General features: G+C 44.2%; 43 protein-coding genes and 2 pseudogenes (2 of these 45 running past the window's edge). 30 read left to right on the forward strand and 15 right to left on the reverse strand.

What is annotated here, in order from left to right; genetic code table 11:
* Together RCO84_RS15380 and RCO84_RS15385 are read left to right on the forward strand one after the other, a co-directional pair.
* Positions 1–1196 carry the 3' portion of a SusC/RagA family TonB-linked outer membrane protein gene (locus tag RCO84_RS15380; protein WP_317585604.1) on the forward strand. 1978 nt of this gene lie to the left of the window's left edge, so the window shows 1196 of its 3174 coding nt (coding positions 1979–3174); the start codon falls outside the window, past its left edge; its stop codon occupies positions 1194–1196.
* Positions 1197–1219: 23 nt separating this feature from the next.
* Entirely contained in the window at positions 1220–3286 is a 2067-nt protein-coding gene (locus tag RCO84_RS15385; protein WP_317585606.1) for a RagB/SusD family nutrient uptake outer membrane protein, read from the forward strand.
* 100 nt (positions 3287–3386) lie between these two features.
* Here the strand turns inward: RCO84_RS15385 and RCO84_RS15390 are convergent, their stop codons facing one another.
* The 4 genes from RCO84_RS15390 to RCO84_RS15405 are packed head-to-tail and all read right to left on the reverse strand — an operon-like array spanning position 3387 to position 4755.
* Complete coding sequence (locus RCO84_RS15390; RefSeq protein ID WP_317585607.1) at positions 3387–3548, reverse strand: hypothetical protein; 162 nt, start codon at positions 3546–3548, stop codon at positions 3387–3389.
* Positions 3549–3579: 31 nt separating this feature from the next.
* Positions 3580–3783: a hypothetical protein gene (locus tag RCO84_RS15395; RefSeq protein ID WP_317585608.1), complete on the reverse strand. Its 204-nt coding sequence runs from the start codon at positions 3781–3783 to the stop codon at positions 3580–3582.
* A 4-nt stretch (positions 3784–3787) separates the two neighbouring features.
* Positions 3788–4279, reverse strand: coding sequence for a DUF3990 domain-containing protein (locus tag RCO84_RS15400; RefSeq protein WP_217744322.1), 492 nt, complete (start codon positions 4277–4279; stop codon positions 3788–3790).
* Entirely contained in the window at positions 4276–4755 is a 480-nt protein-coding gene (locus RCO84_RS15405) for a helix-turn-helix domain-containing protein (protein WP_317585610.1), read from the reverse strand. Before RCO84_RS15405 ends, RCO84_RS15400 begins: the two co-directional genes overlap by 4 nt.
* A 241-nt stretch (positions 4756–4996) precedes the next feature.
* Here RCO84_RS15405 and RCO84_RS15410 point away from each other — a divergent pair, with 241 nt between their 5' ends.
* The 4 genes from RCO84_RS15410 to RCO84_RS15425 all read left to right on the forward strand — a co-directional run bounded on the left by RCO84_RS15410 (position 4997) and on the right by RCO84_RS15425 (position 10531).
* Positions 4997–6745, forward strand: a complete 1749-nt coding sequence (locus tag RCO84_RS15410; RefSeq protein WP_317585611.1) for a polysaccharide lyase — start codon at positions 4997–4999, stop codon at positions 6743–6745.
* A 32-nt stretch (positions 6746–6777) separates the two neighbouring features.
* On the forward strand, positions 6778–9546 hold the full coding sequence (locus RCO84_RS15415; protein ID WP_317585612.1) for a DUF6298 domain-containing protein: 2769 nt from the start codon (positions 6778–6780) through the stop codon (positions 9544–9546).
* Between the two features lie 37 nt (positions 9547–9583).
* Positions 9584–9841 (forward strand): hypothetical protein, encoded by a 258-nt coding sequence (locus RCO84_RS15420; RefSeq protein ID WP_287798534.1) that lies wholly within the window; start codon positions 9584–9586, stop codon positions 9839–9841.
* Positions 9842–9958: 117 nt separating this feature from the next.
* Complete coding sequence (locus RCO84_RS15425; protein ID WP_287869912.1) at positions 9959–10531, forward strand: RNA polymerase sigma factor; 573 nt, start codon at positions 9959–9961, stop codon at positions 10529–10531.
* 161 nt (positions 10532–10692) lie between these two features.
* Here RCO84_RS15425 and RCO84_RS15430 read toward each other — a convergent pair whose 3' ends face one another.
* Both RCO84_RS15430 and RCO84_RS15435 read right to left on the reverse strand, forming a co-directional pair.
* Positions 10693–11361, reverse strand: a complete 669-nt coding sequence (locus tag RCO84_RS15430) for a 2-C-methyl-D-erythritol 4-phosphate cytidylyltransferase (RefSeq protein ID WP_144154970.1) — start codon at positions 11359–11361, stop codon at positions 10693–10695.
* Positions 11362–11428: 67 nt separating this feature from the next.
* Positions 11429–12001 carry a DJ-1 family glyoxalase III gene (locus RCO84_RS15435; protein WP_287838346.1) on the reverse strand — a complete coding sequence of 191 codons (573 nt, stop codon included), beginning with the start codon at positions 11999–12001 and terminating at the stop codon, positions 11429–11431.
* An 83-nt stretch (positions 12002–12084) separates the two neighbouring features.
* Here RCO84_RS15435 and RCO84_RS15440 point away from each other — a divergent pair, with 83 nt between their 5' ends.
* The gene (locus RCO84_RS15440; RefSeq protein WP_118254573.1) at positions 12085–12975 is read left to right on the forward strand and encodes an NAD kinase; all 891 of its coding nucleotides are present in this window, start codon (positions 12085–12087) and stop codon (positions 12973–12975) included.
* Between the two features lie 205 nt (positions 12976–13180).
* Here the strand turns inward: RCO84_RS15440 and RCO84_RS15445 are convergent, their stop codons facing one another.
* The gene (locus RCO84_RS15445; RefSeq protein WP_317585614.1) at positions 13181–15133 is read right to left on the reverse strand and encodes an alpha-amylase family glycosyl hydrolase; all 1953 of its coding nucleotides are present in this window, start codon (positions 15131–15133) and stop codon (positions 13181–13183) included.
* A 250-nt stretch (positions 15134–15383) separates the two neighbouring features.
* Here RCO84_RS15445 and RCO84_RS15450 point away from each other — a divergent pair, with 250 nt between their 5' ends.
* The 5 genes from RCO84_RS15450 (at position 15384) to RCO84_RS15470 (ending at position 24067) form a co-directional block, all read left to right on the forward strand.
* Positions 15384–16595 carry a site-specific integrase gene (locus RCO84_RS15450; protein ID WP_317585615.1) on the forward strand — a complete coding sequence of 404 codons (1212 nt, stop codon included), beginning with the start codon at positions 15384–15386 and terminating at the stop codon, positions 16593–16595.
* A gap of 76 nt (positions 16596–16671) precedes the next feature.
* Positions 16672–19719, forward strand: a complete 3048-nt coding sequence (locus tag RCO84_RS15455) for a SusC/RagA family TonB-linked outer membrane protein (RefSeq protein WP_203053365.1) — start codon at positions 16672–16674, stop codon at positions 19717–19719.
* Positions 19720–19738: 19 nt separating this feature from the next.
* Positions 19739–21418: a starch-binding outer membrane lipoprotein SusD gene (gene susD / locus RCO84_RS15460; RefSeq protein ID WP_317573157.1), complete on the forward strand. Its 1680-nt coding sequence runs from the start codon at positions 19739–19741 to the stop codon at positions 21416–21418.
* A 38-nt stretch (positions 21419–21456) separates the two neighbouring features.
* Positions 21457–22650 (forward strand): SusF/SusE family outer membrane protein, encoded by a 1194-nt coding sequence (locus RCO84_RS15465; protein WP_317573159.1) that lies wholly within the window; start codon positions 21457–21459, stop codon positions 22648–22650.
* A gap of 16 nt (positions 22651–22666) precedes the next feature.
* Complete coding sequence (locus RCO84_RS15470; RefSeq protein WP_260849767.1) at positions 22667–24067, forward strand: Outer membrane protein SusF domain-containing protein; 1401 nt, start codon at positions 22667–22669, stop codon at positions 24065–24067.
* Between the two features lie 170 nt (positions 24068–24237).
* Here the strand turns inward: RCO84_RS15470 and RCO84_RS15475 are convergent, their stop codons facing one another.
* Together RCO84_RS15475 and RCO84_RS16970 are read right to left on the reverse strand one after the other, a co-directional pair.
* Positions 24238–24573 carry a hypothetical protein gene (locus RCO84_RS15475; RefSeq protein ID WP_260849766.1) on the reverse strand — a complete coding sequence of 112 codons (336 nt, stop codon included), beginning with the start codon at positions 24571–24573 and terminating at the stop codon, positions 24238–24240.
* 415 nt (positions 24574–24988) lie between these two features.
* A complete protein-coding gene (locus RCO84_RS16970; protein ID WP_369679887.1) occupies positions 24989–25120 on the reverse strand; it encodes a Fic family protein in 132 nt (43 codons plus the stop codon).
* A 242-nt stretch (positions 25121–25362) separates the two neighbouring features.
* On the opposite strand from RCO84_RS16970, the gene RCO84_RS15480 reads away from it, so the two are divergent.
* The 10 genes and pseudogenes from RCO84_RS15480 to RCO84_RS15520 all read left to right on the forward strand — a co-directional run bounded on the left by RCO84_RS15480 (position 25363) and on the right by RCO84_RS15520 (position 31757).
* A complete protein-coding gene (locus RCO84_RS15480) occupies positions 25363–26280 on the forward strand; it encodes an Rpn family recombination-promoting nuclease/putative transposase (RefSeq protein ID WP_317573162.1) in 918 nt (305 codons plus the stop codon).
* A gap of 227 nt (positions 26281–26507) precedes the next feature.
* Positions 26508–27674 (forward strand): annotated as a pseudogene (locus tag RCO84_RS15485) (PDDEXK nuclease domain-containing protein).
* A gap of 259 nt (positions 27675–27933) precedes the next feature.
* Positions 27934–28119 carry a transcriptional regulator gene (locus RCO84_RS15490; protein ID WP_117729633.1) on the forward strand — a complete coding sequence of 62 codons (186 nt, stop codon included), beginning with the start codon at positions 27934–27936 and terminating at the stop codon, positions 28117–28119.
* A gap of 44 nt (positions 28120–28163) precedes the next feature.
* Positions 28164–29279 carry a PDDEXK nuclease domain-containing protein gene (locus RCO84_RS15495; RefSeq protein ID WP_118082103.1) on the forward strand — a complete coding sequence of 372 codons (1116 nt, stop codon included), beginning with the start codon at positions 28164–28166 and terminating at the stop codon, positions 29277–29279.
* Positions 29280–29423: 144 nt separating this feature from the next.
* Positions 29424–29630, forward strand: a pseudogene (locus tag RCO84_RS16975) (hypothetical protein).
* Positions 29631–29674: 44 nt separating this feature from the next.
* Entirely contained in the window at positions 29675–30043 is a 369-nt protein-coding gene (locus tag RCO84_RS15500) for a PD-(D/E)XK nuclease family transposase (protein ID WP_317573163.1), read from the forward strand.
* 210 nt (positions 30044–30253) lie between these two features.
* Entirely contained in the window at positions 30254–30448 is a 195-nt protein-coding gene (locus RCO84_RS15505) for a transcriptional regulator (RefSeq protein WP_117588153.1), read from the forward strand.
* Positions 30436–30717: a virulence associated protein D gene (locus tag RCO84_RS15510; RefSeq protein WP_022120086.1), complete on the forward strand. Its 282-nt coding sequence runs from the start codon at positions 30436–30438 to the stop codon at positions 30715–30717. Before RCO84_RS15505 ends, RCO84_RS15510 begins: the two co-directional genes overlap by 13 nt.
* A 142-nt stretch (positions 30718–30859) precedes the next feature.
* Positions 30860–31420 (forward strand): ORF6N domain-containing protein, encoded by a 561-nt coding sequence (locus tag RCO84_RS15515; RefSeq protein WP_153139454.1) that lies wholly within the window; start codon positions 30860–30862, stop codon positions 31418–31420.
* 25 nt (positions 31421–31445) lie between these two features.
* Positions 31446–31757, forward strand: a complete 312-nt coding sequence (locus RCO84_RS15520; protein WP_317573164.1) for a transposase — start codon at positions 31446–31448, stop codon at positions 31755–31757.
* A 153-nt stretch (positions 31758–31910) separates the two neighbouring features.
* Here the strand turns inward: RCO84_RS15520 and RCO84_RS15525 are convergent, their stop codons facing one another.
* The 6 genes from RCO84_RS15525 to RCO84_RS15550 all read right to left on the reverse strand — a co-directional run bounded on the left by RCO84_RS15525 (position 31911) and on the right by RCO84_RS15550 (position 43033).
* On the reverse strand, positions 31911–32918 hold the full coding sequence (locus RCO84_RS15525) for an IS110 family transposase (RefSeq protein WP_317585616.1): 1008 nt from the start codon (positions 32916–32918) through the stop codon (positions 31911–31913).
* Between the two features lie 854 nt (positions 32919–33772).
* On the reverse strand, positions 33773–34912 hold the full coding sequence (locus RCO84_RS15530; protein WP_317573166.1) for an AAA family ATPase: 1140 nt from the start codon (positions 34910–34912) through the stop codon (positions 33773–33775).
* 550 nt (positions 34913–35462) lie between these two features.
* Complete coding sequence (locus RCO84_RS15535) at positions 35463–36887, reverse strand: Outer membrane protein SusF domain-containing protein (RefSeq protein WP_317573167.1); 1425 nt, start codon at positions 36885–36887, stop codon at positions 35463–35465.
* 22 nt (positions 36888–36909) lie between these two features.
* Positions 36910–38172, reverse strand: coding sequence for a SusE domain-containing protein (locus tag RCO84_RS15540; protein ID WP_317573168.1), 1263 nt, complete (start codon positions 38170–38172; stop codon positions 36910–36912).
* 31 nt (positions 38173–38203) lie between these two features.
* The gene (locus tag RCO84_RS15545; RefSeq protein ID WP_317573169.1) at positions 38204–39922 is read right to left on the reverse strand and encodes a RagB/SusD family nutrient uptake outer membrane protein; all 1719 of its coding nucleotides are present in this window, start codon (positions 39920–39922) and stop codon (positions 38204–38206) included.
* A gap of 21 nt (positions 39923–39943) precedes the next feature.
* Positions 39944–43033, reverse strand: coding sequence for a SusC/RagA family TonB-linked outer membrane protein (locus tag RCO84_RS15550; protein WP_317573170.1), 3090 nt, complete (start codon positions 43031–43033; stop codon positions 39944–39946).
* 344 nt (positions 43034–43377) lie between these two features.
* Between RCO84_RS15550 and RCO84_RS15555 the strand changes: the two genes are divergently transcribed.
* The 8 genes from RCO84_RS15555 to RCO84_RS15590 form a co-directional block, all read left to right on the forward strand.
* The gene (locus tag RCO84_RS15555) at positions 43378–44403 is read left to right on the forward strand and encodes a LacI family DNA-binding transcriptional regulator (RefSeq protein ID WP_144154996.1); all 1026 of its coding nucleotides are present in this window, start codon (positions 43378–43380) and stop codon (positions 44401–44403) included.
* A gap of 21 nt (positions 44404–44424) precedes the next feature.
* Positions 44425–45765, forward strand: coding sequence for an MFS transporter (locus RCO84_RS15560; protein ID WP_144154998.1), 1341 nt, complete (start codon positions 44425–44427; stop codon positions 45763–45765).
* Positions 45766–45935: 170 nt separating this feature from the next.
* Complete coding sequence (locus RCO84_RS15565; protein ID WP_317573171.1) at positions 45936–48611, forward strand: 4-alpha-glucanotransferase; 2676 nt, start codon at positions 45936–45938, stop codon at positions 48609–48611.
* A 179-nt stretch (positions 48612–48790) separates the two neighbouring features.
* Positions 48791–50926 (forward strand): glycoside hydrolase family 97 protein, encoded by a 2136-nt coding sequence (locus tag RCO84_RS15570; protein ID WP_317585618.1) that lies wholly within the window; start codon positions 48791–48793, stop codon positions 50924–50926.
* A 131-nt stretch (positions 50927–51057) separates the two neighbouring features.
* Positions 51058–53028 carry a type I pullulanase gene (pulA, locus tag RCO84_RS15575; protein WP_317585619.1) on the forward strand — a complete coding sequence of 657 codons (1971 nt, stop codon included), beginning with the start codon at positions 51058–51060 and terminating at the stop codon, positions 53026–53028.
* A 24-nt stretch (positions 53029–53052) separates the two neighbouring features.
* Entirely contained in the window at positions 53053–54978 is a 1926-nt protein-coding gene (locus RCO84_RS15580) for a glycoside hydrolase family 13 protein (RefSeq protein ID WP_317573174.1), read from the forward strand.
* A 314-nt stretch (positions 54979–55292) separates the two neighbouring features.
* Complete coding sequence (locus RCO84_RS15585; protein WP_118066256.1) at positions 55293–55490, forward strand: DUF6722 family protein; 198 nt, start codon at positions 55293–55295, stop codon at positions 55488–55490.
* A 315-nt stretch (positions 55491–55805) separates the two neighbouring features.
* Positions 55806–57671 carry the 5' portion of a two-component regulator propeller domain-containing protein gene (locus RCO84_RS15590; RefSeq protein ID WP_317585620.1) on the forward strand. Its footprint extends 1125 nt past the window's final position, so only the first 1866 of its 2991 coding nucleotides appear in the window; it begins with the start codon at positions 55806–55808; its stop codon lies off the right edge, out of view.

Here is a 57671-nt window from a genome sequence, read left to right on the forward strand (position 1 = left end):
GTGTCAATGCTTACTCTTCTGTAACCAATTTGCAGCAGGGGTATCTTACCATTGGTGGTGAGAAGATTACTACATGGGGTTATACTCAGACTGTTGCAAACGCAGAATTGACATGGGAGCGTTCAAAGAACTGGAACATTGGTCTTGATGCAGCCTTTTTGAAGGGACGCATTGAATTGAATTTGGATTTGTATAACACAAAGACTACAGGAGTTATTTGGAATAAGAACTTGCCAGCTACTTCTGGTGCTTATAATTCTACTAGCCTATTCAATACTAATGTAAACTTGGCTGAGACCAATAACAAGGGTGTGGAACTTACATTGAATACTCGTAATATTGTAAGCAAGGACTTTAAGTGGAATACTACATTGACATTTGCATACAATAAAGAGAAGATTGAAAAACTCTCTGGTACAGCTAACGAGAAGGTTATCAACGGCGACCGTGTATACGAAGTAGGTTCAGCTATTAACTCTTACTATGGTTATAAGTTGAATGGCATATGGCAGTTGGATCAGGCTGATGATGCTGCTTGCTTTGGTCAGAAGCCAGGTTCTTTCAATATTGATGTTCCTGATATGGAACGCCATGTTGATGCGAATGGTAAGGTGTATTATACCAAGGTTGATGCTGATGGAGTAGAGCAGACATACAATGCAGAAAATCCATACACAACATCAGCAAACGATTATCAGGTGTTGGGACATAATTCTCCAGACTGGTCACTCGGTTTGCAGAATACATTGAAGTACAAGAATTTCGATTTGAGTATATACATGTATATGCGTTGGGGACAGATGATTAAGTATGATATGTTGACAGAGTATGATCCAACAGGTAGAGACAACTATCCAACCTACTTCAATGTTTGGTCAGAGACAAATCCATCTAATGATTTCCCAGCAATGGATGCTAGTATCTCTAATAAGTTGGCTTATTATCCAGGATTCTCTTCTTTGGCATATGTGGATGGTTCTTTCTTCAAGATCAAGAACATTACTTTGGGTTATAGCTTGCCAACTAAACTTCAGAAGAAGTTGGGCTTGACAAATCTCCGTGTATATGGAACTATTACCAACCCATTGATCATTCGCAAGAGTCACTTGCTGAAGGATTATGATCCAGAAATGAATGGTTCTTACGACTTCCCACTGACAAGACAACTGGTATTTGGTCTTAACGTATCATTCTAATGAACACTTAAAAAAAGAAGAAAATGAATAAGAATATATTAAAATCGTCCTTTGCACTTTTTGCAGCTGCGCTTTTGGCATCATGCTCATTGGATGAATATAACCCAGTGGCAGCAGATACGAGTGCGGGTCTTTCTACTGATTTTGACAAATGGTATGGTATGCAAAGTCGTTGCTACGAGCCTATTTATGGTCAGATGTATACAGTATCAGACTTCTTGTCTGTAGCTGAGGCTGGTACCGATCTTTGGTTGACATCAAAGAATAATGATAATACGAAGGAATTGTTCTATTATGAAGGACTGGTTCCTTATGCAGGTAAAGGTTGGGATAAATTTTTCTCACAGGCTTATAGTGCATTAGGTTATTGCTGTACTACTATTGATAATGGTGAGAAAATGGAGCAGACCGATGCAGTCAAGGAACTTTATGCTGAGGCTCGTTTCCTGAGAGGTTATTATCATCTGATGCTTACCACCTATTATGGTCCTATCACTTTGGTGACACAGGATGTAGAGAAAGGTGTCAATCTGAGTCCTAAGCGTAATACCCTTACAAAGATTTACAACTCAGTTATCTCTGACTTGGAGTATGCAATGAATCATTTGAGCATTACTCCTTATAATAATAACCGCGCTCGTGCAAGTAAGAAGTCTGCTGTGGGCTTCCTCTGTCGTGCTTATGCTCAGGCCGCAGGTCAGGGATTGACTGCTCCAGATGGAACTTCCTATTGGCAGAAGGCTGCAGATTTGGCAGCTGATTTCGTAGCAGATACAGAGGCTGGTGGCAGTAAGTATGGTGGTTATCTTTATGGTGATATTGCCGATGTATGGAATCAGGCAAACAACCGCACCAACAAGGAAGCTCTCTTTGTTGCTGCTGGAGTTGATGCTGGCGTAGATACGGAGGTTTGGAACTATTCTTCTCCTGGTTCTAATAAGTTATTCTCTTATACTTACTGGGATCCATCCAAGTTGTCTGACATCTCTAAGATTAAGAAGGATAAGCAGGACTACCTGTATGGTAGAACAAACAACAGCTTGTATGCACCTAGCAAATATCTGATTGATCTTTACAATCCATCATGGGATAAACGTTGGGAGAACTCTTTCCAGACAGCATTTGGTGGTTTCTCTATGCAGCAGTGTGCGTGGATAGCATATAATAAGGCTATTGCTACCATTAATGATGGTATCATTACCAAGTATGGCTTGGATCCTGCAGTAAAGGGTCAGAAGATTTATCCTTTTGCTGATTGCAATGGCTTCCAGATGGGTTCTACTGGTGGTAACCAGTATACTGCTTCTATCTGGCCAAAGGGTGAAACCTCTGGTGATGTCAATAAACTGGAAAAGACAAAAAATCCATATGTGATAGAGTATGATACAGACCCAGAGTCACATGGTTTGGCAAAGGATGAAAATCGTATCTTCCTCTATCTCTCAAAGGACGATATGACTCAGACAGACAAGAAAGGTCGTGCTTATGCCTGTGTAAACATCAACGACCTCTTTGATGGTAAGGTTTATATCTCTTCATCTACAGGCAATGCCTGGGAACAGAAGTATGGATCAACCAATCCAGCTTGGCAGGCATTCCCTAGCTTGATTAAGTTCCAGTGGAATTATGATGGTGTCTTCAATGGTGGAAATCTTCAGGTGAAGAATGGTGATGTTTTCATCATGCGCTCTTCTGAGATTTATATGATTGCTGCTGAGGCTTATCAGAAATTGGGTGATGGTCAGAAGGCTGCTCAGTATATCAACAAGCTTCGCAAACGTGCTGCACGTGCTGGAGTTGAGGCTTCTACTTATGAGTTGAAGACAGCTTCCGAGCAGGATGTATTGGATGAGTTTGCACGTGAATTGTGTGGTGAACACCAGCGTTGGGCTCTTTTGCAGCGTCATGGTAAGTTGACTAAGGATTACTTGCAGACTTCTAATCCACGTGCGGCTGAAGCAATTAAGGCTTGTGACAAGTGGCGTCCTATGAGTCAGACGTTCTTGCAGCAGATTGATAATGCTGAGGAATATGGTGATAATGGCTATGGTACAACAGCCAAGTCGGGTCTTGATGGTTACGAACAATAAAATGTTAGATTATAAATAAAATACGGGGTGTGTTCTCATTATTGAGAATGCACCCCGTTTTTATTCCTTACATCTCGCTATTTTTTCTATGTTGCTTCTGTTAATTATACATTTTTGAACGTTTCAATATAGCACGAGCCTTGGCTACTTGTGTTGAGAAGTCAATGGTGCCACGTTTTTCTAATGCTTCATCAGCCGCTTCAACGAAACGGGCTGCTGCTTCACCATGAAGGACAGGTATTGTCTTGAATTCTATTGCCATAATATTCTTTTTAATGAGAAACAAAGTGCTGTTAACAAAGTTCCTCTGTCAGGTAATGGGAGGCCAAAGCCTCGATGTCTATCTTGTCTGAAGTTTGAATTTCTTCAATAACTGCGTCTGTGCAATCATCGTTCATGATTACACCAACTGCTTCACTAGGTGTGAGGTTACATTCTTTTGCTATATAACAAGCAATCTGGCCTAACACGTATTCGTAATTATGCTTATTTTCCATATTCTTAATCTTTTATGAGTTCATTAATAGCCTTTTGTGTACAAAAGCAATATTGTATATAGCTAAGTCCGAATTGAGAAATCTTAGAGACAAAAGTATTCAAATTACTTTCTTCAAGATAAGTTTCTCCATATTGTTGAATATAGTTTTTTATTTCCTGATCAATAAAAGCATCTGCAACAGGACCAATAACAATATCAAAGTTATGTTTGAATCTGCTTTCTACTCTGTTCTGGAGAATGAATTTTGCCCATTCCGTAGTGAATCCTTCAAAGATTTTAATTCGAAGTCCTTTCTTTTCACTTAAATTGGGGTAGAACAGAAACGCATTGACTGTGATTTCTCCACCATAAAGGAAAGTGCTGCGTTTACCCATCTGCCAAGCCCTTTTCCAATTTGGAGTGAGATAGAAGCCTTTACCAAAATCATTTTTGCCTTTACATATAGAAAGGTCTGGGGTAAGTATTTCTGTATAACTTCCATGTAACAATCTCATGATACGTTCATCCTCCCTTCTCTTTTCTTCGTCTTTGCAATATGGTTATTGCAGATATGGGTTAAATCTTGAATGATTTGTTCCCTTGGCATGGTTTGTTCTATTTCCCAGTTTTCCTCAAGAAATCTGATGCCCTGGTTCTTTTGGAGATAGTTGAAAGCCTTCTGTTTGGTAATTCCCTTGTCTTCTGCAAACCAGCAGGCAGCAACTGTGACAAAGATGGTTGCTTTCATCTTTGTTTCTGCTGACGGATACAGGTCGCCAATATAAATATTCAACTTCTCTCCCATAGCTTCCAAGAGGACTGAAGCATCATCTGCAGAGATATTGGTTTTGCCGCTTTCTATCTTGCTGATGCTGCTTTTGCCTAGCCCTACATATTTTCCTAGTGCTTCTTGGGACAGTCCTTTTTCCAGTCTGACTTTTTTAACGATACCGCCCAGGAGATTATCTGTATTATCGAATTTCTTTTTCATATCTGTACCTTTTTTGTGCAAAGATAGATAAAGTTTCCCAAACGGGCAACTTATTTAACTTAAAGTAGTGTAAAAAAGAAAATAGGATAAGAAGTAGTTTAGCTACATCGGGACGCAGTTCTTTTATTTCTAAGGAAACTGGCATTTCTTTTGTTGGGATATATGTATAAAAAAAGTATTGGACTTTGATGACAAAAGCCAGATAAAGGCGTCTTTTATTAAACAACAAACATTAAGAATAATGCAAAAAAACAAAATCATCTTGGCTGTAATGGCTCTAGTTATGATGCCTTCAGCTGTATTTGCTCAGTATCCTAAAGTAACGAAGGAGGCTCAGGCAAAACTGGATTCTTTGGAAGCTCTTTGGACAGCTCATTCAGATTCTGCTTGGGCAGTGGCTTTCCCTATCGTGAAACAAGAGGCAATGGCTGGTCGTCCTTATGTGCCATGGGCTTCCCGTCCATACGATTTGCGCCAGGCTAAGATTCCTGCATTCCCTGGTGCTGAGGGTGGCGGTATGTTTACTTTCGGTGGCCGTGGCGGCAAGGTCCTGACTGTGACCAATCTCAATGATGCTGGTCCTGGTTCTTTCCGTTGGGCTTGCGAACAGGGTGGTGCCCGCATCATCGTCTTCAACGTATCGGGTATTATTCATCTGAAGTCACCTATCTCAGTGCGTGCTCCTTATATCACTATCGCTGGTCAGACAGCTCCTGGTGAAGGCGTTTGCATTGCAGATGAAACTTTTGAAATAAATACACATGATGTGATTGTTCGTCATATGCGTTTCCGACGTGGTCAGACAAAGGTTTGGAATCGTGACGATGCCTTTGGTGGTAATCCGATAGGAAATATCATGATAGACCACTGCTCATGTGAGTTCGGTGCTGATGAAAATATTTCTTTCTACCGCCACATGTTTGATTTGCATGATGGACGTGGAAGACGTAAGGAACCAACTGTAAACGTAACAGTCCAGCGTACACTTTCTGCTAAGGCTCTTGATACATGGAATCATGCATTTGGCAGCACGATTGGTGGTGAGAATGCAAGCTTTATGCGTAATCTTTGGGCAGACAATACTGGTCGTAACCCTTCTATCGGATGGGGTGGTGTGTTCAACTTCGTGAACAACATCGTTTACAACTGGGTGCATCGTACGGCAGATGGCGGAGAATATTCTACGATGAGTAACTTTATCAACAACTATTATAAACCAGGTCCTCTGACGCAGAAGAATTCTGTAGCTCATCGTATAGTTAAAAGTGAGAGTCGTAGTCAAGGTTTGTTCCCATGGCCTCAATATGGCCGTGTTTATGCAGCCGGTAATATTGTAGAAGGTAACGAGGTCGTAACCAAGGACAACTGGAATGGTGGTGTTCAGATTGGCGATAAGGATTTGAAGAATGGAAAAATGCCTGAGGATATAAAGGCTCTGATGCGTTCTGATGAACCATTTGCGATGCCTTATATTAAGATTCTTCCTTCAGAGAATACTTTTGAAAATGTATTGAACGATGTTGGTGCAATGATTCCGACACGTGATGTGATAGATGAACGAATCATACATGAAGTTAGAACTGGTGAAGTTTACTATGCAAAGAAATTGCCAAAGAAGAACCCTTATGGTGATATGTGGGGATTGGCAGATGAATCGAAGAACGATGAAGGTACTTTTAAGCATCGTCGTCTGGACAAGGAATCCTATAAGTTGGGTATCATCACAGACATCTGCCAGGTTGGTGGATTCCCAAAATATAAGAAGGTGAAGCCTTATGTAGATACAGATGGCGACGGTATGCCTGATGAGTGGGAGATTGCCAACGGCCTGAATCCTAACGACCCTAGCGATGCCAACAAGGATTGCACTGGTGACGGATATACCAATATCGAGAAGTATATCAATGGTATCAGCACCAAGGAAAAGGTGGATTGGACTGACATGAAGAACAACCACGATACTTTGGCAGAGAAGGGTAAACTCTTTTGAACAGTTATAAAAACTCTGATGAAACAAGAGGTATGAAAAGATTATTTTCTATATGGATATTTACGTTAGTAGGGGTTGTGCAAATCTTTGCGCAACCCTTCGCGTTTGATTTTAGCTACGTGGGCTACCAGCAGAGCGAAAAGGAGATTCCGGATGCGGACGTTGTGGTCTTCGTGAAATGGAAAGAAGGCGACCAGAGCGCTCGCATACAGAAAGTCATCGACTTTGTTTCTGCCCGCAAAATGGATAAGAAGACGGGACTACGAGGGGCTGTCTTGCTCGATAAGGGTGTATTCGAACTCTCACAGCCGCTTCGTATCCAGACTTCGGGCGTGGTGCTGAGAGGTACTGACCGCAATCAGACGGTGCTATATAAAAAAGGTGTAGACCGTGGGGCGGTGGTGTATCTGGAAAGCGAAAAGCAGATGCAGACGCTGGGTGAACCCATGAAATTGTCTGCTCCCTGGAAGTTGGGAGAGCGGAAGGTGACGCTGCCTGCTGGCTGCAAGATGGGCGATGAGATACTGATAGTACGTCCTTCTACCAAGGAATGGATTCAGAAGATGGGCTGTGCTGACTTCGGTGCAGGCAAGGATCTGGGCTATTGGGGCTGGCATCCGGGAGAAATCGATGTGCGCTGGACCCGTAGTGTGGTTTCTGACGGAAAGGGAGAATTGCAGTTGGATGCTCCTTTATCCATGTCGCTCGGTCAGGATGATGCGGAATGCTTCGTTCAGCGCATCGCCGGTAATGACTGGCGCTTGAAGAATGTGGGTGTAGAAAATCTCACGATAGATTCTGAATATGATACTACCAATCCGAAGGATGAAAACCATGCCTGGGAGGGTGTATATATTAATAAGGTGAAAGACGGTTGGGTAAGAATGGTGAATTTCCGCCATCTGGCTGGTTCGGCAGTCGTAACCCAGCGTGATGCTTCCCGTATCACGGTAGAGGATTGCATTTCTCAGGCTCCTGTCTCAGAAATCGGTGGCTACCGTCGTCGCACTTTCCTCTGTATGGGCGAACAATGTCTGTTCCAGCGTTGCTATTCTGAACAGGGCATGCACGATTTTGTGGCTGGTCTCTGTGCGGCGGGTCCTAATGCCTTCGTACAATGCGATGGTTATGAATCGCTGGGTTATAGTGGTGCAGTGGGACCTTGGTGTACAGGATTGCTCTTCGATAATGTGAATATCGATGGCAACGACATCAAGTTCTGCAATCTCGGTCTCGAAGGCTACGGCATCGGATGGAATACAGCCAACAGCCTCGCTTACCAATGTACGGCTGCCGGAATCTTTGCCGACAGCATTCCTGATGGCAGCAACAACCATGTGTTTGCCTGTTGGGCGCAGTTTAACGGCTCTGGTGATTTCCAGCAATGTAACAATCATGCCAAACCATGGAGCCGCTTTGCCTCTCTTCTGGAGAAACGACTGGGTAGGGATGTCTCTGCCCAATGTCGTGTGCTGGAGAGAGAACGCAACAATGTGAGCAACAATCCTACCTATGATGTGGCACAGAAGATGGTGGAAGAGGCGCGCAAACCTCGCATCACCATGCAGATGTGGATAGCAGACAGCGCCCGGTTCATGGCTTCTGTTTCTCCTGTCAAGGTTATGGATGTGGATAAAATCAAGGAACGTTCTAAGAAAAAGGCGGATCTTGCCCATGCCGGGAAGCCTGTCTTCGCGATAAAGGAGGGTAAGATCATGGTGGCTGATACGCTGTTGAAGGGTGCAAGAATGAATACCCCTTGGTGGAACGGACGTGTTCGTTACTCGGCTTTCCCTAAGATTGCCGATGCCGTGACCCGTTTTGTGCCGGGAATGGAGGGACAGGGCACTACCACCCGTGTGGATAGTGTGGTGGCTCATCTTCGTGATAAGCATGTGGTGCTCTTCAATCAGAACTACGGCTTGTGGTATGACCGTCGCCGTGATGACCACGAACGTGTGCGCCGCCGTGATGGAGATGTCTGGGCTCCGTTCTATGAGCAGCCTTTTGCCAGAAGCGGACAGGGCACGGCTTGGGACGGACTGAGTAAGTATGACCTTACAAAGTTGAATCCGTGGTACATCAGCCGCATTAAGGAATTGGCAGAAAAGGGAGCCAAGAATGGTTTGCTGGTTATCAACCAGCACTATTTCCAGCATAATATTCTGGAGGCAGGTGCCCATTGGGTAGATTGTCCATGGCGTCCGGTCAACAATATCAATGGTACGGTGTTCCCTGAACCTGTTCCTTTTGCCGGTGATAAGCGTGTATGGATGGCTGAATACTTCTATAATATAGATAATCCGGTGATGCGCCAGCTGCATAAGCAGTATATCATGAAGATGCTGGATGCCTTTGCTGATGAGCCGAACGTGATTCAGTCGATTGGTGAAGAGTATACGGGTCCTTATCATTTTACGAAGTTCTGGTTGCAGACCGTTGCCGAATGGGAGGCTAAGACGGGCAAGCATGTCTGGGTGGCTTTGTCGTGCAACAAGGATGTGCAGGATGCCATCCTCCAGGATCCGGAGTTGAGAAAGGTGGTTGACATAATTCATATTGAACAGTGGTATTATACCCAGAAGGGACTTTATGCTCCTGAAGGAGGCAAGAATCTGGCACCTCGCCAGTATCAGCGTCGCCTTCGTCCGGGCAAGGTTACTTATGATGATGTCTTCAAGAGTGTGAGCGAGTATCGTCAGGCTTATCCTGAGAAGGCTGTCATTTACAGTGGGGCTTCGGCACCCGAGAATGGCAAGGCGGTGATGGATGCTGGCGGCTCTTGCCCGAATGTGAAGTAATAAGTAGAATATCATAAAAGTAGAGAAGATGAAAAGAATGATGATAACAGAATCTGTAAGAAATCTTTTATTGAATACCGACTTCCTGGAGTCGGTATTCGGTTCTTCTATTGTAGAACCGGATGCCAACTCTGGGAGGTCGGCATCTTCTCGAAAGTTTGAGAAAATGTATCTTCCTGCCGAAATAGAGCAGGCAAAATATGTTCTTCTTCATCTTGACGAGATTTCGGACTTGTTGTCTGAAACTGACATAGAAGAACTGAAAAATCGCATAAAAAGCCATTTGTACCCTTAAAATGGGAGGGAAAATACACTGAATACCAATTTTTCCCATTCATTTACCTGATTTTTCCTTAGAGTTTGCCGTATTTAGGCTACTTTTGCACCATCAACAAACAAAAGTACACCTAAGATGAAAACAAGCTACAATAACATCAGAGAAAGAGAGAAAGCAGCACAGACGTTGCTCGCTGCCTATCGTCAAGGCGACCAGAACGCTTTCATGTCTTTATATGATATGTACGCGGAAATGTTGCTCAATTATGGTCTGTGTATTACATCAGACAAAGAACTTGTAAAAGATTGTGTACAAGATGTGTTTATCAAACTCATCTCTAAAAGCCAGGATTTACAAGTTACAAAGGTAACCTCTTACCTACTCATTTCTCTCCGCAACAGATTGCTGGATGAGTTTCGCCGCAAGAACTATATGACGGAGACTGCGGTGGAGGATATCCGTATCTCTACAACAGTAGAAGATGTGGAAAACTCTTATATCCTTGATGAAAGTTCACTCAATAATGTTCGTAAGGTACAGATCCTGATGGATGAGCTGACACCACGCCAGCGCCAGGTGTTCACCTTATATTATATAGAGCAGCGCAAATATGAGGACATCTGTGACATCATGCAGATGAACTATCATAGTGTACGCAATCTGGTACATCGTGGCATGTTGAAGTTGCGTGCAGCCGTAGCAGTATAAACTCTTCTGAAGGAGTTTGAGAGATGTTATTGGTAGACCCAAAATAGAGATTTGCACTTTAGGTTAATGATAATTTAAAATAGGTTTATTATAGTTATAAAAAAGGCAGGGGACTCCGTGAGGAATCTCCTGCTTGTCTTTTTATGCCTTGTTGTTTCGCTTTACCCCAGCAACGCTTCCGCTACCTTGATGTCGAATGGAGTGGTAATCTTGATGTTCTCACGGTTACCCTCTACCATTGCAACCTGACAGCCAAGACTTTCTACCACCGAAGCATCATCGGTAAACTGTTCCTTGTATTCCTGGTTGAAAGCCTGCTTTGCCAGACCGATGTCGAAGGTCTGGGGAGTCTGTACCACGCGGTAATCGCTGCGCAGCACATTCTTTCCGCCTCCGTGCTGGTCGATATAGCGCAGGGTGTCGGTTACGGCATATACAGGGATGGCTGCATATTCTTCGCGAGCTGTCTCGAAACATTCCTCGATGACTTCTTTAGATACGAATGGGCGCACGCCGTCGTGAATACCCACTACGCCATCTTCATCATCAGGAATGAGTGCCAGACCGTTTTTGGATGACTGGAAACGGGTGTCGCCACCATTAGCTATCTGGTGCTTGATGCTGAAATGATGCTCCTCGCAGAGCTGGTGCCAGTATGCCTGCTGACTCTCCGGCAGAACCAGGATGATGTTCAATGCAGGGTTATATTCATGAAAACGCTCTATGGTGCGCATCAGGATAGGCTTGCCCGCTACCGGCAAGAACTGTTTCGGAATCTCACTTCCCATGCGGAGGCCCTTGCCTCCGGCTACTATGATTACGTAATCCATTTTTTAAGTGAAGAGTTAAAAGTGAAGAGTGAAGAATTCTAATTCTGCCTTTCTTCACTCATTGTTATTACTTGCTCTGCATGAGATGATCATACATCATGCCATCCTGCAGGGCAGCTACAGTTTCCTTGCTTACGAAATAGCTCAATATCTTATAGGCGTATGGGAGGGTTGCTGCAGGACCTTCGCCCGTAATCACGTTGTCGTCTTCCTGGAAGAGGGTGGCGGTATATTCGGTGTTCTCGCCGAAATACTGCTCAAAGCCAGGATAACAGGTAGCCTTCTTTCCTTCGAGGATGCCTGTGCTTGCCAGAACCATTGGGGCTGCGCAGATGGCACCGATTCGCTTGCCAGCCTTGTGCTGTGCGATGAGCGCCTGGCGTACACCTTCGTGCTCGTTCAGGTTTGTACTTCCTGGCATTCCGCCCGGAATCATCAGCATGTCAGCATCTTCAAAGCTGGCAATATCCTCAAACTTCAGGTCAGCCTTGATGGTAACACCATGCGATGTTTCTACCCATTCAGTACCCGTTACACTTACTGTCTTGATGTCTACACCACCTCTGCGGAGGATGTCTACCGGAGCCAATCCTTCGATTTCCTCGAAGCCATTGGCAAGAAATTCATATACCTTAGCCATAATTTATTTGTTTTTTGTCTTGTTATTCAAATAATATGATTACCTTTGCAAAAGTAAGAATAATTATTGAAATAACAAAATAAATGGCACAGCAACATTTAAAATTCGCAATATTTGGTAATGAATACCAGGCTAAGAAGTCGGCTTCGATAGAGAAAATCCTTCTTTATCTCGAAAAGAAGGAGGCTGAAGTTTATGTGGAGAATGCTTATTACGAGTTTCTTACCCGCGACCAGCATCTTGATGTGAAGGCGGCTGGGGTGTTCGAGGATTATAACTTCGATGTGGATTACGTCATCTCTATGGGTGGTGACGGTACCTTTCTGAAGGCAGCGAGCCGTGTGGGAGCCAAGGGTACGCCTATCATCGGTGTGAATATGGGCAGGTTGGGCTTCCTTGCCGATGTGCTGCCTAGTGAGATAGAGTCGGCTCTGGACAGTCTTTATGCCGGTGATTGTCTGATAGAGGAGCATGCGGTGATTCAGGTGGAGGCAGAAGGTGGCATACTTGCCGGCAATCCGTTCGCCCTCAACGATATCGCCGTACTGAAGCGTGATGATGCTTCGATGATTTCTATCCGTACGCAGGTTGATGGCGAATTTCTCGTTACCTATCAGGCTGATGGACTGATTGTTACCACGCCAACAGGTTCTACAGCATACAATCTATCTAATGGCGGACCTATCATCATTCCGCAGAGTGGCAGCATCTGTCTTACTCCGGTGGCTCCTCACAGTCTGAACATCCGTCCTATCGTCATCAACGATACGGCTGTCATCACGCTCGATATCGAGAGTCGCAGCCACAACTATCTGGTAGCCATCGATGGCCGTAGTGAGCGTATGACGGAGGAAACCCGCCTTATCATCCGAAAGGCTCCTCATAGCATCAAGATTGTGAAGCAGCGCAACCAGCGTTATTTCTCTACCTTGAGAGAAAAACTGATGTGGGGTGCTGACCAGCGCGAAAGATAAGTAGAATAAGAAAATAATTAGAATAAGAAAAGAGGTATATCCCGAAGATGAATCTTGGGTATACCTCTTTTTCCTAACCTAAAACAACTAACTAATAATTTTGTTCACACAAAACTAAACCTAAAAACATAAACCTTAATAAACCTAAAAACTTAAAAACTAAAACTGAAAAACTTAAACTAAAAACTGAAACTATTCTTTGAACTTATTTGTTGTATTCTGCAGTAACATCCTTCACTTTATATTTCTTACCTTCTTTGGATGCCTCGATTTCGAAGTAAGCCGTACTGGTGAGACCTGCTATATCTACAGTCTGCGGCTTATCTGTGCCATTATTGAATATGACATTCACCAACTCGGTTGCATTATCAATGCTGACTTCCTTGTAGTACCATGTCTTACCACCGATGGTCTTTGTTTCTGTCATCTTTTCACCAGGCCACTTAACAGATGCTGCTTTCTTCCATGTATAGCAGTATAATGGGTTCCATTTCACAGCATCGGCATTCACATAAACCATAAATTTATATGCCTTGAACTTCTCAATCGTATATTGATGAGTGGCGATATTTCTAACTTCACCATTCACAAGCAATCCAACCTTCAAGGTACAAGTACCATTGATGCTGATTTCCTTACCACTTTCTACAGTTGTGCTCTTTGCAGTAGGGGTAGAGCCGTCCAAGGTATAAACCAATTTGGCTCCCTCTGTCTGGCTGACTGCAGTAAGTGTGGTCTTGAAACCTTCCTCGTATGAGCCAGAAGGCACGTCGGTCCAAGAGGTTTCTGCATCATTAGAGAGAAAATAGGCATAGTGATAACCGGAAAGAATCTTTGTATAGCCTGTTTCTCCTGCATATTTATCAGCATCATTACCTACAGCCACAAGAAGTTTGTGCTTAGTACCAGTAACCTCGTTCACATAAAGAGTTTTCTTGCTCTGCTTGTTGGCATAATTGCTCATATTAGTGATGCCTGCATATTTGCGGGCTGCAATCATCTCCTTTATCTCAGACTTATAAGCATTCCAGTGTGGCTGGAAGATACATGGTGTGCCTGGCATGGCGAGCATATAGGCATTGGCTGCTATGGTATCTTTGCGCAGAGGGTCGTTCTGTTCTGATTCAGAGCGTTTCTGTGTATCATGATTTTCTACAAAAGTAACCGCATAACGACGATAATTGGCATCGTGCATAAGATTGTCGTTACTGTGGAGCTTTGACCAGTCTGAAGATGTTGTCACCTTTCCGTTAGCCGCTCCGTTTACGGCATCGCGTACGTTATAACGGAACTGGAAGTCGAAGGCTGCGCTCTTCTTGTTAGTTCTGTTTATCCAACTTTCTATTTTGTCGTTACCATCCCAGTATTCACCTACAGAGTATTCTACACCTGTGGCATCATTATAGTCGGCAACATGGCTACCATCGAAGCCTTTCACCATATCATAGCGGAAACCGGTGTAACCCAAATCATCCTTCAGATATTTCAGATACGCTTTGATCACCTTCTGCACATTTTCGCTCTTGTGGTCGATGTCACGGCAACCTCCAAAGTCGGTTCCCTCATCATTGTTCTGGCTGAGGCTTACCCCGTCTGTGGCAGCCTGGGTTGCTGTAGTTCCGCCATCATCATTCTTGCAGATGTCTGTAGATTGCATCTGGTAGGTCACTCCCTTGTAGGTTTCTGCAGGGAAGGTGAACCAGCCGTCTGTATTGCGGTGGTTGATGACTACATCAGCAATAGCACCTATACCAGCGGCTTTAAACTTAGTAATCAGACTTCTGAGCTCAGCCTCAGATCCGAAAGAAGAGTTCTGATTAAAATAGTAATATGGCATATAACCCATCACCTGAGTGGCCTCCATACATTTTCCGCTTTGTGGAAGCCAAACAAGGTCGATATAACCTTTCAGCTCATCAGCCTGCTTCTCTAAGACCTTCCATTGTGATTCATTATAAGAATCCCAAGAGAATCCTTGCAGCATAACACCGCTATAATCGCTAGCCCAGCCTTGCGAATTGAGACTTGGTTCAGGCTCAGGACTTGGGGTAGGCGCTGGCGTTGGCTCAGGATCTGGAAGATCAGGGTCATTGCTGCTAGAGCATGCTCCAAGTGTGAGTGCCATTGCGGCAAGGAGTGTAAAGTATATCTTCTTCATAATTATCATTGTATTTTGTGATTACTATCTTATGTTAAATTGTAAGTTGTATTCTTTTTCGTTGGCAAAGTTACGATTTATTTCATTAGCTTGTTCAAAAATTGATGCAAATCAAGTAAACAATTTGCGCAATCGTTTGCATTTACTAATAAAGTTGTTTCTTTAGGTACGTCTTTAGGTACTTTAACTTGAAAGACTTGATGAAGATATATTTTGCTTATAATTTTGCACAGATGAAACAGTAAAGATTATGGCGAAAAAGAGAACTAAAACAAAAGTAAAGGAACCCATCAAGATTTGGGTGAAACCTTTGAAGAATGGCAACAAGGCTATCTATCTGCGTACTTACCAAGCAGGAAGCAAGGGTAGAGGCTATACCTACGAGCGGTTGAAGGGATTGTTGCTGGTAGATGACAAAAGAGGAAGCGACAAGGAGGCTAAGGCAAAGAATGAAGCTACTTTGCGCACCGCTATGCTCATCCGATGTGAGCGAATCAGAGAGTGGAGTATGAGCCACGGTAACTATCAGCGAGAGATGGTGACCAAGGATATGCTCTTAAAAGACTGGATGCTGCTATATGCTGATCAAAAAAGACAGCAGGGACAGAGCGGCAGTCATGCTGTCAACATCCAGCATGCCCTCTTGCATTTGATAAGATACAAGGGTGAGAATATTCGCATGGCACAACTGGACAAGGTGTATTGCGAAGGCTTGGTACAGTATCTGGCTCATGCCAAGACCATTGGTACGGATGTGCCCAAGCGGGGCGAACATCATGAGAAAGACTTGGCGAAGGGTACGGCACGCCTCTATTACAATACGTTTGTTACCGCATTGAATGAGGCGGTGAGAGAAGGTATCATACCTGAGAATCCCACCAAACTACTGAAGAAAGAAGAGAAAAAGCTGATTGGTCAGGGAGAGAGCCGACGCTGCTATCTCAGCATCGAGGAAATCAGATTGTTGATGGCTACTCCTTGCAAGGATGAAACCGTGAAGCAAGCTTTCCTCTTCGCTTGTTTCTGTGGTTTGCGCATCAGTGATGTCAGGACATTGCGATGGGCAGATATCGGAAAAGGTACGGAGGGATACTATATTAGCAAGTTGATGGTGAAGACCCGTCATGTGGTAACGGTACCCTTGTCGGAGAATGCTTTGTCGTGGATGCCAGCAAGAGGACAGGCAAGGGCTGATGACAAGGTATTTGAGCTGCCATCGTTCTTCTCGGTCAACTATCGATTGAAGCAATGGGCTAGGGAGGCAGGCATTGACAAGCCAGTTACTTTTCATGTATCTCGTCATACCTTTGCCACCGCCTTGCTCACGATGGGAGTGGACCTCTATACCACCAGCAAACTGTTGGGACATCAAAACATCATAACCACGCAAGTATATGCCGAGATAGTGAACAGAAAGAAGGTTGAGGCGGTGAACCTTTTGGACCAAATCAAGCCTCTTTAGGTACGCTTTTAGGTACATGATGCTTTCAGAAACTTGAAGGAGAGGGCAAGCTGCAAACTTAAAAATCAAGCAAATGATGAAGCAGGTAAAAATCAAATTGCCTCTCAGAGCATTGACCCTTGCAAGCGGTCTGCTTCTGACGGTGAGTTCCTTTGCGCAGAGTAATGCAATTAAGGGACATGTGAAGGATGCTTCTGGTGAGCCTATCATGGGTGCTACCATTACAGTTAACGGTAAGGCAGTGGGCATTACCGACATGGATGGTAACTTCTCAGTTGATGCAGCGCCAGGTGCCAATCTTACTTTCACCTATCTTGGAATGACACCAAAAACAATCAAAGCAACATCTAACATGATGATTACCTTGGTTGACGACCAGAAGTCTTTGAACGAGGTCGTTGTCATCGGTTATGGTCGTGCTAAGAAGAACGACTTGACTGGTTCTGTTACAGCTATCAAGCCAGATGAGATGTCAAAGGGTATCACAAGCAGTGCCTCTGATATGTTGGTAGGTAAGATTGCCGGTGTAGATGTACAGACTGGTGGCGGTCAGCCTGGTACCGGTGCACAGATTCGTATCCGTGGTGGTGCTTCTCTGAGTGCTTCTAATGACCCTCTCTACGTAATCGATGGTTTGGCTATTGACAACAATACCAACAAGGGTATGAGTAACGTCTTAGCCATGATTAACCCTAACGATATCGAGAGCTTCACTGTATTGAAAGATGCTTCTGCTACAGCAATTTACGGTTCCCGTGCTTCTAATGGTGTCATCATCATTACAACCAAGAAGGGACGTTCTGGTCAGAAGCCTTCTGTTACTTATAATGGCAACGTAACACTGTCAACCATCCAGAAGAAATATGATGTGATGAATGCCAGCGAGTACAAGCAGGCTCTTACCTCTCTTGGTATCGACACAAGCACATTAGGCAGTTACGATACAGACTGGCAGAATGAGATTTTCCGCACCTCTGTTTCTACTAATCACAACATTAGTATTCAGGGTGGTCTGAAGAATATGCCTTATCGCGTCAGTTTAGGTTTCGAAGACAACAATGGTATTGTCAAGACAACATGGATGAAGCGTTTCAATACATCTGTCAATGTTGCTCCTTCTTTCCTCGATAAGCACTTGAACTTCAACTTCACAGCAAAGTATATGTTCGAGAAGGACCGCTATGCAAAAGTTGGTGATGCTATCGGTAATGCATTGTCAATGGATCCTACACAGCCTGTATATGGAAATGGTGAAGACTACAAATACGTTGGTGGATATTTCCAGTACTTGCAGAACAAGAGCGACCAGATTAGCGATCCTGATTGGAAGAAGATGGCTGCCTCTCAAGTTACACAGAACCCAGTTGCAGTTCTCGACAACTACAAGTGTATAGCAAAGTCTAATGATATTTCAGGAAACCTTGAGGTAGACTACAAGATTCATGGCTTCGAAGACTTGCATTTGCATGCTGCCATCGGTGCCCAGTATACAGATGGTAAGCAGAATGAAGACATTTCCAAGTATTCCTTCTCTAACAACTATTTTGGATATTATGGCACTGACCATCAATACAAATATAGCATCGAAGGAAAAGCTTTTGCTGAATATGCACACAAGTTCGGTGTTCATGATATCGACATCATGGCAGGTGCAGAGCAGAGCCACTACCACAGAACAGGCTATAACTACGGAAGTGGTATTGATGAGTACTTGAGAGACAACAATCCTCAGTTCGTTGAAGCAGATGGTAAAATGAACTATATATATAGTCCAACGTATCAGAAGAACACCATGTGGAAGGCTCACAACTCATTGGTATCTTACTTCGGACGTTTTAATTACAACTTGTTAGATCGCTATTTGCTTACAGCAACATTCCGTGCCGATGGTTCTTCTCGTTTCAAAAAAGGCAAGAAGTGGGGTTACTTCCCTGCTGCAGCCTTTGCTTGGAAGATTAACAACGAACCTTTCTTGAAGGACGCAAAATGGCTTGATGAGTTGAAGCTCCGCTTGGGTTGGGGTATGACTGGTCAGCAGAATGGTATTCCAGACTTCTACTATACTCCTGTATATACAGTCAGCGATACTTATGCACAGTATCCATTTGGTGACAAATATTATATAACCATGCGTCCATCAGCATACAATCCTGAATTGACTTGGGAAAAGACAACAACCTACAATGCTGGTTTAGACTTCACCGCTCTCAATGGTCGTTTCGGTATGAATGTGGATGGTTACTATCGTAAGACTACCGACCTTCTGTCAACAATTGCCATCGCCGGTGGTACTAACTTTGGCGACCAGCTTCTGAAGAATATTGGTTCTTTGGAAAACTATGGTGTTGAATTGGCATTCGATGTCAAGCCTATTGTTACAAAGGACTTCATATGGGATGTAACCTACAACGTAGGATGGAACCACAACGAAATCACACAATTGGATGCAGGTTTGCAAGACTGGGTATGGACTGGAGATAAAGTATCTCGTGGTAACAACACCAAGATTCAGGTAAACAAGGTAGGCCAGCCTATCAAATCATTCTATGTTTTCCAGCAGGTTTATGATGAAAACGGCAAACCTATCGAGGGTCTGTATGTTGACCGCGACGGAAATGGTACAATCGATGATGACGACCGCTATTGCTACAAGAGCCCAGCTCCTGACGTAATCATGGGTCTCACCACCAAGTTCATCTATAAGAACTGGGACTTCAGTGCAGCATTCCATGCCTCTATCGGCAACTATGTTTACTACGATTTCTTGAACGAGAAGGCAGTTTTAGCCGACCTCAATAAAGACAACATCTTCAGAAATACTACAGCAGAAGCTGTTGATCTTGGTTTCTGGGGTAAAACCTCAAAAGCAACCAACACCAGTGACTACTTCGTACGCAATGCTTCTTACTTGAAGTGTACAAACATGACATTGGGATATAGCTTCCCTGCATTGATTAAGGCTGGTGCTGAGAAGATTTGCAGTGGTCGAATTTTCTTCACAGTTCAGAACCCATTCATCATTTCCAAGTATAAGGGTATTGACCCTGAGGTAAGCAGTGGTATCGACAGTAATCCTTACCCACGTCCAATAAGCTTCCAGCTTGGTTTGAATCTTAACATCTAAAAATAAAAAGGAGACAATTATGAAAAAACTATTTATAACGACTGCAATGGCAAGTATGTTGTGCATGGGCTTTGTCTCATGCGCAGACGAACTGAATATCAAGTCCATTGATCCACAGTCTTCCCCAACATATACTGCGGAGGGCCTCTTGGCTAAACAGTATGCAACCCTCGGTCTTACAGGTCAGAAAGGTCCTGCAGGTTCAGCAGACTTGAGTGGAGACGAGGGTGAGAGCGGATTTATCCGTACCGTCTTCAACTTGCAAGAATTAATGACAGACGAAATTTTGTGGGCATGGCAAGACAATGAAGGTATTGCCGCTATTACCCACATGAACTGGGATAAGAGTAATGCACGAGTAAACTGGGCATACCAGCGATTAATTTTCGACATCACCCTGTACAACCAGTTTATTTCCGAGCAGACAGGTAAGATGAGCGAAGATAAGATTGCAGAAGTCCGCTTCCTCCGTGCACTGAACTACTATTATTTCCTCGACCTGTATCGCAAGGCTCCTTTCAAGGAAACCTTCGACAGCAATCTCCCTATTGAGAAGAGCGGCAAGGATCTCTACGAGTGGCTTGACAACGAGTTGACTACCATCGAGCCTATGATGGCAGAGGTGGGGGCTTATAATAACAGTGAGAATTTCGGACGAGCCGACCGTGGTGCAGCTTATGCCCTCCATGCTCGTTTGGCACTTAACTCAGCTGTTTATACAGATGGTCAGGTTAAGGACTACCAGAAGGCTATCGATTATTGCGACAAGATTATCAATAGCAAAAAATACGACCTTTCTCGAAAAGCAAAGAATGGCTACAGCGGTTACCAGCAGTTGTTCATGGGCGACAATGATTACAATCCTGAGGCTAGGCAGGAAATCATCTTTGCTGTTCGTCAGGATGGTTTGAAGACTCGCCAGTATGGCGGTTCTACTTATCTCGTAGCAGCCTGCACCAAAGCTGGCATGCCATCAGCAAGTACCGCTGACCCTTGGAAATGTATCTTTGCACGCGAAGATTTGGTTAAGAAGTTCTTCCCTAACAAAGATATTCCTATGGCAACTACAGATGATGTTTTAACTGATGCAACAAAGGATCAGATTATCGCAAAAGATAATGAGAAAGGCATCGGCACAGACGCTGTTATAGCAAAGGCAAAAGACGATCGAGCTTTGTTATACATGGGTGTAGGTGGCTGCGAAAGTGGAAAAGTTCGTACACTCAATCCAGGTGATGCTATCACAGACCCTCTGAATGGTGCGGCTATCGTAAAGTGGAGCAATTTCCACGCAGATGGTACAGCACAGCATGACCAGAACTTTTCAGACACCGACATTCCATTGTTCCGCCTGGCAGAAATCTATCTGACCCGCGCAGAGGCAAAGTTCCGTCTCAACGGCAGTCAGGAAGGTTTGGCTGACATCCAGTTGGTTCAGGACCGTGCTCACCGTGATTTAAAAGCTACATCAGTAGATGAGCAGACTCTTATAGATGAATGGGGCCGCGAGTTCTTTATGGAAGGTCGCCGTCGTTCAGACTTGGTTCGCTTTGGCTTGTTCACAGGTTCTAAGTACCTCTGGAGTTTCAAGGGTGGTGTACCTAATGGTGCAGGTATTGAATCACATTTCGATATCTACCCTATTCCAGGCAATGAGACTAAGAACAACCCTAACATGACACAGAACCCAAAATACTAATTGTTAGGTTAACAGATTAAATTAAAAAAGAAAGAATTATGAAAAAGATATTCAAATTCATGCTGTTGCCAGCATTGGTACTCCCTTTGCTCTTTACATCATGCGATGATGACAGAGACAGCAACCCTACATTGGACTTGAGTCATGTTGCAGATGGATTTGTATTGAACACTCCTGCCGTAGCAGAAAACAATACTTACGATCTCATCAGTGCAAAAAGTTTAAGATTGACATGTTCGCAGCCAAACTATGGTGGAGTACCTTACTCTATGAGATATTACGTACAGGTATCTATCGATCCTGCATTCGTCAGCGATGGTACTGCTACTCACACAGAGTTAGCGACATTCTATAGAACTGCCGATATGCAAGTTAATGCAAATGAAATAAACAACGCTATAGTAGCTCTCTTTCAGGCTGCAAATCCAGATACAAGTGTTCCTGAAGAAATGCCTGTTTACATTCGCTTGCGCGCTGTGATTGGAGACGCTACTGATACAAGTTTGGGCGAGACATTCTCAAATACCATCACCTTGCGTTCTGTGAAGGCTACTTATGAGGCTCCTGATGCTAAGTTCACTGACAACCTCTACTTGATAGGTAGTTCTATCCAGACTCCATGGAAGAGTTGGAAACCAATTCCTAAGGTCTTTGGTTTGGAAGGTAACTACTATGGTATAATCTACTTGCCAGCTGGTGGTGAGTTCAAGTGGGGTACCGAGAACAATGACGACCGCGGTTACAACCGTATCAAGGAAATCAACGATGAGGCCAACGCCGGTATCTCAGAAGGTGAAGAGCATAGAATCAAGGTAGCCAACGCAGGTTGGTACACTCTCTTGTTCAAAGGTAAGATTACAGAAGACAAGAAGAATATTGACTGGACACTATCTGTTTACCCAACAAAGGTTTACATCTTAGGTGGTAGTGTTGAGATGTCTGGTACTTGGGCATTTGATGACACTTATGCTCTGACAGCTCCAGCAGATAAGAATGGCAAATGGGTTTCTCCTGCATTCACTGCCAGCGCAGAGCTTCGCGCAGCTGTCAAGGTAGGCAACTTAGACTGGTATCGTACAGAGTTCACTCTTCACAAGGGCAACGTCTTCTGGCGTAGATATGATATCGTAAACAGCTGGGCTGAGACTGAGGGCGCAGATTACTCTGTAACTACCCAAGTTGGACAGAAGTTGTATATCGACTTTGATAATTACACAGCAGAAGTTAAATAATTAAGACCAAAGCACAATGAAAAAAACATTATTATATAGCTTAGCAGTCTTGGCAAGTGTTACACTTGCCAGCTGCAACGGCGACTACGATGATTGGGCTAATCCTCAGACCAATCCACAGGAGGCCTCAGCTGCCAAATACGGAATTACTTTCGCAGCAGGTACTGAAGCTGAAAGTAGCATGCCAGACAATGACGGTATTATCAATCTCGTCACAGTCAATTCATCAGATGCCGATGTTACAGGTTTCACACTCAAAGACTTGAAAGTAAATGGCGAAGCCATTAAAGGCGAAATCAACGGTAACAGCATTCAGGTAGACGCAAAAGAATTGGAGAAGATTCTCTGCAGCCAGAACAAATCACGCGCAAGCGTTGCTCGTGACATCAACGTTGAGTCTAAGGTTTCTGTCAACTTGGCATCAGGTGATGCCGTTGCCATCAATACCGTAGGTACGACTACAGCCAAACTTAAGCCATCCCCAACTCCTGCTATCGATGAGAAAGGTTACTACATGCTCGGTGAAGTTAATGGCAATGGATGGAAGCCAAAAGAACCTGTATGGATGAACAAAGTGTCTGATGGTGTTTACCAGCTCAAGGTCACCACAGAGAAAGATAAGAACTATTTTAAGTTCTACGAAGGCAGCAAGTGGGATGAAACCGGCAACTGGAATGTCATCAACAAAGGTGTCATGGGTTGCGAGAAAGATGGTAGCGAAGATGCTTCTGGTACAATCTATTATACTGGCGACAGTTGGGGTACTCCACAGTCAATGGTTATCGTAGGTACTGGTACATGGATTGTAACTCTCGACATGAACAACCTGTCTTACTCTGTAGGCAAGCCTATCCTCTATATGGCAGGCGATGCTAATGGCTGGGCAACAAATGACTATCTCGCAGGTGAAGATGGTGTAAAATTCACTGGTTACATGTACCTGAACCAGAATGGTTTCAAGTTCTGTACTCAGCCAGAGTGGAAGGGCACCAACTATGGCGCAGCCTTCAATACTGCTCCAGATGCAGCCAACATCACTATTACAGAACCTGCAGGTTACTATCAGGTAGATGTTGATTTGTCTGAGAAGAAATACGAACTGACTCCTATTACATCTATTGGAATCATTGGTAGCGCATCACCTAATGGTTGGGAGTCAGACGTAGATATGACTTACGTTCCTTACAATAAAGATACCAAGGAAGTTAATGGCTACTGGGAAGTTAAGAACATCACATTGAGTGCTGGTGAAATCAAGTTCCGCGCCAACGACGATTGGGCCATCAGTTGGGGTGGAGAGTTAGATAACCTCACAACAAAGAATGGTGGAAACATCACTGTAGAAGCAGGTACTTACGACATCAAGCTTTATGCTTGGGCTGAAGGCTTTGCTAAATGTGTGATGACAAAGAAGTAAGCATTTGCTTCATCAAATAAACTTAAAATTAATAGGCGGCTCTCAATTCCGGGAGTCGCCTATTTTTTCTTTCTCCTCATCCTTTTCAAGTATTTTTTCCCTAAAACCTTGGAAGTTACGGATAGTTACGGCATCACAGAACCCTTTAGATTCAATCAAAGGGTTCTCTTTTAATCAGCCTTAACTGATTCATCAAGATAGATGCGAATAAGGGATGCCTCTTCTTCTACACGTACTACTTCAAAATTTGAAAGTATCTCTGATGGCAGAATTAATTGTGCCAACGCTAATAGTCCATGATTTTCATGACGCAAAGATATAAAATTTTCAGGAAAAATAAAGTCCATAACAACAGACAATGTGATGGATTTTTGCACTTGCTTGTTGAATTCGCATTCTTTGTCTTCTATGAAAGATGATGCATATAATAATAATGTGATAACTTGTATCTTTTGGTGCAAAATATTTAATGCGTCTGCCCTGGTGGAATATACCTTCTCAGACATTGCCACTAGGCTCAGCAGCTCTGCCGAGCCTAGTCAGCAGGTCTGCTGACTGCAGTCAGCACCTCTGCTGAGCCTAGTGACAACACCTTTTAGTCGTACAACTATAACCTCTTTAGTCGTACAACTATACACCCTTTAGTCGTACAACTATACACCCTTTAGTCGTACAACTATAACCTCTTTAGTCGTACAACTATAACCCTTTTAGTTGTACAACCGTAATATAATGATAAGCGGCTCCGCAAAACGTTTGCATTGTTATAATTGCTTCCTTGCATCGTATAAGTTGCGGTATTGTTATCATCCATCTCACCATAGCTAATTCTCAATCATCTTTCTATTTCAATAATGCCTTGCCATTTTCTGTGAGCATATATTTCTGTTTCGGATGTTTCGGATTTTCAGGATATAGTTGTTAAACATAGCCTTCTTTCATTGCGGGATATAGATATTTATCAAGGAAATAACTCTTATCTTTCAACTTTATACATTCCATTATCCCCTTGGCGGACATCATGTTATCTCTTATTACAGTAATTACTTTCATTAACTGTGGGGTAACTGTGGGGTAACTATAAGTATATTCTAATGGTTGTGTATGGAAAATGAACTATTTTAATTATTATTTTTGAAAAGCTATTTCTGAAGGTGACTTTATATTGAACCCCTCATTTTTTCTTTATTATCATCCCCACATTTTCCCCTAAATCCTTGGAAGTTACGAGGAAAAGTCGTATATTTGCAGGCGAATAGCAATATTGCGTCCACGACCTTATAAAGCGTAAGCAGATGGCAAGATTTATAGACCCACGTGTTGACTGGGCTTTCAAGCGAATCTTTGGAAGCGAAGACACTAAAGAATGCCTGATAACATTCCTCAACGGACTGTTTGAAGACGAGTTGGTAATCAAGGACGTGACGTTTGCCAAGACCGAAAAACTTGGCTTGCGCCCCGATGACCGCGGTGTGGTCTTCGATGTCTATTGCGTCACAAACGAGGGCAAGCATGTCATCGTCGAGATGCAGAAGAAAGAACAGGAATACTTTGCCGACAGGGCACTGTATTACACGGCACGTGCCATTGTGCAGCAGGGCATTCGTGGAATCTGGGACTACCACTTGGCTCCAGTCTATACGGTATGTTTCATGGACTTTGTATCGCAAAGTCCGATATTAAAGGAGTTTCGCACCGATTTGGTGCTTACCGATTTGCAGACACGCCAGCGAGTGTCCGACAGAATGCGTATTGTGTACCTCCAACTGCCATTGTTCGACAAGCACACGGAGGCAGAGTGTATGGATATATTTGATTGTTGGATTTATATAGTGAAGAATATGAACATGTTTGAACAGATGCCATTCAGCGAGAAGTATCCAGTCTTCCGCAAACTGGCAGAAATAGGCGACCTCCGCAAGCTCTCCCGAGAGGAACTAGAGCTGTATGACGAGGACATCAAGAATATGCGTGATATATATGCCACCAGAAAGTTTGATGAAAAGAAAGGGATGGAAATAGGTATGGCGAAAGGAATGGCGAAAGGTATGGAAAAAGGTATGGCGAAAGGTATGGAAAAAGGTATGGCGAAAGGTATGGAAAAAGAAAAGATAGCCACAGCTCGCCGCCTTCTGTCAATGGGCCTTTCTGATGAGCAAGTATCAACAGCCACAGAGCTTCCACTGGAGGAAATCCAGAAAATGAAGGAATAAGAAGAGATTACTAGGCGGTTCTCGAACATATCGGGAGCCGCCTATTTTCTTCTCAAAAAAACTTTTCCACCCTAAATCCTTGCGAGTTTCAGGATAAAGTCGTATCTTTGCATAAGAAAAGCTGCACTCGGCAAATTGAAAGCAAGCTTTCTTTGCGCTCGTTTGCATTTTCTTTGTCCCAAAATCCGTATGCCTTCTGTTAGAAGACCAAATTAAAACATTACTCTATGGATAGTTTGATACAATATAACAATGCTGTCAACGCTATAAAGACAGCCATACTTCAAGGACAATATGAAGCAGCCAAAGGTGTGAACCGCATACAACTTGCTTTATATTTTGCCATCGGAAAATATCTTTCACAACATACCCGCAAAGGAGTATGGGGCGAGGGCGTATTAGCATCCATCAGCGAACAACTTCGCAAGGAACTACCAGGTCTTTGAGGATTCTCGGAAACTCAAATGAAGGATATGAGACGTTTTTATGAAGCATGGAATATGCTTGACAGCAATTCGGCGGTTGCAACCGCCGAATTGTGCTTTGAGAATTCAGCGGTTGCAACCGCTGAATTACAAAATAGTGAAAATCAGATAGATATATTCCATACTTTATCTATTTCTAATATTCCAGATTTTCCTGTTGAGGACTTCTTTAAAGTACCATTCACACACCACTCTGCCATCATTAGTGGACCAAAAGAAACTTCGGCACGCTTTTATTATATTCACCGCACTGTAGAGGAACATCTTTCCGTAAAGAAGCTCCGCCAACTTATAAAGGAGGATGCTTACCATAGCCAAGGACGCATGCCTAACAATTTTACCAGGACCATCAACAATCCTAGGGAAGCTCGACGTGCAGTAGAAATGTTCAAGGATGAATATCTACTTGACTTTATCAATGTAGAAGAGATTGGGGAACGCGAAAAAATAGATGTCGACGAACGAGTTGTAGAACAAAGCATCGTTCAGAACATCAAGAATTTCATCATGACCTTTGGCAGAGACTTTGCTTTCATCGGCAACCAATACCATTTGGAAATCTATGGTGTTGAACAATTCCCAGACCTGCTGTTTTTCAATCGAGAATTGAACGCTATGGTTTGCATAGAGCTAAAACTTGGCGAGTTTAAGACCTCTTATCTTGGGCAACTTTTTGGCTATCTCCAAATTCTCGACGACAAGGTGCGTAAGCCACACGAGAATCCGTCTATTGGAATCATTCTTTGCCAATCAGCAAACTACTCTTATGCAGAATATGCTGTTCGAGACTACAGCAAGCCGATGGGAGTTGCTACCTACAAGACGTTGGATGACATGCCTGAAAGGTTACGCAAGGCTTTGCCTGATATGAAGAAAATGATGGACTTGCTAAAAAACAAGGAAGAATAATATCCCCCTAAACATTTGGAGATTATTAGAAGATTAAAGAATAACATTCAATAGGCGGCTCTCAATTCCGGGAGTCGCCTATTTTCTTTTTCTTCTCCCCCTTTTCAAGTATTTTTTCCCTAAAACCTTGGAAGTTATAAGGAAAAGTCGTATCTTTGCATAAGAAAAGCTGCACTCGGCAAATTGAAAGCAAGCTTTCTTTGCGCTCGTTTGCATTTTCTTTGCACCGAATAAGTACAACATTTATATTTTTGTGAATATGAGAACTGGCGACAAAGTATTAATATCTCCAGACTTGACACATGCCAAAGACTGGACACAGGGCGAAGTGATTGAAGTTGAGAACAATCCTTTCGTAGGAATTGTCATTTCCGCAAAAACCGCAGATGGAAACATCTTCTTTGGATATAAGGACTTATTTGAACCTGCAAAGGACGATGAATGATGATTTTGCATTTTCTTTGCAGATTGGAACAAACAATCTTCTATATGAAACAAGAAATTGAACAAAAAGAATTAGGCATGGGAAACTTTCAAGGTTATCCGTCTTTGTTGAGACAAATCAAGCATCGTGTTTCTTTTGCCCAACAAAAAGCCATGTACGCAGCAAACGAGGAGTTGCTCCGTATGAATTGGGACATCGGTGAAATGCTTACCAAAAGCCAAGAGGCTGATGGTTGGGGCAAGAAGACTCTACAGCGCCTAGCTGTAGATCTTAAGAATGAGTATCCTGAAAGGAAAGGATTCTCCGTAAGAAACATGCAGTGCATGATGCAGTTCTATAATGAGTACAACAAGGAGTTGACCATGGCTAAAGTTGGAAATATCCCAATTACGCAATCAATGATTGCGCAATTAGGAAACGCCCCGACCGAACTACCTATCAAGCACTTATCTTGGACTCACAATATAATTCTCATACAGCAAGTAAAAAATATTCAAGCAAGATATTGGTACATGATACAATGCATTATAGGGCATTGGCAGACAAGATACTTAACAGAAGCCATCAAGCTCGATTATTATGGCAAGCATGGCGCTCTCGCCAATAACTTCGACACAACGCTCCCTGCTACAGAAGCACTAGAGGTTAAATCATTATTGAAAGACCCTTATATTTTCGACATGCTCACTTTCACCGACCAATATGACGAAAGAGACATCGAGATTGGGCTCATCAAACATATCGAAAAATTCTTGGTCGAAATGGGAGCTGGCTTCGCTTTTATGGGAAGACAATATCACATTGAAGTCTCAGGTGATGACTATTATATCGATATGCTGATGTATAACACCTTTTTGCACAGGTATTTAGTTATAGAATTGAAAGCCACTGACTTCATGCCCGAATACATCGGTAAACTCAATTTCTATTGCTCTGCCATAGATGACACGCTTTGCAGAGAAGGCGACAACAAGACTATCGGCTTGCTTCTCTGCAAGACCAAAGACAGAATAAAAGCAGAATATGCACTTCGTGATATACAGAAGCCAATTGGTGTATCTGACTATGAATTAGGTCAAGCTCTGCCGAAAGATTTTCGCAGCAGCCTTCCTTCCATTGAAGAAATCGAAAAGGGACTCAACGAATGGAATCAAGAATAACATCCAATAGGCGGCTCTCGTTTCCGGGAGCCGTCTATTTTTTCTTTATCCCCCTCTCAACATTTTTCCCTAAAACCTTGGAAATTACGAGGAAAAGTCGTATCTTTGCGGCAGCATTAAAAATAACATTAAAAGTAAAGCAATATGGATGTAGCTATAAATAATATAAAAACAACTATAACTGTTCCGCAAGTTGACTTCAACTTATTAAAGGAACTGGCAAAGAAGTTTGGCTAGGTTATTCAAACCGAAAAGAAAAGTGGTATTGAAGAAGCCCTAGAAGATGTTAAAGCAGGTAGAGTATATCATGCAAAAGATGCTCACGACTTAATCAAACAGTGCTTAGAATGAAATACTCTATTACAAACATTGTATTATAATTAATCTAACAGCCATTGTTCGACAAGCACACGGAGGCAGAGTGTATGGATATATTTGATTGTTGGATTTATATAGTGAAGAATATGAACATGTTTGAACAGATGCCATTCAGCGAGCAGTATCCAGTCTTCCGCAAGTTGGCAGAGATAGGCGACCTCTGCAAGCTCTCCCGAGAGGAACTAGAGCTGTATGACGAGGACATCAAGAATATGCGTGATATATATGCCACCAGAAAGTTTGATGAGAAGAGAGGTATGGAAAAAGGAATGGCGAAAGAAAAGCTAGCCACAGCTCGCCGCCTTCTGTCAATGAGCCTTTCTGATGAGCAAGTATCAACAGCCACCGAACTTCCACTGGAGGAAATCCAGAAATTGAAGGAATAAGTAGAGATTACTAGGCGGTTCTCGAACATATCGGGAGCCGCCTATTTTCTTCTCAAAAAACTTTTCCACCCTAAATCCTTGCGAGTTTCAGGATAAAGTCGTATCTTTGCAGAAGAAAAGCAGCACTCGGCAAATTGAAAGCAAGCTTTCTTTGCGCTCGTTTGCATTTTCTTTGCACCGAATAAGTACAACATTTATATTTTTATGATTATGAGAACAGGCGACAAAGTATTAATATCTCCAGACTTGACACATGCCAAAGACTGGACACAGGGCGAAGTGATTGAAGTTGAGAACAATCCTTTCGTAGGAATTGTCATCTCCGCAAAAACCGCAGATGGAAACATATTCTTTGGATATAAGGACTTATTTGAACCAGTAAAGGAGGCAGTATGTACGCACTAGCATTTGATATGGTAATTTCTGATTTACAGAAATACTATGGCGAACCTTACAACAAAGCTTACTACGAAATAAAAGAGCTTCTAAAAAAGAATGGTTTCGAGTGGGTGCAAGGCAGTACATACATGACGATGAATGATGATTTGACTGCACTTGTAAAAACAGTTATGGAGCTTTCTAAAATAGAGTGGTTTAAGAAATCAGTCAGAGATCTAAGAGGATTCAAAGTTGAAAGTTGGTCGAACTTTACTGATTTGGTTAAAAACTCATAGAATAGGCGACTCTCCTCCAATCCGGGAGTTGCCTATTTTCTTTTTCTCCTCCCCCCCCCTTCAAGTATTTTTTCCCTAAAACCTTGGAAGTTACGAGGAAAAGTCGTATCTTTGTCTCCGAATAGCTTAAAAAAAAGAAATTATGGGACATCAAGAAGATATTGTAAAAACAGAAAGTAAAATCATTGTCATCAGGGATACGCAAGTCATCCTTGACAGAGATGTTGCGGAATTGTATGGAGTAGAAACCAGAGATATAAACAAAGCGGTTAAAAATAACCCCAAAAAGTTTCCCCCTGGTTATATTATTGAACTGAATAGCAGCGAGAAACAGGAACTGGTGGAAAATTTCCACCGGTTCAATACCCTCAAGCATTCCACTGTTGCACCTCACGCATTTACTGAACAAGGACTTTATATGCTTGCCACAATTCTGAAAGGTGATTTAGCCATCAGTACAACCATTGCCATCATTGATACTTTCACTCAACTTCGCAAGTTGGCAAGAACCATAGATAAGGTGAATGAAGATGCAAAGGAGCATGGTATTTTACCAGACAAAGCAACAGAAGGTAAGATACAAGCTGCCATGAACGAAGTCTTCGCAGATAAGCTGCCATTAAAAATGCGCAGATTGACTTTTGGGGTAAATTTAGGAGTGCTGAAATTTTCTATAGAAACCACAAGAGAATCTAAAGAATAAAACAACATAAAAAGGAGGGAAGAATATGAACATGTTTGAACAGATACCATTCAGCGAGAAGTATCCAGTCTTCCGCAAGTTGGCAGAAATAGGCGACCTCCGCAAGCTCTCTCGAGAGGAACTAGAGCTATATGACGAGGACATCAAGAATATGCGTGATATATATGCCACCAGAAAGTTTGATGAGAAGAGAGGTATGGAAAAAGGAATGGAAAAAGGAATGGCGAAAGAAAAGCTAGCCACAGCTCGCCGCCTTTTGTCAATGGGCCTTTCTGATGAGCAAGTATCAACAGCCACCGAACTTCCACTGGAGGAAATCCAGAAATTAAAGGAATAAGTAGAGGCTAGCTGGACTTTCGCAAGTTTTGCCTCACACGCCCTGAAGGGGGCAGAAGCTCCTAGCCCAGGGCATCGCCCTGGGTAATCATGGACGCAAACCTGTCGCCCTGTTTTACTCTAATTGAGCAAGCTTTGAGCGTATTTTTTAACGTTAATTATATTTAACGACCCTTGGGTCTTGCCTGATGAAGTTTGCGTCATAGTATTCACCTTTTTCCACGAGGGTGAATATGATCCTTAGCAACTTGTTTGCTATGGCATTTAGTACATAATGACGCGGCTTTTTATCTATTAAAGTACGTCTCTCGTAATACAGTTTAATCTCCTTGTTGTGCAATCTGGCGCTTTCTGCGCAGATGTACAACAAGGTCTTTGACCGTCTATTACCAATCTTGGATATATGTGCTCCCTTGTCCATTTTCCCCGATGATTTTTCGTATGGCGCAGTTCCTGCATAAGCAGCATATTGGCGCGCTGTAGTTATTTTTGTGAAATTCTCTGTTTTTACCAATAGTTCTACTGCGGTAATCAGCCCAACTCCATCGACACTTTTAACAAGCTCATAGTTGTGGTGAATGCTCTCATGTCCATTTATGACTTTCAACATTTCTTTTTCCGTCTCTGCAATTTCCGTGTCCAACATCTCTTTGATACGGTCCATGCTTCGCTTGACGGCAAGACTTCTGATAGGACGACAATCCTCGCTCCTGTCGGCTGTTATTAGCTGCTTACGCTGTTCTACAAGCATTTCTCGGTGGCGTGCCAATTGACGAAGCTCATATAGAGCCTCTTCTGGAAACGTCTTGTATTTCAGCTTATCAGGATATCTCTCTCCAAAATCTCTGAGCAGTGCACAATCCAGGACATCCGCCTTGGCACGGTCAGGGGTAGCTCTATATCTATGGATGACATATCCACCCACAAAGGCAATCTTTACATTGCTATCCATGCAGCACTTCAAGAGGGTATCACCATAAACTCCGGTATGCTCAGCAACCAATACAGCATCGCTAGGAAGGCCTTTAAAAAACTTTCCAATACCCTTTAAATTGTTCGTTACAACCTTATGTGAAGGTTGGTTTGATACTTTTTTTGATGTCAAGTCGAAAAAACTTACGTCAAATTTCTCTTTTGCCAAATCTATTCCGTATATTTGCATTTTGAATAAAGTTTTTAATAAGAAGGGTGCTCCTTTCTGAGCGGCTACAACTATACTACGAGTCCTGTCTTGTTCTACACAAGCAGGCTAATTTACTCTCAAGCTTCTGCTCAGAAAATATCCAGTTCCCCAAACAGGGCTAAGCCTTTACTATGCTAGAAAGGGCACAGGGTTAACGCTGGATATGGAGTATTCTTCTTTTTTTATTGTACTTATCTAATTTTCTGCAAAGTTAACAAAAGTTTGCAGATATAAAGAATTTCACCTCTTTATTTTTCCAAGTGCAAATATAATAGTAAGGGCAAAAGCTTCAAAGAGATCAAATATTTACGAAGCTTTTGCCCTTACAGGGCGCCTTGCTGTTTGCTATTATACCCAGGGCGATGCCCTGGGCTAGGAGCTTTTGGGCCTTCAGCCCGTTCTTGAACCGCATGCTAAAGTTCAGTCAACTTATAGTTGAAAATTCAGCAACATCAATCGCCTTATTCAAGTACTTCTTTATGCTACTTCAAGTGCTTCATTCAGCTACTTCAGCCACTTCATTCTGCCAACGAAATTGACTCTTCCACCCAGTGAAGTCGTATCTTCCACCCAGTGAAGTCGTATCTTCCACCCAGTGAAGTCGTATCTTTAACCCAGCGCAGTCGTATCTTTAACCCAGCGCAGTCGTATCCGTAGACTCAATGAAACGTATGAACTTGCGCAATGACGTACATGATGCGAAAGAGGCTCACTTGATGGGAACCAGGATGCTTCTGAAATTACGTCCCGACGTATCTGTTACTGCGTCGGGAGGTATTTTTTGCTGCGTCGGGACGTAGCAAATGCTGCATCGGGACGTAATTTTCACTTCCTCAGTTGGCTATGATTCCTCCTCTCACCAGCCATTTCGCAAAGAAGCGGTCGCTAACCAGATAGCCAGTCGGAGTCTTGCTTACCAGCTGCTTATCTACCAATGCCTTTAATGCCGTTTTCACGCTGCTCGTAGCTGGAAGATGGTGGGTGCTGATAAACTGCTGGCTCAACGGCGAAGATACCAAATGCTCACGAGCTATCGCCCCCAAAAGCATCTGCTGGTTCTCGGTTAGCCAGGCACAATAGTTCTGATAAGTCATCGCCTGCTCCTCAATCAGCTCCAGAATCACCTCATCTACCAGAGACTTCGTAATCTCGAAAGAAGCATGCTCGTAGATGCCATGCAATATCGACTGCACATACCAGGTTACACGATCAGACTGCTGATAAATATAAGAAAAGGTAGATTCATCTATCGACCTGTGCTGAGATGCCAACAAGCGGTTGGCAAACTCCCGATACACCTGCTCCCCGATGCAAGGCAAAGACAACACCAGCGAACTCTGGAAGAAAGGACGGTTTGCCGACAGAAACATCTCCTGCATCATGTGCTGCTGACTGCCCGAAAACACGAAATATACATTCGGCAAAAACTGGATATAAGAACGGATCATCGCCTCAACCCCATCCTCCGGATAACTTAATATCTGCTGAAACTCATCAATGGCAATGTAGCATCGCTTTCCCGATTGCTTCAAATACTCAAAGATTCGCTTCAAACTCTCCTTCCCTTCACTCGGTTTCAAGTCTAAAGAAAAAGAAGGAATGCCTGTCAATTCATCTATCGTCAGAGTAGGACGCCAGCAGCTGAAGAATTCCTGTACCTTCCGAAGGGCTGATTGGGAAACAGTATCCAGCTTTCCGATGATTTCAGAAGCCATCAGTTGCACCATCTGCTCCAGATTCTTGGTGGCAAAGATGTCGAGATAGAAACACTTCACTTCCGCGTATTGCTCCTCCATCTGATGGAATACATGATGAATTAATCCCGTCTTACCCATACGGCGTGGGGCAACCAACGTGATGTTACGTTCATTATGCAGCGAAGAAATCATTTTCTCCGTCTCTTTCTGGCGGTCGCAGAAATACTCTGCGCCCTTATAGCCATATACCACAAAAGGATTGTTCAATCTTGCCATATCTTGTTATCATTCATTATACAAACGTTCATTGCGCTTTTTACGCAACGCAAATTACGCAATAAAAAACGAGACCGCCAAATGTTTTCTAGTTTTTTAATAATAATTATCTCCTAAAGCCGCCTCTGATGTACAGACAACGGAATAAGCAAAAATACTTCACACTGCACTCTGCGGAAAGGTAAAGGCTGAAGCTGCTAGCCCAGGGCATAAAAAATCTGTGTAAATCTGTGAAATCCGTGGGACATAAAAAACTCCCACAGATTTCACAGATTCACACAGATTCATTATCTTTAACCCAAGTTTTACATAAACTAAAATTTTTTTTAAGCTATTTGGTGGCAAAGAAAATGCAAACGAGCGCAAAGAAAGCTTGCTTTCAATTTGCCGAGTGCAGCTTTTCTTATGCAAAGATACGACTTTTCCTCGTAACTTCCAAGGTTTTAGGGAAAAATACTTGAAAAGGATGAGGAGAAAGAAAAAATAGGCGGCTCCCGGAATTGAGAGCCGCCTATTGGTTATACTATTTTTATTATGATGAAACAAATACTTATTCTACTGTGCAGTAGATATTGTCTTTTGTCTTTCTTGTTGGATACAACTTGATAGTGTTACCAGCGACCTTAATGTCGCTACCACCTGCTGTCAGGTTGTTAAGACTTCCACCGAGGTTGACAGCCCATTTCTTATTCATACGGAACTTCCAACCATCTGCAGTTACACCTGCATTTGTTGCCTCAAAGCAATACTCTTCGGCATTCCATGTCATGGGTACATCCTTAGTTTCATCCCATTCCTGGAATTTGCCGATGAGTCCCATTGTTGTAACCTTAGTGGCTTCGATTGTGCCTTCAGAGAGATTTACATCCATGTAGTAAACACCTTCTCCGTCTTTTACACCGAGATTTCCATTGGCTGCACCGATAGCAGATTCTTTAAATGTAACGAAGTCACTTGCTGCGATTGCTCTATCCCATTTTCCTGCTATACGCTGGAACTTGAACTCGTAGCCCGCGTTATTAGGATCGGCTATATAAACGAAACCAGTGTATACGCCCTTAGCGTCATCTACGAGAGCAAGCTTCTGGTCAGAAGAACTCCAAACATCAGTGCTACCGATGAAGTAGATGAATGGATCGTAGTTAACCTCCTCTATGGTATAAGAGTAGTCCATCATGTTGATGGTGAGCTTATACTTACCAGCCTTGGCAATCTTACCAGCCTTAGCGTCACCGTTGGTCAGCGCACCAGTCATGCTGGCGTCGCCGTCAACCTTAGGACCTACTACGCCAGCAGCCCAGATGTTACCGGCATCAGCGTTCTTCTTAGGAATAATCTTCCAATACTGGTCAGCCTTGGTTGTCTCGAAGCTTATGGTGAAGATAGGATCGTCATATACATCATTGTCGCTGTGCTTGAATGCCTGCTTAGCACTTACATTATTCCAACCGTCAAAGACTACGGCATCATCACCGCCTTTGACAGTAAACATATCGCCTACGAGATAATAGCCGTTTTCGATAACCGGAGCCTCAGGAATAGCCTTAACCTGGAATGTTTCAGATGTTGTCATCTTCACGGCTGTTGAGCCATTGCTTACCCATGCGTCAAGAGTAGCATCGATGTCGCGCTCTGTAGGGCGCTTGCCATACTTATTGGTGATGTAATTTACCAAGTCAGCTTTTGCCATGTTACCATCAGCATCAATGTCGAATGACTGACCATCGAAATTAATCTTGAAACTAGGCGTGTAAGTATCTTTGGTAGAAGTAGGAGCAACAATGCTCGCTACTTTTACCTTATCTCCTGTAACATCTGCCAAGTTGATGACACCTTCTGGAGTAACGCTACCGTTTCCAAATGATACAGCTTCCTCCTCAGGATTTGTCTGTGGGTTAGCCCAGTCTGTGTAGTCCTCGGTACAAGATACCATAGACATCAGCAGGGTCATTCCCAATAATATTTTCTTAATCATAATTGTCTATACTTTAAGTGATTTACAATTTAACGATGCTGAATGCACCTGTGATGTCGTTGAATGAGATGACGTACTTGCCTTCTGCCAAGCCGAGGTTCTTGCCACCAGCCTCACACTTACCGAACATATTGATATCGCCGTCTGCTTTGCCATAACCCCAGCTTGTATCCCAAGATCCTGCAATCTTGAACTTGAACTGTGCAGTCTCGCCAGCAGGAACTTCCATTACATAATACCAAGCGTGGTTCTCAACGCCTTCCGTGTTGTAAGGAAGCATTGGAGTATCTGCCCACTCGTTGAATGAGCCAGCAATCTGGATAGTACCATAGGTCTTGTTAACTTCATCCTCATATTTCACCATTGTAGCAGTATTGTTTGCTGTGTTGATGGTAATGGTGTAGTAACCAGCTTCTGGAGCTACGATATGACCACCGTCGCTACCAGTATCACCACGATAGACGATTGTACCAGCTTTTCCACCATCAGCATTCATACTGTAATCCCAGCTGAAGCTTGCAGGCAGAATCTTGAATCCAGCGTCGGCACACTCAGCCTTGTCGTTGTAAGCACCAGTAAGGAAGTAGTTGGTGTATTCAATCTCACCTGTACCAGTCTTCTTATCATAAGAGAAGTTAGGCTTTAAGAACATAGGAAGATTATCTGTACCAGTAATCTTATCACCAGCCCACTTGCCACCGAACATGTTACCTACAAGGTACCACATTATTGGAGTAGCATCCTTCAACTCAACATAATAAGGTCTTACCTTAAGTTGTACAGAGTTAGATGCGATAGGATTTAGACGATTTGTGCCCTCAAGGATGAAAGCATTCACACGTACATACGCATCCTGCTCTGCAGGAACGTTACCTTCTGTCCATTTAAGAATTTTCACCAATGCCTTATCTATTTCTTCAGCAGAGGCAGAAGTTTTACATTCCAGTGTAGTGTGGCTGAGTGCTGCGTAATCGGCAACTTTCTCGCCACTTTCATCTGCTGCAGCCTCATCTGTAGAAACCGTGAAAGAATTGGTTGGAGATACCTGTACCTCGTATGTTACATTGATTGGGGCATTGTCGGCAGTGTACTTAGGCTGTGACCATGTAAGACCAAGTCCTGTAGAATGCTCCAAGTCAATAGTAGAATTTACATATTCTGGAGTATTCAACTTGAACTCCGTAGGCTGAATCAGCGTTGGGTTTGAGTCGTTGTCATCCGAACATGATGCGAATAAGCTGATGATGCCGACAAGCATAGCACCAATTATATATTTATTCTTCATATTGCGTTTACTTTTATAATTCTATAATACTTTAGTTTTGAACCTCGTTATATCCGTCAATCTGTGTCAGGTTCGGGTTGGCAAGAAGCTCAGAAGATGGGAGAGGATATACATTAAACTTCTTGTCGAAGGTTGTACCCTTCTCGTTACCACCCTTATATTCCCAATTGTATGTAGCCTGAGCACCACCAAACTGGTTGTAACGGATCAGGTCAGTACGACGGAAACCTTCGCAGTACAACTCACGGGCACGCTCATCAAGCACGTCTTCAAGAGAATATGTTGAACGTGGTTCTGCGTGGGCACGCTTGCGAAGAGCATCAATCCATCCCTTAGCCTTAGCAGAATTTGCGCCGTTAAGATGCATTTCTGCTTCAGCAGCGTTGAGGTAAGCCTCTGCTACACGGAAGAGGAAGAAGTCTGTATCTACACAGAAGGTATCGTGTGTAGTTCCATGGTTGGAGTAAACGTTATTCCATTTTACAATGGTGAGTCCCTGTTTGAAGGCGTCATTCTTGCCCAGGGCTAATTTATGGTCTACACCCCAAATCATGGCACGGTCATCAATACCCATAGCGCGAATCTGTTCAGCAGTCTTACCTTCGAAATCCGAAGGGTTATTGACAAATTTGGTTAAGAATGAAGGACGAACACGCATACCTGACCAGTTGGTAGCAGATGTACCTAATGTTTCACCTGTAACAGTTCTGGACTTTTCATCTATACTTGCTGCAACGAAGAAGAGTGAACCTCCCCATCCTTGAGTCTTGTCACCATCTTGCATCAATGGAAGAAGAGCCTCGCAACTGGCACCATTCGAACCATTGTCGCCCATAAAGAGCAGATCGTATGGCTTGTAGCCGTTAGCCTTGGCCTCTGCAGACATTTTGCTTTCATCGAAGAGGGCATATGGTGAGTTGATAACCTTCTCGGCATATTCAAGCGCCTCTTTCCAGTAAGGATTGTTCTGACCATCGTTGTTGAGGTATGTACCTGCATTGAGATACAGACGGCTCAAGAGCAACCAGCATGTACCTTTGTCTACGCGACCATAGTCAGCATCGGTGTCAGTCTCTGGTTTTGCCTCCAATAAGTCGGGCTCGGCAGCGAGCAATTCGTCCTTAACCCAGTTGAAGAGGAACTCACGACCCAACTGAAGAAGCTCAGCACGAGTGTAACTCTTGCTTGCATCATAATTAGCATTGTAGGTGTGAGCCTGACGTGGAGTCTCTGCCGAAATCTTATCTGTGAATGAAGGGTCGCCCCAGAAGTCAAGCATCAATAAATAGTGGTAAGCACGGATAACACGTACCTCTGCATACTTGGTCTTATCTTCTTTTGCAGCCTCGAGTCCTAAGAAATGATTCTCGTATGAGATATTAGACATCATACGATAGTACAAATACTTCAGAGTTTCATTATCAGCTTTGAACTGGTTGTAGCTGATCTCAGTGAGACCACCATCTGACCACCAACAGATTGATTCGTCAGTAGGTAACTCGTTGAAGTTGTATATGTTACGTAGCAATGTGGATTTGCCGTTGTCTTGAATATTGAAATCGGCATTACCATCATTACCTTCCATAATAAGTCCAGCATAGCACTTGCTATACAAGCCTGTTATGTTTGGATTTGCGTCACCATTTGGATCAATGTTTCCCTTGTCCAAATCATCCATGCAAGAGCACAAACTTGCTGAAAGCAGAAGAGCTGCAGCAGGGACGAATGTTTTGAATTTATTGAGTTTCATATTGAAATCTATTTTAAATTGTTAGAAGTTGAGGTTCAAACCGAGCAGGAATGTGCGGCAGCGTGGATATACGTTGCTGTCCTTACCTGATGTCTGTTCCGGCTCGAGACCTTTGTACTTTGTGATAGTAAATACATTAGAGCATGATGCGTAGATACGACCTGAGATACCCTTGTAGTTACCCATCTTCAATACATTGTCAAAATTATAACCCAAAGTAATGTTGTCACACTTCAAGAAGCTTGCATTCTGTACAAAGTAATCGGTACGAGGATAGTTGTAGGAAGTCCAACCTAAGGCTGCTATTTCCTTTGTACAATTCTCATAATATCCCTTTGGATTACAGAGAACAGAAGTGTTAGCCTTGCTTTCTGCGTATCCGTTGTAGAGATAGTTTCCAAAACTTGCACGGAAGTTACTTCCAAGATCCCAGTTCTTGTATGAAACCTTGAAGCTGAAACCGCCTGTCCAAGGAGCTACGATATTCTTGTAGAAGTATCTATCGTTCTCGTCAATAGAACCATCACCATTGCGGTCTACGTAGCAACCCATGATAGGGCGTCCGTTCTCATCGTATACCTGCTGGAAAACCAAGAAAGAGTTGGCTGGCTTACCTACCTTATGATAGGTGATTGGCTGGGCTTGACCTACCGTCATTCCTGCTTCAATCATATCGCGACCGCCTGCAAGCTCAGTAATCTCGTTCTTGTTGTAGGCTGCGTTCACGCTCAATTCAACAAACCAGTCTTTGGTCTGGATAGGACGACCTGTTACAGCAACTTCAAAACCCTTATTCTCCAAGGTACCAGCATTCTTCAACAGTTTGTTGTCGAAGTTCTGGCCTGCTGGGATGGTTGTTTCACTCAGAAGGTCAGTAGTCTTGCGGTAATATGCATCAAAGTTGAGAACCAGTCTCTGGTCGAACATACCGTAATCGAGACCGACGTTCCAAGTAGTGGTTGTCTCCCAAGTCAGGTCATCATTGTATGCCAATGGACGATAGAGCAATCCAGTGTTGTCGCCGCCACCGATAGGATAGAGGAAGTGATTACTTGTACTCTTCTTGTATGTAGCGGTATAATACTCTTTACCAGTATCCTGCTGACCAGTCTTACCCCAACCCAAACGAAGTTTCAAGTCGCTGATTGCGTCAACATCTTTCAAGAAACTTTCTTCTTTAACACGCCATGCGAAGGCTGCAGCAGGGAAGAAACCCCAACGGTGTCCGTCTGCAAATCGGCTAGAACCATCATAACGTGCGGTAAATGTAAGAAGGTAACGATCCAACAAAGAATAGTTGGCACGACCATACCAGCTCACGAGATAAGTCTGACCTCTCCATCTGCTAGTATCGTAAGCCTTTTCTGTACCAGCAAGAGCTTCACCCTTGTCATTCTTTCCTTCGTAGGTAGATGGATACATGGTTCTGCTCCATTGGTCTCCCCAATATTTCATGTGGCTATACTCGTAACCAGCTGTGATATCAAAGTGGTTAGCCTTGTTGAAGTCCTTGGTATATTGAGCATAGGCTGTTGCTACAACGTTATACTTCTTTTCTGTATTTTCACTTTCTCCACCATAGTAGTATGCGTAGGTAGACTGTGGATTCTTGTGATCATACTCACCACCGGTGGTATATTCACCTGCTAAGTTGACATGCAGATGAAGGTCTTCGAAACCGTGAATCTTATAGTCTGCCTCTATGTTACCCAAGAGAACGTGTGCACTCTTGTTAAAGCCGTAGTTCTCTACCTTTTCAACAGGGTTGGCTGGAGCATCGGAATTGCGGTCGTATGGGAAGGTTGGGTCGTATGATTTACTCTCTTGTGCCCACTGCCAATAGCCGCCCCAATTCTTGAATTTTTCGTCACTGCTCTTAACAGGACGGGTAGGGTCCATTGTGATAGCTGCACCAACGGCATCCTGTCCACCAGGAACTGTCTTTGAGTAAGAATACTTACCATTTACATTCAGGTTGAGGTGCTTGTTGAGCAGAGAAGGACTGAGATTGAAGCCAGCTGTAACACGCTTGTAGTCAGAACCCTTCAGGATACCTTCCTGACCTGTGTAACCAACGCTGACACGGTAAGGCATTGACCATGATTTCTTATTGATGCCACCTGATAAGCTGACATTATGCTCATGGCTGACAGCTGCACGGTAAATCTCATCCTGCCAGTCGGTATCGTATGTGCCGGCAGCATAGTTAGGTGTACCATCAGCATTGTATTCCTTCCAACCTAAGCCTTGGTAGGCAGATGAACCTTCGCCATAATAGTTCTTGATGAAGTCAACGTATTCTGATGCGTTCATCACATCCAACTTCTTACCAATAGTACTTACTGAGACTGTACCATTGTAAGAAACCTGTGGCTTCTGACCGCTACGACCCTTCTTGGTGGTAATGATGATGACACCATTAGAACCACGGGAACCATAGATGGCTGTAGCAGAAGCATCTTTCAATACAGTGAAGCTCTCGATATCGTTAGGATTGACAAGAGAAAGAGGGTTGTTAACACCCTTTGTATCATTGTTATCCATAGGCATACCATCGATAACAATCAATGGGTTGTTGCTCGCAGTAAGAGAAGCACCACCACGAATACGGATCTGTGCACCTTCACCAGGAGCACCCGTTGCAGAGTTAACGTTTACACCGGCAATCTTACCCTGGATCATATCCTGTGCAGATGTAATGATACCATGGTTCTTCTCATCTGGCTTGAGTGCAGTAACAGAACCAGTCAAGTCGTTCTTCTTAGCTACACCATAACCGATGACAACGATTTCGTTCAAAGACTTAGAGTCATCTTCCAAGGTAATGTTCATGTTACTAGATGCCTTCACCGTTTGTGGTGTCATACCCAGATAGGTGAAAGTAAGATTGGCACCTGGAGCTGCGTCAACAGAGAAGTTACCATCCATGTCGGTAATACCTACTGCCTTACCGTTCACTGTAATGGTAGCACCCATGACAGGCTCACCGGAAGCATCCTTCACGTGTCCCTTAATCGCATTTGTCTGCGCAAAGGAACTTACCGTCAGAAGCAGACCGCTTGCTAGGGTCAACGCTCTGAGAGGCAATTTAATTTTTACCTGCTTCATCATTTGCTTGATTTTTAAGTTAATGTATTATATTAATTTATTTACTTTTTCTTCTTTTCTTCTTGGCTTAAGTTGTTGTCGTTCCTACTCTAAAATGCCGTTCTGGCTCTTGTTTAGTCTTTCTGGCATCTTACTTATATTATATAAGGTAGGAATGGGGGCGCTTGCCCATAAACTTGTCGTTTCTGTGTGCAAAATTAAGTTCTTTTCTCTAATGTTGTACTATTTTTATGTTAATTCCGTTATTTATTTTGTGCAAACGTTTGCACAGAAATTACTTGATTTAAGTCAAGGACTTTGAACTGATATTAAGGATATTTCGTAATTTTGCAGCACAACTAATAGCAATGGGCGATAAAGAAACAATAACAATGAAAGATATTGCTCGCAACCTGGGCGTAAGTGTTGCCACAGTGAGCCGGGCATTGAAGGACAGTTCTCGTATCAGTACTGCCCAAAAGGAGCGTATTCAGAAATACGCACGTGAACATAACTTCTTCCCTAACTTTCTGGGTGAGGCTTTAAGACATAATAAGGTGAAGCCGATGAAGGTGATTGGAGTTATTGTACCTCAGGTGGTACACTATTACTTCATGTCGGTGCTTTCGGGCATCGAGGAAGAGGCTAGAGCCAGAGGTTACCGTGTGATGGTGGCGCAGAGTAACGAGCGCTACGATAAGGAGGTGGCCATCTGTGAAGACTTCTATCAGAATAAGGTTTGTGGCATCATCGTTTCGCAGGCGAAGGATACCAAGCAGTATGACCATTTCGAAAAACTGCTGCAGAATGGGGTGCCGCTCATCTTCTATGATAGAATATGTACGGGCGTGAACTGCTCGCGAGTGGTGGTAGATGACTATATGGGTGCCTTTACTGCCGTTACCCACATGATTGATACGGGCTGCAAGAAGATTGCCTTCTACGGCTCGCCGATGAATCTGGAAATCTCCAAGAACCGATATAACGGTTATCATGATGCGCTGGTAAAGCATGGTTTGACGGAGAACCCTGACTGGGTGAAGATCTGCGATGACCGTGCCAATGCCGAAGCAATAACGCCGGATATTCTGATAGAGGAAGATCGTCCGGATGCTTTCTTCGCCATCAATGATGATACGGCAATCGGCATCCTCTATACCGCCAAGCGGATGGGGTTCAAGGTGCCTGAAGAAATCAGCATCTGCGGATTCACCAATGGTGACCGTGCCAAGGCGTGCGACCCGATGCTTACTACGGTTGAGCAGCGAGGTGTAGCCGTAGGCGAGGAAGCTGCCAATATTCTGATAGGTCAGGTGGAAGGCTCCATCCCTAGAGATGTGGTGGAGAAGCGAGTGGTGAGAACACGACTCGTGGTGAGAGGAACAACAAGATAAAAATATAAAAACAATATAACGATGAAACAAAAACCTGATTTAAGTTTCTGGAAGCTCTGGAACTTGAGCTTCGGATTTTTCGGAGTACAGATTGCCTACGCCCTACAGAGCGCCAACATCTCCCGAATCTTTGCAACGTTGGGTGCTGACCCACACAACTTGAGTTATTTCTGGATTCTCCCACCTCTGATGGGAATCCTGGTTCAGCCTATCGTGGGCACGTTGAGCGATAAGACGTGGTGCCGCTTCGGTCGCCGCATCCCTTATCTCTTTGTGGGTGCTACGATTGCCGTCCTGGTGATGTGCCTGCTGCCGAACGCCGGTTCGCTCGGACTGACCGTGAGTGGTGCGATGCTCTTCGGACTGATAGCGCTGATGTTCCTCGATACGAGCATCAACATGGCGATGCAGCCGTTCAAGATGCTGGTAGGCGATATGGTAAATGAAAAACAGAAGGCAAAGGCTTACTCTATCCAGAGTTTCCTCTGCAATGCCGGTTCTGTAGCCGGATATATCTTCCCATTCCTCTTTACCTTCCTCGGTATCAAGAATTATGCTGAGAAGGGTGTGGTTCCTGATTCTGTTATCTGGTCGTTCTATATCGGTGCGGCTATCCTGATTCTCTGTGTTATCTACACCACAATGAAGGTGAAAGAGTGGAATCCACAGCAGTATGCGGACTATAATGAAGCGAAGAGTGAAGAGGGAGGAGTGAAGAATTCTAATGCTGAGGCTTCTGAAGACAAGGCTGGTTGGATTACTTTGCTGCGCAAGGCGCCATCTACCTTCTGGAAGGTGGGACTGGTTCAGTTCTTCTGCTGGGCTGGTTTCCTTTATCTCTGGAATTATTCTACGGGAGCCATCGCTGAAACCGTATGGAATACGACCGATCCTGCTTCTGAAGCATTTCAGGAGGCAGGCAACTGGGTGGGCATTCTCTTTGCAGTTCAGGCGGTAGGTAGTGTAGTTTGGGCTGTGATTCTCCCTCAGTTTAAGGATACGAAGGTGGCATACGCTGTCAGTCTGGTTATCGGCGGTGTGGGTTTTGCCCTGATACCTTTCCTGCATGACCAGTATCTGCAGTTTATTCCGTTCCTGATGATTGGTGCCGGTTGGGCAGCCATGCTGGCGATGCCTTTCACCTTTGTTACCAATGCTTTGCAGGGATATGGTCACATGGGTGCTTATCTCGGTCTGTTTAATGGAACCATCTGTATCCCTCAGATTGTGGCTGCCATCTGCGGTGGAACTGTCCTGAGTCTGGTGGGTTCTCATCAGAGCGATATGATGATTGTGGCAGGTATCCTGCTGATTGCGGGTGCGCTGTCTGTGAGTATCATCAAGGATAAGAAATCAGAATAAAATGAGATGAACGATTAATTGATTGTTTCTACGGAGTAAGGGTTGTGCAAACGTTTGCACGATTTGTGAGAAAAAAATATGCAAATTTCAGATACGTTTTTCGCTCGTTTTTCTTACCTTTGTAGCATCAAACATAAATTATAACATTTTCAAGAGCCTTTAAGAGTCTTATGACAATACAGTTTAATATAGATTATAGAGTGATGTTTGGTGAGCATATCGCTGTTAACATCCAGAGTGGAGAGGAAGTTCTGAAGCTTCCACTCCAGACCTCAGATGGGGAAATGTGGGCATGCGACTGGTGTGTTGAATCACCAGAAAAATCGTATACCTATTATTATAGTGTAGAACGTGAAGGAAGAGCAGTCAAGACCGAATGGCTTATGATTAAGCATCAGCTCGATGTAAATGCCAGGAAGGCTGCGGTTTATACCCTTTACGATCATTGGAAGGCTATGCCTGAGGATGCTTACCTCTACAGCAGTGCCTTTACCGATTGTATTAATCATCAGGCTCCACAGGAGATGAAGCCGGAAACGGGCAGCAAGATTGTGCGTCTGATAGTCCGTGCTCCTCAGCTTCGCGATGGTGAGCGTCTGGGTGTATTGGGTGCAGATAAAGCATTGGGTGCCTGGGATGTGCAGAAGATTCTTCCGATGACTCAGCATACCTATAATGAATGGGTTGCTGATATTGATGCGACTCATCTTGAGGGCAGCCATCTGGAGTTTAAGTTCGTTGCTTTCAGAAATGCGAAGAACGAGCTTCTCTGGGAAACCAGCATGAACAGAACCGTGGATTTGCCGGAGATGAAGGCAGGTGAGTTGGTATCTTATGAACTCGACCAGGCATTCTTCGCTCTCTATAACCGCAAACTTGCCGGAACGCAGGTGCCTGTATTCTCATTGCGTACCCGTAAGAGTGCCGGTATCGGTGACTTTGGTGACCTGAAGACCATGATTGATTTTGTGGCTTCTACCGGTCAGAAGGTACTCCAGCTCCTTCCTATCAATGATACCACCATCACTCATACATGGACCGACAGTTATCCATACAGCTGCATCAGCGTCTTCGCTATTCATCCGCAGTATGCCGACCTCCATGCTCTCCCTGAGCTGAAGGATGCTAAGGCTCGTACTGAGGCTGAGAAGACACGTGCTGAGTTGAACGCACTGGATAAGATAGATTACGAGAAAGTAAATGATTTCAAGATAAATTACTTGCGCCAAATCTTCAATCAGGAAGGTGAAAAGATGATGAAGACAGCCGAATATAAGGCTTTCTTCCAGGATACTGAACTGTGGCTGGTTCCTTACGCACAGTATTCATACCTGCGTGATAAGAATGGTACGGCTGATTTCAATCAGTGGCCAGATCATCAGGTATGGGATGAGGCTGAGCGCAAGGCGCTTGCCGACCCTAAGACTGCTGCTTACAAGAACGTGGCGTTCTTCTATTTCGTACAGTTCGTACTGGACCGCCAGATGCAGGAGGCTCACGAGCATGCCAAGGCTAAGGGCGTTATTTTGAAGGGTGATATTCCAATCGGCGTAAACCGCAATGGTTGCGATGTATGGACGGAACCTAAATACTTCAACCTCAATGGTCAGGCGGGTGCTCCACCTGATGACTTCTCTGTCAATGGTCAGAACTGGGGATTCCCTACCTATAACTGGTTTGAGATGCTGAAGGATGGCTGCCAGTGGTGGAACCGCCGTTTCCAGAACATGGCAAGATATTTTGATGCTTACCGCATCGACCACGTATTGGGCTTCTTCCGTATCTGGGAGATTCCGGTACATAGCGTACATGGATTGCTCGGACAGTTTGCACCGGCGCTTGCCATGAGCCGTGAAGAGATAGAAAGCTATGGTTTGCACTTCCAGGAAGACCGTTTTACCCGTCCGTTCATTACCGATTGGGTATTGAACCGTGTGTTCCATGAGCGTGCCGGCGAGGTAAAGGAGAAGTATCTCGACCGTCTGGATGACGAGCGTTATCAGATGAAACCAGAGGTAGATACCCAGCGCAAGGTAGAGGCACTCTTTGCTGATGTAACAGATGAGAAGGAACTCTGGCTGCGTGATGGCTTGTATGCCCTGATTAGCGATGTACTCTTTGTGCGTGATCATACCAACCCTGGCGTCTTCCATCCACGTATCTCAGCCCAGCTCGACTTTATCTACGAGTCGCTCTATGATAATGACAAGGCTGCGTTCAACCGCCTTTACAACGACTATTTCTATCGCCGCAACAACCAGTTCTGGTATCAGGAGGCGATGAAAAAGTTGCCTAAGCTGGTTCAGGCTACCCGCATGCTGGTTTGTGCCGAAGACCTCGGCATGGTGCCAGACTGTGTGCCTTGGGTAATGGACGAGTTGAAGATATTGAGTCTGGAACTCCAAAGCATGCCAAAGGATCCATCGGTTAAGTTCGGACATCTGAGCCGTAACCCATACCGCTCGGTATGTACTATTTCGAGCCACGATATGCCTACTCTGCGTATGTGGTGGGATGAGAATGTCCAGCGTACCCAGGAGTATTACAATACGATGCTCTACCGTCAGGGACCAGCACCTCATCCACTCCCAGGCTGGTTGGCTAGCGACATCATCAGCCGCCATCTTACCTCTCCATCCATGCTCTGCATATTGAGCATCCAGGACTGGTTGGCTACCGATGAGGCTCTCCGTCTGCCTGATGCTGATGCTGAGCGTATCAATATCCCGGCTAACCCTAAGCATTACTGGCGTTACCGCATGCACCTCAACATAGAGGATCTGGCTGCTGACAAGCGTTTCGTGCAGAATATCACAGAGATGATTTCGCAGTCTGGAAGAGTCTAACTAACATGATTATATATGCCGTGCAAACGTTTGCACACTCATTTGCAGAAAAATACCCTCCCAAAACGTGGAGGGTATTTTTGTTTTTTGTATCTTTGCACTATCTTAAGAATAAACAGATAATGATTGAGATAAACTAACGAAGATTCAAAAACAAGAATAAACAACGACTGAACAGTATGAAAAAACTGAATGTATTAGTGATGGGCCTCTTGCTTCCTATGTTGGCAGCAGCCCAGACCGTTAAATCACCTAACGGCAACGTCTCGGTAACATTCTCTTTGACCGAAAAGGGACAGCCTACCTATGAGATGAGCTATAAGGGAAAGACTGTATGTAAGCCATCCCACTTAGGATTGGAACTGGCTAAGGATAAACATGCCTCTAAGGGTATGGAGGAAACCAGCCTGATGGATGGTTTTACTGAAACCGGCAGCAAGACATCGACCTTCGATGAAACCTGGAAGCCGGTATGGGGCGAGACTGCCACCATCCGCAATAACTATAACGAGATGGAGGTAAACCTGAACCAGGCTGCTTCTAAGCGTAACATTACCATCCGTTTCCGTGTATATGATTATGGTATGGGCTTGCGCTATGAGTTCCCACAACAGGAAAGTCTGAATTATTTTGTCATCCAGGAGGAGCATACCCAGTTTGCCATGGCAGGCGATCATACCGCTTACTGGATTCCTGGTGATTATGATACACAGGAGTATGATTACAACATTACTCCATTGACAGGCATCCGCCCAATTATTGCGAAAAACCGTGAAGCTTACAAGAGCAATTCATCTACCACCGTCTTCTCTGATACTGGTGTTCAGACCTCTCTCCAGATGAAGACCAAGGACGGGCTCTACATCAACATTCATGAGGCTGCCTGCCTGGATTATCCTACCATGCACCTCAATCTGGATGAGAAAACATTGACTTTCGAGTCTTGGCTCACTCCTGATGCCGTAGGCAGAAAGGGATTCATCCAGACACCATTCAATACCCCTTGGCGTACCGTGATGGTAAGTGATGATGCACGTGATATGCTTTCATGCAAGTTGACATTGAACCTTAACGAGCCTTGCAAGATTAAGGATACATCCTGGATTCATCCTACCAAGTACTGCGGTGTATGGTGGAACATGATTGTAGGCACCAAGACCTGGAGCTATACCAACGACTTGCCTTCTGTTCGCCTCGGTGTAACTGATTACAGCAAGTGCAAGCCTAACGGTACCCATGGTGCAACCAACGAGGAAGTAAAGCGCTACATCGACTTTGCTGCCAAGAACGGTTTGCAGGAAGTATTGGTAGAAGGCTGGAACGAAGGTTGGGAAGACTGGTTCGGTCATCAGAAGCTCGATGTTTTCGACTTCGTGACTCCATATCCTGACTTCGATATCAAGATGCTCAACGAATATGCTCACTCTAAGGGTGTGAAGCTGATGATGCACCACGAGACATCTTCTGCAGCTCTCAACTACGAGCGCCACCTGGAAGATGCCTTCAACCTGATGAACAAATATGGTTATGATGCCGTGAAGACCGGTTATGTGGGAGATATCATCCCAAGAGGTGAGTATCACTACAGCCAGTTGATGAATAATCACTACCAGCGTGTCATCGAGACCGCTGCCAAGCATCATATCATGGTGAATGCCCACGAGGCAACCCGTCCTACAGGTATCTGCCGCACCTGGCCTAACCTGGTTGGCAACGAGAGTGCACGTGGTACAGAATATGAGGCATTTGGCGGTAACAAGTCTTATCATACCGTAATGTTGCCATTCACCCGTCTGCAGGGTGGTCCGATGGATTATACTCCTGGTATCTTCGAGACCAAGCTTTCTGAGTGGAGCAACAATAAGAGTTATGTTCATACCACTCTCTGTGGTCAGCTTTCTCTCTATCTCGTAATGTACAGTCCTTTGCAGATGGCTGCCGATCTTCCAGAGCATTATGAGAAGTACGATGATGCCTTCCAGTTTATCCGCGACGTAGCTTGCGACTGGGATGACTCCAAGTATCTGGAGGCAGAGCCAGCCAAGTATATCACCGTAGCCCGCAAGGCAAAGGGAACCGACAACTGGTTTGTAGGCGGTAAGACTGATGCAGCCCGCACAGCTGTAGTAAAACTCGACTTCCTGGATAAGGGCAAGAAGTATGCTTGCGCTATTTATCAGGACGGCAAGAATGCTGACTACGAGAAGAACCCTAAATCTTATCAGATCATCCACAAGACTGTGAAGAAGGGTGATGTTTTGAAGATTAATGAAGCACGTGGTGGTGGTTTCGCCATCTCTTTGCTCGCTAAATAAGCCTATAATTTCTGTATTTCCGTCCAACTGTCCGGTTGGTCGGAAATACGCTAAAAATGAGCGTAGATAATCTGTCACAGTTTTCTTCGCTCAGTTCGCTTTAATGTACTGTATAACAATAACTTAACAATATGAATATCCAAAAACTAATAATTGCAGCATTGACAGCAACCATTTTACCAACTTCATTGAATGCGCAGCAGACATTCAATGAGATGATGTATTCCAAGGAGAAAACCATGTTTATCCTGAATGCTCCAACAGCCCAAAAGTCTTCTGTAACCCTCCGACTTTATAAGCAAGGACAGGGAGGAAAGGCTTATAAAACGCTGAAAATGAATAAGTTGGGAGATGAACGCTGGGAGACTACAGTCAAGGGCGACCTCAAGGGAAAGTTCTATACCTTTGATATTGGCAAGGGTGAAACACCAGGTACATTTGCCAAAGCAGTAGGTGTGAACGGAAACCGTGGCGCCATTGTAGATTTGTATGATACCGATCCATCTGGATGGGATAAGGACGTACGTCCTGCCCTGAAATCGCCAGCCGATCTCATTGTCTACGAGCTTCACGTGCGTGATTTCTCCATTTCTCCTACATCTGGTTTGAAATATAAGGGTAAATATCTCGCCCTCACCGAGCCTAAGGCCATCGAATACCTCAAGAATCTGGGCATCAACGCCATCCACTTCCAGCCTGTATTCGATTTCGCTTCTATAGATGAGACCCGACTCGACAAACCACAGTTCAACTGGGGTTATGATCCGAAGAACTATAATGTGCCGGAAGGCAGTTACGCTACCGACCCTTATTCTCCAGCAACCCGTATCAAGGAGTTCAAGGAGATGGTGATGGCGCTGCATAAGGCAGGCATCCGAGTGATTTTTGATGCCGTATATAACCATACTTTCGATATCAACGGCAGCAATTTCCAGCGTACCTATCCTGATTATTATTATCGCAAGACCAAGGATGGTAAGTATTCTGATGGTTCAGGCTGTGGCAACGAGACTGCTTCTGAAAAGCCTCTCATGCGTCAGTTTATGCTGGAGAGCGTGAAATACTGGATAGACGAATATCATATCGACGGTTTCCGTTTCGACCTGATGGGCGTTCATGACATCGAAACCATGCAGGCTATCCGTGAGATGGTAAACCGCATCGATCCTAGCATCTATATTTATGGTGAGGGATGGAGTGCAGGCAGTTGTGCTTATCCTACCGAGAAACTGGCGGTGAAGGCGAATACCCAGCAGCTCAAGGGTATCGGTGCTTTCAGCGATGATATGCGCGATGCGCTCCGTGGTCCTTTCTCTGATGACCATCAGGGTGCGCTCCTGGCTGGTCTTACTGGTCAGGAGGAGAGTCTGAAGTTCGGTATTGTGGGTGGCATTGCCCATCCGCAGGTGGATATGACAAAGGTGAACTATGACAAGAAGCCTTGGACCAACAATCCTACCGAGCAGATCAGTTATGTAAGCTGCCACGACGATATGTGTCTGGTAGACCGTCTGAAGGCAAGCATTGCATCTCTTACCGACAAGAATATCCCTGAAGCGATACGTACTGCCGAGTTGCTCCGCATCGATAAGCTTGCGCAGACCTGCGTCTTCACTTCACAGGGTGTTCCTTTCATCCTTGCCGGCGAAGAAATGCTCCGCGACAAGAAGGGAGTACACAACAGCTATAATTCTCCTGACAGCATCAACCAGTTTATCTGGACCAATCTGCAGAAATATCCGCAGGCGTTTGCTTATTACAAGAGTCTGATCCAGCTCCGCAAGAATCATCCAGCCTTCCGTCTTTCTACAGGCGATAAGGTACGTCAGCATCTGGAGTTCCTGCCTAGTCAGGATGCCAATGACAACAAGCAGACTTGCCTCGTAGGTTTCCAGCTCAAGAATCTGGAGGGCATTGATGCTTGGAAGAACATCATCGTGATCTATAACTTCAATAAGGAGGCAAAGAAGATGCAGATTCCTGAGGGTAATTATACCGTGGCTTGCTGCAATGGTATAATCAATGAGGAAGGCTTAGGCTTTGTTTCGGGAAAGGAAGTTGAGGTTGCCCCTCAGTCAGCCTTGATTCTTTATCAGAAATAGTTTATATATATAATAAGGTGTAATATGAAAAAGATAATAGCTTCATTAGTGCTTATGGGTAGCGCAATAAGTATGAACGCGGCAGTTAACGTAAGCCGCATTGAACCTACCGACTGGTATGTGGGCATGAAAGATGCTTCGCTCCAGTTGATGGTGTATGGCAAGGATATCAAGAATGCCGATGTAACGGTAGACTATCCGGGTGTAAAGGTAGACAGCATCGCCCGCCTTGATTCTCCTAATTATCTTCTGGTTTATCTTAACCTCAATGGAGCAAAGGCTGGAGAGATGACCCTCAACTTCAAGCAGGGCAAACAGTCGAAGAAGGTGAAGTATGTGTTGAAGAATCGTGAGATGGCGGGCGATAAGCGCATCGGTTTCTCTAATGAAGATGTGCTCTATATGCTGATGCCAGACCGTTTCGCCAACGGCAATCTGAAGAATGATGCCTTTAAGACGATGCGTGATAAGACTTGCAACCGTGCAGAGCCTAGTCTGCGACATGGTGGCGACCTGGAGGGAATCCGCCAGCACTTGGATTATTTTAACCAGTTGGGTGTAACCGCTCTGTGGTTTACCCCGGTTTTGGAGAACGACAGTCCAAGTAACGGCAAGAACAGCAGTTATCATGGTTATGCTACCACCAATTATTATCGTGTAGACCCACGTTTCGGAACCAATGCCGATTATAAGCAGCTGATAGATGAGGCTCACAAGAAAGGTTTGAAGATTGTGATGGATATGATTTTCAACCATTGCGGCTTCGAGCATCCTTGGGTTGCCGATATGCCATCTAAAGACTGGTTTAATAAACCAGAATGGCTGGCTCCTGAAAATCAGACTGCCGAGCATCAGAAGAACATCGGTACGGTGGATGGCGCTGCTAAGGTGAACGATAAGTATCTGCAGACCAGTTATAAGCTGACTCCGGTACTTGACCCATACGCCAGCAAGGTTGATCTCACAGAAACCGTAGACGGCTGGTTTGTTCCAACTATGCCTGACCTCAACCAGCGCAACCCACACGTTATCAAGTATCTGATTCAGAACAGCGAGTGGTGGATAGAGAGCGCTGGTATCGACGGCATCCGTATGGATACCTATCCTTATGCCGACCGCGATGCAATGGCACACTGGATGAAGGTGCTGGGCGAGGAGTATCCTCACTTCAATACCGTAGGCGAGACTTGGGTAACCGAACCTGCCTATACTGCAGCCTGGCAGAAGGACAGCAAACTTTCTGAGAAGAACAGCTATCTGCCAACCGTTATGGATTTCGCCTTCTTCGACCGCATCAACAGTGCAAAGAAAGAGGAGACCGATGACTGGTGGAACGGCATGAACCGTCTCTACAATGTATTCTGCTATGATTATCTCTATCCTAATCCAAAGAGCGTAATGGCATTCATCGAGAATCATGATACCGACCGCTTCCTGGGTGAAGGCAAGGATACCCTGGCTCTGAAGCAAGCGCTGTCATTGCTTCTTACCATCAACCGCACTCCTCAGCTCTATTATGGTACAGAGGTGCTGATGAACGGTACCAAGAGTGTAACCGATGGCAATGTACGCAAGGACTTCCCTGGCGGTTGGGCTGGTGATAAGCACAATGCCTTTACTGCCGAAGGTAGAACACAGGCAGAAAACCAGATGTTCAACTGGCTCAGCAACCTGTTGCACTGGCGTCAGGGCAATGAAGTGATTACCAAGGGCAAGCAGACCCAGTTCTGTCCTCAGAAGGGTGTTTACGTAATTGCCCGCCAGTATAAGGGTAAGAATGTGATGACGGTTATTAACGGCAAGAACGAGGCAAACGAGCTGAATGTTTCCCGTTATGCAGAGATTATCGGTTCTCATGATAAGGCTACGGATGTTACAAACGGTCGCACCATTCTTATCAACAAGAACGTGAAGCTCCGTCCTCGCCAGAGCATGATTCTTGAGTTCTAAAACGCAAGTAGCTTCGTTGACAGATGCATTCGACTCCGTTGACAGATGCATTCGACTCCGTTGGCAGATGCATTCGACTCCGTTGGCCGATGCATTCGACTCCGTTGGCAGATACATTCGACTCCGTTGGCCGATGCATTCGACTCCGTTAACTGGTTCAAGCACTTGAGTATGCTGAAGCAAGTATATTCCTATATGAACGTTCCTAGAGTTGTAAATTTACACTTCTAGGAACGTTTTTTTCTTGATAAAAATTCTTTCGTTTCATTTTTTCTTCGTACTTTTGCAATCAGAAGTATAAAAACTTAATAAAAATGGATGAAGAAATAGGCAAATGGCTATTAGATATATCCAAGTATATAATTACTGCTTATATCTTATCGCAAATGTTTGGTAAAGATAATGATTCCTGGTGGTCATTTATTGGTGCAGTCTTATTGGCTGTTCTATTGTTTGCATTGGGATATTATTTAATTAAAAAAGGAAAAGATAAAAATAAGAAAGGGAAGTAAAATGAGTAATGGATTATTAGCAATGTATATTTTCCTTGCTGTGTTCGCAACAGGATTAGTTATTTATTCTAAAATGTCTGATAGAAAAAGACAGGAGAAATAAGTATGGATACAGGATTGTTTATTATGTATGGCTTTTTGTTGCTTTTGGCAGCAGGAATATTTATTTATGCCAAAATTGATGATCGCAAAGAACAGAAAAGGCAATAATATGGATTACGGATTATTAGGAATGTATATATTTCTGGCTTTGATTGCTGTTGGTTCTTTCATTTACGTTAAGATAGAAGATAAAAAAGAGCAAAAGAATAGTTAATGATTAGATACATTCTTTCTATAATAAGCATTCTCTTCATAACCTTGAGCAGTTGGGCGCAAGGTGGGCTGCCTAGTCGCTATAATGTAAGCTATCTCAATATGGCTGCAGGTATGCCGAATAATTTTGCTGATGATATCTTTCAGGATTCCTACGGCTTCGTATGGATCAGTACGCATGGTGGTGGACTGGTGCGCTACGATGGTTTCAATTTCATGAACTTCGGTTTGGGGTCTGTAGGAATCAGTCTGCGAAGCAACAGTTGCCGTAATGTCTGCGAAGATCCGTTCAAGCGCCTTTGGGTGGCTTTCGAAGAAGGTCCGCAGGTGCTCGACCTCAATACTATGCAGCCTGTTGTTCCACCTTGTGAGAACAGCCAGGTAGAGGCACAACTCAACAAAGTATTCAAGAACCTTTGCACCCGAATATATTGTGATGCAAAGGGCAATATATGGATGCTTTCTTTCAACCAGCTTACCCGTTTCGGCTTTAACGAAAAGGGCGAGGTGAACAGCGTCTTGTCTACATCCTATCCTTATAATGCTCCCGACCTCGGAATCTGTGATGTCTATCGCAGAGGAACGGTTGTATTATGCAACAATGGAGTGGTGAGCGAGTTTTCTGTGAAGAACAATCAGCTTGTGGCAAAGAACATCTCATCCCTGTTCCCTCTGCTCGAAGGTCGGTATGGGGGGGCGCTTATTTATTATCATGGCAAGATATGGATGGGTACGAATCGCGGATTGTTTAATAGTGGCAAGCAGGAATTCCATTGCTCTGCTACCGACCATTCGCTCCAGCACGAAGTAGTGACGAGCCTTGCCGTTTCTCCAGATGACAAACTTCTGGTAGGAACGCTCTGTGGCGTAGATATCTTCAATGATAAGACCGGAGAGATAGAACATTGGAACACTGCTACGGCTGTGAATCCGCTGAGCAGCAACTTTATCAACAGTCTTTTCTCAAAGAACGGACAGATATGGGTAGGCTCTGAGACGGGTGGTGTTATCAAACTGGCTCCACGTCAGCTGAATTTGGAATTCTACCGTCACGACCCCGCCAACCCGGGCAGTATCTCTCCCAACGCCGTCAATTCCATGTATGCGGCAGCCGACGGAACCCTGTGGGTAGGAACAGTAGAGGGAGGTCTCAATGCCTTGACTCCAGGCAGCATGAACTTTGTTCATTATACGGTGGCAAATTCCGGTTTGCCGCATAATACCGTCTCGGTTCTTGCAGCTGATAACCGCAATCAACTCTGGATTGGTACCTGGGGAAGGGGTTTTGCAGTGATGAATCTCAGTCAGCCGGGCAAGATTATTCCTCTGGTGGTTGATGCTAAGCATCAGCATTTACTCAACTTTGCCGGTGCTTTGACTTACGATCCTATCAATGATGGTATGTGGCTCGGCACCAATGACGGTCTCTTCTTCTATGATATGAAGCGCCGCCAACTCATAGAACCTTTCAGGGGATGCCAGAATGTGCGCGGCTGCATTGGCTCTCTGATAACCCGAAAGGGCAAACTCCTGATGGGTTGTGTGCGGGGAATGGTAGAGGTCGACCTCAAGTCGCGTGCTCATGGCAAGGGCGATTTCGCTGTGACGTATCATCAGTATAAACTCGACAATCCGAAGAGTGGAGTCTTCGATAAGATATTGTCTTTCTGCCAGGCTAAGGATGGAAAGATATGGATGGGCAGTAACGGCTACGGTCTGTATTGCTATACCAGCGATAAAAACGGAAAGACTCAAGTGAAGTCGTATACCACCAATAACGGACTTGCCAACAATATCGTGAAGGGTATTGTAGAGGATAACCAGGGTATGTTGTGGATAGCTACCGATAACGGACTCTCTATCTTC

The organism is Segatella copri, from assembly GCF_949820605.1.
Lineage (GTDB): Bacteria > Bacteroidota > Bacteroidia > Bacteroidales > Bacteroidaceae > Prevotella.

Bases quoted from the DNA above. Each gene is read 5' to 3' on its own strand.
- RCO84_RS15585 (WP_118066256.1), top strand. From the start codon at position 55,293: ATGGATGAAGAAATAGGCAAATGGCTATTAGATATATCCAAGTATATA.
- RCO84_RS15490 (WP_117729633.1), top strand. From the start codon at position 27,934: ATGAGAACTGGCGACAAAGTATTAATATCTCCAGACTTGACACATGCC.
- RCO84_RS15555 (WP_144154996.1), top strand. From the start codon at position 43,378: ATGGGCGATAAAGAAACAATAACAATGAAAGATATTGCTCGCAACCTG.
- RCO84_RS15450 (WP_317585615.1), top strand. From the start codon at position 15,384: ATGGCGAAAAAGAGAACTAAAACAAAAGTAAAGGAACCCATCAAGATT.
- pulA (WP_317585619.1), top strand. From the start codon at position 51,058: ATGAATATCCAAAAACTAATAATTGCAGCATTGACAGCAACCATTTTA.
- RCO84_RS15480 (WP_317573162.1), top strand. From the start codon at position 25,363: ATGGCAAGATTTATAGACCCACGTGTTGACTGGGCTTTCAAGCGAATC.
- RCO84_RS16970 (WP_369679887.1), bottom strand. From the start codon at position 25,120: ATGAAAGTAATTACTGTAATAAGAGATAACATGATGTCCGCCAAGGGG.
- RCO84_RS15495 (WP_118082103.1), top strand. From the start codon at position 28,164: ATGAAACAAGAAATTGAACAAAAAGAATTAGGCATGGGAAACTTTCAA.
- RCO84_RS15405 (WP_317585610.1), bottom strand. From the start codon at position 4,755: ATGAAAAAGAAATTCGATAATACAGATAATCTCCTGGGCGGTATCGTT.
- RCO84_RS15475 (WP_260849766.1), bottom strand. From the start codon at position 24,573: ATGTCTGAGAAGGTATATTCCACCAGGGCAGACGCATTAAATATTTTG.
- RCO84_RS15570 (WP_317585618.1), top strand. From the start codon at position 48,791: ATGAAAAAACTGAATGTATTAGTGATGGGCCTCTTGCTTCCTATGTTG.
- RCO84_RS15440 (WP_118254573.1), top strand. From the start codon at position 12,085: ATGGCACAGCAACATTTAAAATTCGCAATATTTGGTAATGAATACCAG.
- RCO84_RS15560 (WP_144154998.1), top strand. From the start codon at position 44,425: ATGAAACAAAAACCTGATTTAAGTTTCTGGAAGCTCTGGAACTTGAGC.
- RCO84_RS15400 (WP_217744322.1), bottom strand. From the start codon at position 4,279: ATGAGATTGTTACATGGAAGTTATACAGAAATACTTACCCCAGACCTT.
- RCO84_RS15520 (WP_317573164.1), top strand. From the start codon at position 31,446: ATGAACATGTTTGAACAGATACCATTCAGCGAGAAGTATCCAGTCTTC.
- susD (WP_317573157.1), top strand. From the start codon at position 19,739: ATGAAAAAACTATTTATAACGACTGCAATGGCAAGTATGTTGTGCATG.
- RCO84_RS15435 (WP_287838346.1), bottom strand. From the start codon at position 12,001: ATGGCTAAGGTATATGAATTTCTTGCCAATGGCTTCGAGGAAATCGAA.
- RCO84_RS15510 (WP_022120086.1), top strand. From the start codon at position 30,436: ATGTACGCACTAGCATTTGATATGGTAATTTCTGATTTACAGAAATAC.
- RCO84_RS15470 (WP_260849767.1), top strand. From the start codon at position 22,667: ATGAAAAAAACATTATTATATAGCTTAGCAGTCTTGGCAAGTGTTACA.
- RCO84_RS15515 (WP_153139454.1), top strand. From the start codon at position 30,860: ATGGGACATCAAGAAGATATTGTAAAAACAGAAAGTAAAATCATTGTC.
- RCO84_RS15390 (WP_317585607.1), bottom strand. From the start codon at position 3,548: ATGGCAATAGAATTCAAGACAATACCTGTCCTTCATGGTGAAGCAGCA.
- RCO84_RS15420 (WP_287798534.1), top strand. From the start codon at position 9,584: ATGATGATAACAGAATCTGTAAGAAATCTTTTATTGAATACCGACTTC.
- RCO84_RS15395 (WP_317585608.1), bottom strand. From the start codon at position 3,783: ATGGAAAATAAGCATAATTACGAATACGTGTTAGGCCAGATTGCTTGT.
- RCO84_RS15410 (WP_317585611.1), top strand. From the start codon at position 4,997: ATGCAAAAAAACAAAATCATCTTGGCTGTAATGGCTCTAGTTATGATG.
- RCO84_RS15530 (WP_317573166.1), bottom strand. From the start codon at position 34,912: ATGGCAAGATTGAACAATCCTTTTGTGGTATATGGCTATAAGGGCGCA.
- RCO84_RS15430 (WP_144154970.1), bottom strand. From the start codon at position 11,361: ATGGATTACGTAATCATAGTAGCCGGAGGCAAGGGCCTCCGCATGGGA.
- RCO84_RS15525 (WP_317585616.1), bottom strand. From the start codon at position 32,918: ATGCAAATATACGGAATAGATTTGGCAAAAGAGAAATTTGACGTAAGT.
- RCO84_RS15455 (WP_203053365.1), top strand. From the start codon at position 16,672: ATGAAGCAGGTAAAAATCAAATTGCCTCTCAGAGCATTGACCCTTGCA.
- RCO84_RS15545 (WP_317573169.1), bottom strand. From the start codon at position 39,922: ATGAAACTCAATAAATTCAAAACATTCGTCCCTGCTGCAGCTCTTCTG.
- RCO84_RS15580 (WP_317573174.1), top strand. From the start codon at position 53,053: ATGAAAAAGATAATAGCTTCATTAGTGCTTATGGGTAGCGCAATAAGT.
- RCO84_RS15535 (WP_317573167.1), bottom strand. From the start codon at position 36,887: ATGATTAAGAAAATATTATTGGGAATGACCCTGCTGATGTCTATGGTA.
- RCO84_RS15465 (WP_317573159.1), top strand. From the start codon at position 21,457: ATGAAAAAGATATTCAAATTCATGCTGTTGCCAGCATTGGTACTCCCT.
- RCO84_RS15425 (WP_287869912.1), top strand. From the start codon at position 9,959: ATGAAAACAAGCTACAATAACATCAGAGAAAGAGAGAAAGCAGCACAG.
- RCO84_RS15445 (WP_317585614.1), bottom strand. From the start codon at position 15,133: ATGAAGAAGATATACTTTACACTCCTTGCCGCAATGGCACTCACACTT.
- RCO84_RS15415 (WP_317585612.1), top strand. From the start codon at position 6,778: ATGAAAAGATTATTTTCTATATGGATATTTACGTTAGTAGGGGTTGTG.
- RCO84_RS15385 (WP_317585606.1), top strand. From the start codon at position 1,220: ATGAATAAGAATATATTAAAATCGTCCTTTGCACTTTTTGCAGCTGCG.
- RCO84_RS15565 (WP_317573171.1), top strand. From the start codon at position 45,936: ATGACAATACAGTTTAATATAGATTATAGAGTGATGTTTGGTGAGCAT.
- RCO84_RS15505 (WP_117588153.1), top strand. From the start codon at position 30,254: ATGAGAACAGGCGACAAAGTATTAATATCTCCAGACTTGACACATGCC.
- RCO84_RS15540 (WP_317573168.1), bottom strand. From the start codon at position 38,172: ATGAAGAATAAATATATAATTGGTGCTATGCTTGTCGGCATCATCAGC.
- RCO84_RS15550 (WP_317573170.1), bottom strand. From the start codon at position 43,033: ATGATGAAGCAGGTAAAAATTAAATTGCCTCTCAGAGCGTTGACCCTA.